The following is a 57,671-nucleotide window of genomic DNA, read 5'->3' on the forward strand; positions in this document are numbered from 1 at the left end:
CAGTCAGGACTTCGTCCTGGCGGTCCGGATGTCCGTGAACCTGGGCGTACAGCCATTCGGAGCGGCCCGGAAGATGTCCAGCGTCGCGCTTGACGGCCGGGAGCGGCGACGACATCACCGTGTTCCGCTCGGCGGCACGCGGCTGGGCAAGGCGCAGCGTGAGGAAGAATTCGTGGGCGCGGCCCATCCAGGCCAGGTCGGCCGGGGTGGGGGCCTCCTGCAGCTCAACCTCACGGGCCGCGTCGAGGCGGTTCCTCAGCAGTGCCCGGTGGAGGGGCTGGCTTAGGTCGAGTGGCAGGCGCAGGTCGGACTCGCACGCGACGACGGCTTCCGGGGCGCGCAGCCGACGACGCCATGTCGCCAGGGCCTTGTCCCATTCGGCTGGCGTGGCAGCGCGCTTGGGAAGGTCTGCGGCCGTCAGGAGCCAGCGTGCCGGCGAGAGCACGCTGCGGCCGTAGCGCAGCCGCGGCAGGTACGGCAGGCGTACCGCGGTTCCCCAGTCGAACGGCTTGTAGACGGCGCAGCGCGCGGTGGTGATCTCGGCGAGGAAGCGGGCGAGTGGCGGCGTGAGGGTGCCTGCCTCCAGGGCATGCACGACCCGCGGTTCGACGCGCCTGCCGGTCGATAGCTGGACCAGGTGGAACTGGCGAGCGTCCGCCGTGACCGCGAGGTCGTGCAGTGGGATGAGATCAGGGTGGGGATCGCGGTGCTCAGCCAGGGAGATCGTGTGCGGGAGCAGCTGCGGCGTGCGGACCACGTTCTCGCTGCGCCGCCGACGGGGGAAGAACGACAGCTGGGCGGCAATAGCCCCCGGGGCGTCGGTACTCAGGGCGGCGTATGTGTCGGCGAGGATCTTGCGGTCCGCCTCGGGCAGCAGGTCAGCGAACCGTCCGGCCATGCTGCTGCCGGGGCGCGGGGCTGAGCTGACGAGCAGGCGAAACGCCCCCTTTTCCACCGCCTGCGGCGAGGTGGCGTGGATCTGGAATGTGAGTTCAGCGCGTGCCGGCGGAAGCATCTCGGAGGGGTCGCCGACCGCCAGTTGGCGGACCAGGGGCTCGGTCAGCACGATCTCTTCGGCACCGTCGATGACGGCCTGCTGGACAAGGGCAAGCAGGGTTTCGTCGCGTTCGGTCAGCGTGCGTGCGGTGTTCGCCACAGGCGAGCCCAGGTATCCGGCGGGCAGCCCCAGACCGGTGTCGCCGATCAGCTCGACCACGGGGACCACGGCCCCCACTCCGTACCGCTGCCGAAATCGGACGTGGAAGTCCTTCCACCGGGGATAGCCGAACGGGTAGGGCGTCAGGCGCAGTAGCGCGGAGGCGGCGGTCTCGGCCTCATGGATCACTGCCTCGGGAAGGGACACGTCGCAGTCCAAGGCTGTATCGACAACCAGAGGCTGTGGCGCGATGTCGCAGATCGCGTTCATGCGCTCAGCCACCGCGGCCCTCATGGCGTAGGCGGCGGTGGGGGAAGCAACGGTGTCGTTGTGGCACGACAGGTCGTCGTGAATCAACCGCAGGTCGTGCACCAGGCTGGTGAGGTCGGGCAGCTCGTCGGCGTCAGCCGCCTCCAGCTGTGCCCGAAGGTGGCCCAGGGCGTCCGGGACGGTCATCGACGCCCGGAGGTTGGTGAGCAGGAGGTGCTGGGCGACGAGTCCGGCCAGCAGGGAACGGATCTGCTCCGGTGGTGCGCTCGGGTACTCAGCGGCCAGCAGTGTAAGCAGTTCCTGGAACCGGATGGGCTCGCGAGCGGCCTCCGTCGCGGTGCGCACCGGACGCGTGTGTCCGACGGATATCTCGATCGGCGCGAGCACGCCGGGAGAGTCGTCGGGCGGCTCGCCGGGGACAACGAGTCGGTCCCCACGCACGAACGCGACCGGGTTCGTGATCACCGTCAGACGTTCCAGCAGGCGGGGATGCTGCTCTAGGGGGGCGATGACGGCTCCCAACCACTGCGCGTCCGCCCTGGCGACGGTGCGGTGGCTCTCGCCCCACCGCACGTGAGCGCCGGTGCCGACTTCAGCCGTGCTGACTCCGGCGAACAGACCGAACGGAGTGGCTCGCCCCTGCCAGCGCAACTGGTAGGAGGCCAAAGACACCACGAGGCGGCGCACCTGGCGGACCGGGACGGAGCGCCCCTCAAGCAGCCCCGAGATCTGTTGGGCCAGCGCAGGGCTGGCCGTCTCCACGGCGCGCCGTGCCTCCTCGTGCTGCCACGCCTGTGTCAGCCAGGCCAGCCCCTCGGCCACCACTGCCTCAGGGGAACCGGACAAGCTCAGTCCTTCGGCGAGAGGCGCCCCGTCTGGACGCGTCGTGGCACGCACGATGGGCACGCCAGCCAGCCGGTACAGCAGCCGTTCCGCTCCTGCTGTCATCAGCTCCTCTTCTTCCCTTTCGGCAGCGTGCGGGGGTAGGTGGCGCCGGCCGGGATGTCCGCCCGGCGCCACCGGCAGTGATCAGCGTCAGGCCGGGTCGCCCGTGAACGAGGCGCATGCCGTGCCCGAGCAGGTGGAGCCGCAGTTGTCGCTGGTGTCGCGCAGCAGGTCACGGACCGGCAGACCGGCCTCGATGACGCGGACGTCGAGCGTGAAGTCCACATCGACCTGAGTGGTCGCGGCTTCGAAGTTCTTCATGTTGTTCGCTCCTTCTGAATGAGATGGTGCGGTTGACCTAGCTCGCCGGAGGCAAGTCCTCCGTCGGCCAGGAGATGAGGACGCGGACATGCCGCTTGTTGATGACTCGCCCCTCGGGGAGCCGGTCATCGGGTGTGTCGGCCGGGTAGGCCGCGATGCTCGGGCCGCGCCCGCCGCGGTGGTCACGGCTCCAGACACGGATCTGCTCGGCCAAGGTGTCGGCGAGCGCGGCGGCGTCGGGACCGAAGGCGTGTGCTCCGAACTCGAACACGGGATCTGGTTCTGTGCCCAGCTTCCGCAGGGCGAGATAGGCGAAGCTGCCGCCCTCGACCACGGCCGGGCAGGCCATCTTGTTCTGGGGGGAGAGCAGGCCCGTGTCCAGCTTCGGGTCGACTGCGAGGAGACAGAAGTCGTCCAGGGCGGTGGCCAGCCACATCTGGAGCGTGTCGAACTGCTCGTGGCGTTGGATCTTCACCCCCGACCACACCTCGACCCGCTCGGTGTCGAGCGCACCGTTCAGCGCGTCCGGTTCGGTCGGCCACTCGTCGTCGAACCGCAGACCGATCTCCTTGCCGCGCAGGAGCAGCAGCCGTTCCTGGTGGGCTCCGGCTCCCTGCATCGTGACGAATCCGCAGATCTTCGCCGACTGGCTGACCAGGTGATCTCCTTCCCGGGCGAAGGTGATCGATCGGGTCAGGCCCCGCATCCGCAGCGGGACGGTGATGGTTCCGCCGTCGGCGAGCTGCTCCACCCATGCCGGAGGGATGTCCCAGCTGCCGACGGTGACGATCGTCCGGTCGTAGGGGGCGTGCTCGGCGCACCCGTCCTCGCCATCCGTGCGGACGACGTTTACTTGCGGGTATCCGGCGTTCTTCAGGCAGGCGCGGGCTCGGTCAGTGACATCTTCGTCGATGTCGATCGTTGTGACCTCGCCGTTCTCGCCGACCAGAGAGGCCATCAGCGCGGCGTTGTAGCCGCCGGAGCCGATTTCCAGGCAACGGTGACCCGGCCGAAGCCCCGCCTGTTCCAGCATGGTGGCCTGGATTTCCGGAGCGGATACCGAGCTGATTGTGATGCCGTGGTCATCCCGCTTCGTCGCCAGATGGGTCTGGGCATACGCCTTCTCCAGAGGAGCTTCGGGGGCGAACACGTGCCTGGGCACCTCACGGAACGCCGCTTCGACCTCCTTGGTCTGGATCACGTGCTGGGCCACGAGCTCATTCACGAGTTTGTCTCGCAGTTTTACTGCTGAGGGCGAGCTAGCGGTCACATCGGTCATAGAGGGGTTCCTTACGGTGCCTCATGCGCCTTCGCCTCCAGCGTCGGCGCCACTTGCATGGTGGTTCTGCGATGGATGCCGACGGGCGGAAGTCGGCTGTTGTTCAGCGCCCCAGGGGCAGCTCCTGGATCCGTTCGAAGGTGTAGGTGCGGCGGTCGGGATGCTGGGTTCCCTCACCAGCCACACGGACTTGACGCGCCCGGTCACGTGATGGCGGGCGTGGCGTAGCAGGGCTGAGGCGAGGGCGTCTGCCCGGTTCATTTCGTTGAGGCAGTGGGTGTCGACCATCCCCGTAGGCGGCCGACATGTGCGGGAAGTACGTCTCGGTGGCCTCGGGCAGGACCAGACCGGCGTTCGTCAGGCCGGCCCGGACTCGCAGATTCGTTGGCAGAGGCGGGTCCAACGGGGCGTCATGGGGCCAGACACGGGCGAGGGCCGCGCTGCGGCTAAGGGCGACCGGGCCAATGTCGACCGTAAACGGCTCCAGTTCGGCTCCCAGACGGGGGTGGGCCTGGCGCTGACTCGCGTCTGGGCACCCGGGCGTGGCGTCGGCCAACCGCCCCACGAAGGGGTCTACGGGAACGCGCGAGAACGCGCGGGGGCTGGGCATGCGGATCTCCGGGGTGCAGACGTGACGTCCAGCGTCAGTGACCGCGACGCCCGGGTGCCCGTTTCCGGACGCCACGGATTCTAGCTGGGAAGCCAGGGAGAGTTGGCTGGTCACCGGCTTGATCACGCCCTTCTGCTGATCACACAGCTCGACCATGCACGGGCTCCTTTCGGGCCGTGCCGGCGTATGACGCGGCCTGGGCCAGGACCGGGTATTCGAGTGCCAGCGTCTGCGGCGCGGTCAGGCCCGGGGCGGTCAGTTGCCAGCCGTCGAACAGCCGGGCGATCTGTTCCTTCGTCCGCAGGTGGACGGGGCAGCCGGCCGCCGTCATGGTCTTGGCGAATCTGCGCACGGGCTCGCCCGAGACATCGGCGGTGGCGTGCGTGATGACAAGAGCGCTGCCGGTGGCGGCGACGTGTTTGTACTGGTCGACTAGAACGGTCAGGGGCTGCGCCGCGGTGTCCTCGATGTGGTGGAGCACGCTGCCGAGGAGAAGGATGACCGGTTCTCGCCAGTTGATCGTCTCCAGGATCTCCCTGGAAGCGAGGATCGACTCGGGGGCGCGTACGTCGGCGCACAGGCTCTCGACGACAGCGGGCGCCTTGCCCGTCATCATTGCGTCGGCGTGAGTGTGCACCAGCACGTCGTTGTCGATGCACACGGCGCGGGCGTCGGGATGAATGCGTGTCAGGACATCCACCGGCGTAGGGCTATGGGGAAGGCCGCAGCCGAAGTCGACCAGCTGCCGGATGCCCGCGATGGCCAGGGCCTGCACCATCAGGAGCACGTACAGGCGCTCGTGGCGGACGGCGCTCTCCAGGAACGGCATGCGTTCGGCAGCCCGAAGGGCCCCCTCACGGTCGACGATGTAGTGGTCTCGCCCGCCGAGCAGGTAGTTCTGCATCCGGGCGCTCGATGGCCGTGCCTGCAACTCGGCGATCGCTGCTGAGGGGGGGATTAGCGTCGGGTGGTCAGGTCGCATGCCGCTCCACCTCGCCGGTGATCGTGTGGAGTTCGGGCAGACGCCACGATGGACCGTCCGGTGCACCGAGCCACAGCGTGTGTTCGGTCTCTCTGATCGTCACGCCCAGCTGCTCAACCTCTGGTTCTCCGGCCGCGTGCCACTGACCGAGTGCGTCGAACAGATCGGAGCCGAGATCTCGCGGCCCCCACTCGTAGATGCGTGGGGAGTGGAGGAAGACCACTGCCCGAGACACCTGATGGTCATGAATACGCAGGCGATCGGCAACGTCCCCTTCGAGCTGCGCAACGCCGCGCACGACCTGCATTCGAAGGTCAGGGCGAAGCAGGCCGGCGAACAACCGGGCCGCCGGCTGTACGTGCGCCTCCCTGGCGTCCAGGGCTTCCGACGACCTCGGGATGCCCTGCGACTCTACGGCGGTGCCCTCGCCAGGGCGGTGCTCGCGAAGCCACACGGTCTGCGGAGCCGGTTCGGCGTGGAAACGTCCAATGGCCGAGGCCCCGTCCCGCGCCACGGTCAGCACGAGCAGCGTGCTAGATCCGCCCAGAGCCGGACGGACCGGCAGGCACAGCCGGCCACCCGGACGAACCCGCGTGACCCACTCCCACGGCACACGGCGTACCGCACGATGGGACAAGAGCCCGTGGAACGAACCTGCCGGTCCCAAGACCCCGGCCTGTGGCCCGCTGACCACCCGAACCCGCGGGTAGGGGCGTAGGCGCTGCCGGGCAATTTCGGCGAGACGTTCTGTGTCCGCGACCGTTACCACCCGGCCGCCCTGGAGAAGGTGGTCCAGAGAGGCTGCCGTCCAGCCGCAGTCCGTTCCGATCTCGGCAACGGCCGTCCCTGGGACGGGAGCGAGCGCAGCCAGGCGTGCCGTGGCGTCTTGTTTGGACGGGATCACTCCCGTGACGATGCCGGGGCCGCCCTCCCCACCGTCGTCGACGTCGAACACGAGCATCTCGGAGCGATGGACGAACTTCGCCCACTCGCCGGCGTTCTTACTCCGGTCCACCCTGCGCCAGCGACCACCTCGATGCGTACGGATCACGTTGGGCACGAAGTCCTGTCGCCGATCGCAGGTGAGCACGTTCCCCGCGTGCTGGTGAACGTGGCCACTGCCCGGTCGCAGGCTGCCGGCCTCGACGCGGGCGTTCATGCCTGTCCTGCCATGGTTACGACATCTCGGCTGTTTTCACGGCCGGTCGCGGGGCCCAGGAGACGGAGCTGCCACCCTCGCGTGACCGCGTGCGCGGCCGAGGAAGCATCCAGCACCCGCAGGAGGCGTCGAGCGTCCTTGCGAACGTCGTCCAGCGGACGCTTCGCGTCGGCCGCGATCTCTTCGACGGTCTTTCCGCCGGCGAGCCCGGCCAGGACTGTGCGCTGCTCCTTGGGCAGCTCGACCATGTAGTCCACGGGCCCGGGTACGTCCAAGTGCCCGTGACGGTAGGCGAGATCCACCATGCCCGCCCGCTCCGAGGTACCGAGCTTTCCGCCTATCCGGAGGATGTACGTCTTGACCGTGCTGTTAGACACTCCCATGTCACAGGCCGTCTCTGCGGTCGTCCTGCCCTGGGAGATGCCCAGCAGAGCCTCCCGCTCCTGAGGGGAAAGCGGCGGCGAGATGGTCTCGTCCGGGGCCGACATGGTTCTACTCCTTCGGTGTTCTGGCACAGTCGTCGTCATATCGGGGGCCGGCCCACTTCGCTGGTCGGCTTGTTGGGGCGTGAGCTATCGCCCGTCGTAGAGCTGCAGGGTGAGTTCGGCGAGGATGCATACGGTGGGCAGGCTGATAACGGAAGCGAGGAGGACGGCACCCCAGTGCGCGCGAGCCTGTTGTCAGCCACGTCGAATGCGCCCTGGGGCCGGTTCGTCTCTCCGGGGTGAGCCCGAATTCGCTGGGGAGACTGGAGCGTGGTGAAGCGGCTGAGGGTGCGCCGCACGAGAGGACCTGGTCATCTCACTCACCGTCCCGCTCGCAGTCCTGTTCGGCGTAACGCAGCAGGACCTCGGTGTGGACTGCCAGACGAAACGCGTGCTCCCTCGCAGCCTTGAGCCCCTCTCCCGGTGTGACGTTGCGGGCCTCCTGCGAGCGCTCGATCGCCTCACTGCATGCGGACCACCGTCGACTCCCGGCGGAGAGCGATTCCAAGTGGATCGAGACGTAGGGGACGAGCATGGAGACATAGCCGCTGAGGGCTTGCGTGACCGCCGCGAGCGTATGCGGATGCGGGTAAATCCCCGTTCGTTCCCAGGACTTCGCCGCACGAATGGCTTCGCGAATGCGTGTCGAATCGAACCCTGTGAATACAATCCTGCCCCAGCCGTCGACCACGTCGTCAGAGGCGTCGACAGAAGGAAGGACGGCTAGCAGCTCCCGCCCGACCTCGGACATCCGCCGGTGCAGGAACGCCGCACGCACGGCGTCGCCGGGAATCTCCTCGTCGAGTAGGGCACGCACGCGTACGACCAGTTGATCGACTTCCAGGGGAGGATCGTTGGCATCGATGGGAACGACGCCTCCGAGCTGTCGCATCAAGTAGCCGCGCATGAGCAGAAGTTGCCCGTGTTGCTCGTCCGGGTCTTCGCTGACGTGGGCAGTCTCGGCGAGGACCACTTTGGTCACTTCGCGATGGAGGGGGATCTCCCGCACTGCGAAACGCGACTGTCCGAGTGCGAGGGTCGCTAAGACGGTCCTCAGGTCACAGCCCAGTCCCCTGAGTGAGCCCTCAGGCCAGGACACGCCGTCCACTTGCCCACCGCCTACCGTAGGGGCCGAGACCGTGGTGCGAGGCATCAAAGCAACTCCATCGGTGCGATGCGTATTTGGAGATAGGGGTTTCACCTCGGCGGCCCTCAAAGAGGGCCGCCGAGGCATTTCGAGCCGCCACTCGCCGACAAGGGCGGTTCGTTCAGGAGGGACACGGCGCTGCGAACTACACGGGCATAGTTCAGGGAGTTCGGAGACGCCGGTACCGCCGCACAGGACTTGATCGGGACCTCCTGGGACGTCCCGCTGTCTGTGGCGCTTGCGGGGGCCAAGCAACCCAACAGGGGCACGGCGTTGTGTCGCTGACTCGGCCCTGCTGCGGCTTCAGGCGTGACTGGGGCCATCAGGACCTCTTCGCAGGGACGTGGAAGACGCACCACGTCGTCTTGCCGTCTTTGCTGACGCCCCACTTCCGTGCGAGAACGGCGACGATGAACAAGCCACGGCCCGACACGTCCTCGTCGCCTGCGGGGCGCATTTCGGCTGGGGTTGGGTTGTCGTCAGTGACTTCGATCCGCAACTCGTCATCGGGATACCGGACGCGGAGTCCCACGTCACCGGTCCCGTGCTCGAAGGCGTTGGTCACGAGCTCGGAGACGGCAAGCACGATGTTCTCGGCTAGTTCGCCGTTCACGTTCCACAGGCCCAGGAAGGCGCGGATGATCCGGCGTGCCTGCCTCGCACATGCTGGGTTGGAGGCGAAGGCCACGTCGAAGACGCGCGCTGTCTGGGGCAGTGCCTTCGTGGCAGCCGGCGCGACGGCAGTGGCGGGGCTCATCGAGGGCCTCCCAGGTGGGCGGTGCGGGGGAGCGGGCGGTATGCGCCGCCATTGCGCCGCGCGACATGCCTCGTTTCATTGATCACCAAGCGTGTTCGCGCAGTGACTAGCGAACACCGTGCGGTACGAAAGAGGGAAGGAAGTTGCGGTGAAGTTGACTCGTCAGTAACCATGATTGGGGTGCCGGGGGAACGGACGGTCCTGACATGCTGGGTGGCATGGCAACTCTTGATGGAAACCCTGTGTCCGCAGACGACTTGCTCCCCCTGGCCCTGACCAACGTCGGCCACTTCACGTCTATGCGCGTCGATGGTGATGGCAGCATCCGGGGCCTGGCGCTGCACATGGAGCGGCTCGTACGTGACTGCAAAGCCGTGTGGGGTGCGGACCTGGACACCGCGCTCGTTCGCGACTACGTCCGCCGGGGCCTGGAGGGACAGAGCGGCCCGTGCGTCGTCCGAGTCACGATCTACGACCCGAAGGTCGAGATGGGGCACCCAGCCGACGCTGACGAGCCGCGCATCCTGGTGTCCGTGCGTAGTGCCGGCGCCCTGCCCCCGGAACCGCTGCGCGCCATGAGCGTGACGTACGAGCGCGACCTGCCCGAGGTGAAGCACATCGGTCTCTTCGGTGCCCTCCACGCCCGTGGGGCAGCACAGCGCGCGGGATTCGGCGACGCGCTCTTCGTCGGCCGCGACGGTCGCGTGAGCGAGGGCGGCACCTGGAACGTCGCCTTCATCGACGGCAACGGGACAGTGGTGTGGCCGCAGGCACCCGTCCTGCCCGGTGTGACGATGGCCCTCCTGCAGAAGCACGCCAACGGCATCGAGCACCGCACCGCCCCCGTCACCCTCGACCAGGCCAAGCGCATGGCGGCGGTCTTCGCGACGAACACCAGCATCGGGGTTCGCGCCCTGTCGGTGATCGATGACAAGGAACTGCCTACCGAGCACCCCGTGCTGAGCGCGCTCCGCGAGACATACCTGTCCATCCCCGGCGAGACCCTGTAGCCGTAGGGGGCGAGCGTGACAACGGGGGTCACACGGTGGACCGGCCGCGAAGTCACTCTGCTGCGCGAAGCGCTGCGCATGAACGGCAAGGACTTCGCTGCCAAGGTCGGCATCAGCACCAGGCAACTCGTGAACTGGGAGGGGCGGGGCGAGTCGATCAAGCCCCACCCCAACAACCAGGCCGCGCTGGACACTCTGCTCTCCACATCGTCCCCCGACGCCCAGTGGCGGTTCGCTCAGCTCCTCACCGAGCAGGCCGCAGTGGGGCACGACGAGCGAACCGAGGAGCTCCTGCGCCGCGACCCGCGCACCATAAGGCATCCGGTCGACGGCAAGGTCATGGTGCTGATCGAGGAAGGCATCTACCTGTCCGGCTCTAAGGGTGCGTCGATCTGGGTGGATACGTACCGGATCGACGTCTACCCGACGACCAACCTCGACTACGAGCAGTTCATCCGCGCCACCGGGCACCGCCCCCCGCAGCACTGGACCGGCCAGCGCTGCCCGAGCGCCCTGCACGATCACCCGGTGGTCTGGGTGACGTGGCACGACGCTGACGCGTACGCCCGCTGGGCGGGCAAGGCGCTGCCCACCGTCAGTCAATGGGAGAAGGCGGCCCGCGGCCCGAAGGGGCGCTCTTACCCCTGGGGCAGCGATCCCACCGCCGCGAAGTGCAATACCGCAGAGTCGGGCATCGGCGGCACAACACCCGTCAATCGCTACCAGTCCGGAGTAAGTCCCTACGGCGTTTTCGACCTGTGCGGAAACGTGTGGGAGTGGTGCTCTACGCCGGGAACCGACGGACCGAACCGGTACCAGTTGAAGGGGTCCGCGTTCAGCAGCCCGTTCGAGCGTGCCGCGCCGGCGCTCGAGAACGCAGCCAACTCCACGATGAAGGACAACGACACCGGGTTCCGCTGCATCGCAGCCGCCCCGTAGCTCGGCGCTTGGCGAGGCTGTGGTGAGCCAGCCCGAGTGGGCGCTCGTCGTCGGCGTCGATGTCGACGGGCGCTCTCCCCGCAGGTCCTCCTTGGGGCGTACGGAACCGATCGAACCGTGACTGTCCTCGGGAAGAGCCTTCCCTCGGACAAGAAGGAGACAGCCTCGACCCGACAGCCTGGCTGCGTTACAGAGTCGGTCTCTCCTCGGCCAAGCTCCGGCTGCGGGGACGGTCCTCCTCGTGAGCGGGGGCGGTGCCGCCCTGCGGAACGTCGTCATGAGCCCATCGCATCGCGGGTCCGGGACCCGTACCAGGGGAATTCGGAGGGGGAAAAGTTTGTCAAGGGGGGAAATAGGCGGGGGAATCCAGGCCATGATTGGATTCCGCCCCCGGACAGAGGCCACACTCATGGCAGATCCGTTCGCCGAACTACTCCTCCGGCTTCGCAAGGACGCAGGCCGGACGCAGGAGCAGCAGGCAGCCGCCATCAACGCTGTCTCCGGCCGGGACACCATGACCCGTCGAGAGATCAGTCGCTACGAGCAGTTTGAGAACGTCCCGACCAACCACACGCTTGAACAGATCGCGGCGGCCTGCGGCGTCTCATTCGAAGACTTGAGGCGGGAGGCCAAGGCCGCTCGCGCCAGGAAGAGAAAGAAATACGACCGTGAAGAGGAGGACCAGGAGGACGTGAAGCGCCGCACGTTGCTGGGGGGCGCCGCCCTTGGCGTGAGCGCGGCTGCCGAGCCCTGGGGACGGCTGGCCCTCGCCCTCGGTAAGGGTTCCAAGACCGACGCGCCTGCCGCTGCCGTACTCGTCGATCGAGCTGCTGAGTTGCACATCCAAGAACTCAGCCTTAGCGCAAGGCAGTTGCAACGCACGGTCGAGTCTCACCTTGACGCGATCACGGCAGCTCTGCCCCGTGCCGGCGAGCACGAGCGGGCTCTCACCATCGCCGCCGGAGAAACCGCAGCCCTGGCCGGGTGGGTGGCCTGGGACCTAGGGGAGGCACACAAGGCTGACGCCTATTACCAGGTCACGTCGGAGTGTGCATCGGCCGCCGGACACCCGCCACTCCGCGCCCTGGCCCTGACCTACGCCAGCTACGGAGCTCCGACGCCCAAAGAAAGGTTGAGGCTCCTTTCCCAGGCAGCACATGATGTTCGAGGACCCGGCAACGCCACGGCCGCTGCCTGGGTGCTCGGCAGGCAGGCCGAGGAGGCTGCGGCGCTGGGCGACGACACAGAGGCACTGCGTGCATTGGAACGAGCACGTTTCGCCTACGACTTTGCCGATCACACAAGCGAGCAGGCGTGGGTCCGATTCGTGACCCCTTACCGCATGGACTCACTGGCACTCTCCGTCTATGGACAGCTGGGAAGATCCGAGCTGACCGCCACGGCCGACACTGCCGTCGAGCGCCTCGGGGATGGCCTATCGGATGCAGGCGTTGTCGTCCTCGGTGACCTTGCTTCCGCGCTGCTACGCGGCGGAGACGTCGAACAAGGTGTCTACGTAACACGTCAGTTTGCGGCCGCGAGTCAGGCCAAGCCCAATACGATGGGCAAGGAGCGCGCCCGATCCATCGTGACCTGGCTTCCAGACAACGAGCGAGAACTTGCCGATCACCTAAGGCAGTTCGCGTCCTGAGGCTCGTGCCATACGCAACGCGGAGCTTGCCCGGGACGCGAACGCGTCGCGCAGCGCGTCAGCGCTTGGTCGTCTCCTCAACGACCCAGGACAGGTAAGCAGCCGATCCGCCTGTTACAGGAAGGGTGACCCACTGCGGCACCTCGTACGAGTGCTTCTCTGACACCCACGCCTCCAGCTCCGGAAGCCGGGCTGCGGTCGTCATGTACGAGATCCGCCACTCCCGCACCGTCTCGATGTCACTTTTCCACCAGTAGACGGCGGTGAACGGCGCGTCGATGTGAGCGCCCGCTGCCAGCTTGCTCTCAACCGCGCCCCGAGCCAGCGTCTTCGCCTGGTCCTCGTCGTCGATGGTCGTCTGCGCAATCACGATGTCGGTCATGCCACTACCTCTCAAGCCGGGAGTAACCGACCCTATCCAGCGGCTCCCTGTGGGTGCGCAGGTACCAGACGGTGCTCAGGCTGCGGCTTCGTGGGGGTCCTCATCCTCCGGGGAGTCGCCCGGGTGGGACCACCCCTCGACCCAAGTGCTACCAGGAGGGAGGTCCGTCCCCTGTCTCCTCCTTGTACTGCGCCTCCTTGTCCGCCGACATCGAACCAAGTCCGTGGAGTTCCTTGCCATCCGACGTAGTCGTCGCAGGCCATAGCGTTGGTGAGTGGCGACGGCCCACACCAACGCCCTTGTCAATCAAGTTAGTCGCCGCAGGTGCGCGAGGCGGACGACTGGATTCGCTGCTCAAAGACACTTCTTTCCTCGCTGGCGTTCTGGCCGCCGGGGAGCTTCCGTAGATGGGGGGTCAACGTCGTATATCCAAGCGGATTCGCCCATGGCAGACAAGAAAGAGCTCCAAGAGACTGGAACCTGCTCCGGGATCATGTCAACGTACAACACCCTGGAAAATCCAGGTCAGCGAGTGAGGCGAGATTTCGAGTCGGCAGGGAGGCCGACATTTACGGCAGCCAGCCGGTATCTCGCGCTGCTCGGCTTCCTCGTAGAGGCGCTGGACAAGGAGCACCACCTGTCTCGAATGCGACTCTCTGATCCGCCCCTTTCACTGCTCTTCACCCATATGGAGACTTGGTCGTGGAGCGTACATCAGCAAGAGGATTGTGGCGCCCATTCCGCAGCGCTGTCTCTCTGGCCAGTGAGGTCGGGCTGCTCAGTGAGGACTTGTTGCAACGCAGCTACCGCCGGTAGCAGGCGGTACTCGCGCTCCGGTGCTCGGGACAGACGGCGGGACCCTCCGGTTTCTGGCCGTACCGGCTGACCTTCTGGACCGTGCCGGGCGAAACATAGACCACGATCGCCGGTTAGCCAAACCGGCGATCGTGCCGACCATTGAGGGTGTTCGCGGCGGCTGTGCTTGGCGGTGGAGCCGTTGCGAACACAGTCGGAGTGCCGCAAGTACGCAGGAGTTTCCGCGTTGATTTGACGTGGGCTCTCGGTGTTACTGACCCGCTCTGTCGCCCTGTTCGCTCCCTCGCAAGGAACATCCACCCCATGCGCCGATCCGCGATACCTCCTGCCCTTTTTCGTCCGGGGAGGGCAGTCAAACCTTCCATGCCTACCAAATCTGCGCCCATCGGTAATGGCGAGGCGGCGTCGTGACGGTAGCGCTTCAACTTGGGCAGGTGCTGTCTTGACCGCCGGGGGCAGCAATCGGCTGCTGACGCCGGAAGAAGTCGCCGAATGGCTGAAGGTCAGCGAAGTCACAGTCCGGAACAAGTATCGCTCCTGGGGTCTCAAGGCCCAGAAAGTCGGACGTCTCTTGCGATTCCGTGAGCGCGACATCGTGGCCTACCTGGATGAGAACTACGGCTGAGTCGTTCCCTTTCCTCTTGCGGGTGAGTCATGCCCTTTTTCAATGCAGAAAGGAGGCCATATGGCCACCGTCTTCCAGAAGTGCAAGACCGAGCCGACGAACAAGTACTACCCGTGCGAGAAGACCCGCTGCGGCCACAACTGGACGGTCAGGTACCGCGAGCCCGGCGGCCGGACGGCCCGCCAGAGGGAGAAGACGTTCGCCAAGAAGACCGGCCCCGATGGCGCCGACGCCTTTGCGTCGAAGGTCGAACACGACAAGGGTATGGGTGTCTACCTCGACCCCAAGCGAGGGGACATTACCCTTCGAGCGTGGTCGAAGGAGTGGCTCGGGCTTCAGATACTCGCCGAAGGCACGCGCCGGAACTACGAGGGGTTCACCCGGAACCACGTGGTTCCGCACCTGGGTCGGAAGACGCTCGCCGGACTCGTAAAGAAGGACTTCGAGAAGTTCATCGCGGACCTGCACCGGAACGGCGAGGGCATGGCCGCGTCCACCATCAACGACCGCATGAAGTTCGTAGCGGCCATGATGCAGGCGGCCGTCACCGAAAAGCGCATAGCGGAAAACCCTGCGGCGGGCGTGAAGGTCCCCCGGACGAGCTCGTTCGCCGTGGATGAGGATGAGATTCCGACCCTCGAAGAGGTCGATCTCGTCGCGAAGTACATCTCTCCGCAGTACCGGTTGACGATCTACTTGCAGGCAGCGGCCGGCCTCCGGATCAGTGAGACTCTCGCCTTCGCTACGGAGTGTCGTCGAACCGACTTCATACGAGTCCGCTGGCAGGTCAGCTCGAAGGCGAACCGCGGGGATTGTCGGACGCGGTTTGTGCCGCTGAAGCACCGGGCGGAAGGAGAGTACCGCGACATCCCCACGGCGCCGTTCCTAGAAGAAGAAATCGTCGCCCATGCGGAGCGGTGGGACGCCGTGCCGGTGGTATTCACGGACAAGGGGGGCCGGGACAAGGAGCTGGAAGTCTTCTTCGCACCTCGCGAGCGAGGCAAGGGCACGATGCCTACGGCCACGACCTATGCGTACCACTTCAAGAAGGCACTCAAGGCAGCCGGCCTTGTCCGGGCGGACGGCAAGCCGAAGTACACCCCGCACGGCCTCCGCCACTTCTTCGCCTCGACTGCTCTGGCGAACGGTATCCCCATCCATGAGGTCTCGCGTTGGCTTGGCCACAAGTCGATCAAGACCACGGTCGACATCTACGGGCACCTCGTACCTGGCGCCTGGCACCGTTGCCGGGAGATCATGCAGGATGCCATGCGCCCGGTGTAGGTGGACGTGCCGACCGAGCCACCGCAGGAGGTCAACGTGCGAGGAAGCGGCGTAGGTGCTGACCTTGATCTCCCGTGCTGATTCTGTGCTGACTTTGCCCCCCAGAAACCGCGTTTCCGCAGGTGGGAGCGGTGTTTCAAACGTTCCGCTTCAATGTGTAGCGGGTGACGTACCGCCACGTCACTGATCTGGCAAACATGCAGGTCAATAGGGGTTCGGCTCTTCGGGGTCGGGCCCCTGGTTTTTTTCCGTGCTGGGATGGTGCCAGGAAACCTGACCCGTCGTCACCTGCCGTCACCCCTACTCATCCCTACCGTGCTGCGGTTGTGCCGGGATGGCGGTCGGCTCCGGTGCCGAGTCCCAGGCGCGGGCCGCAGCGCTTTTCCTACTCGTTTGACACGCTTGGGGTCATGGCTGAGACGACGTACGGCATCGCGGAGGGGCCAGCGACGCGGGTAAACCTGTCGCTGCCGGAGGGGACCGCCGAGGCGATCCGGGCGCGGGTGGGCAAGCGGGAGTTCTCCGCGTACATCGCCGCGGCGGTCGAGCGTGAGCTGCGCGGCCAGGTGCTGGACGAGTACCTGGCGGACTACGAGAACCGTAAGGAGCCGGGCTCCGAGCAAGCCCGGCAGCGGGCGCGGCACGTCTTCGACGAGGTGTTCGCCGAGGAGGCCGAGTGGCCCGCCGCAAGCTGAGTCACGAGGGGACGCTGGTCCTCGGCAGCGGGGGGTTTCGAAGCTGCTCGCCGACGACGAGCAAGTGGTGGCTCTGGTTGCCGAGGCCCGCTCGCGCGGCATGGAGGTCGTTATCAGCGCGCTCACCATCATCGAGGCCGTCCACGCCCGTACGAACATGTCTTGCCTGAACCGGGTGCTTTCCGGACTGCGCGTAGTCCCGGTGGGCGACGAGGAGGCGCGGGCGGCCTCGAAGCTGTTGATGGATGCCGGCTTGCGCGGGCACACCTACGCGATTGATGCGGCGGTCGCCGAAGCCGCGCTGCGACAGCACCGCCCTGTGGTCATGTTGACGGCCCCGGCGATGTGCTGGCTGCTTGGCCGCTGGGAGTGGTGGATTGCAGGCGGTACGGGAGTTGGTGAGCGCGATCAGGCTGCAGACGTTGCGCTTTGACCAGTGGGCGCCATGTCCGACGCCGCCGGGTTCGGCATTCAGGTGCCCGCCCATCTGCCCTGGTCCGCTACGGTGACTCGCATCTGGTCAGGCAGTGCGCGCCATAGCTGACCAGCGTCGACGCCGACGCCGACGGGATTGGCTGGCGACCGCCCAGCTGCTGCTAGAGCGAATCGAGTCACGGTGAGGGCGCGCAGGCTCCGGCCTTGGGAGACGTCGTCAGCCACACCTGCGGCCATTCCCACCTCGTCTTCCTGGAGGAGTTCGACAGCCGCCGGCACTGGCGGCCGTCGAGCAGATGCTGCGGGGCGGGGTTGTAGACGCCTCATCACTTCACTGGTGGGGGTAGAAGTTGGGGCGCTGGTCGACGTTGTCGTAGTAACGGTGGAACACGGGGGTGATGCCGCCGGAGAGCGGGGGGACGATCCAGCTCCAGTCTGCGGATACGGTGCGGCCCTGGCGTTCCTCCTTGGCCAGGTGGGCGAGGAAGCGCCGGGACTCCTCGTGGTGGTCGCTGATCCGGACACCTGCGGCCTCGAAGGAGTGCAGGACGGCGACGTTGAGCTCGACCAGGGCGCGGTCGCGCCACAGGGTTGACTCGCTGGTGGTGTCCAGCTGGAGGCAGGCGGCGACGGCGGGGAGCATGTTGTAGCGGTCCTCGTCGACGAGGTTGCGGGCGCCGATCTCCGTGCCCATGTACCAGCCGTTGAACGGGGCGAGCGGGTAGTCCATCCCGCCGATGCGTAGGCGCATGTTGGAGATGACGGGTACGGCGTGCCAGCGCAGGCCCAGTTCGGCCAGGCGTGGGACGTCGGGGTGGGTGATAGGGACCTCCAAGACCAGCTCCCGCGGCAGCTCGAAGAACCGGGGTTTGTCGTCGGGGGTGTCGATGACCAGGGGCAGGACGTCGAACGGCCCTTGGGGGCAGCCCTGCCAGCCGAGGCGGAGGATGGCCTCGGTGAGGTCGGCGGTGCGCGGGTCACCGAGCACGGTGCCGTCGTCGCGGCGGTAGCCGGCGTACCGGATGAGCTGCTCGTTCCACACCTGCGGGCCGGGCCGGCCGGGGGAGTCCGGGGCGAAGACCGAAATCACCGGCCTGATGCGCCCGCCGTTGGTCGCCTGGCGCAGGTGCGTGCACAAGTGCCGGTGGATCTCATCGGGGGCTGTGGCGTCCCGGCGGTCCAGGACGCGCAGGCTGTTCCAGTACAGGCGGCCGATGCAGCGACTGGAGTTGCGCCACGCGACGCGGGCACCGTACACGAGCTCGGCGGTGGTGTGCCGGTAGGTGCCCGTGGCGTCGATGGCGGCGCGGACCTGCTCCAGGCGCCGGGCGAGCGGGACGGGCTGATCGGACTGCTCCGCGTGGAACTGGCGCAGGAACTCCTCAGCCTCATTTGGATCGGCGACGCCGCAGGACTGCGGCGTCGCCGGTTCCGCCGACGGGACCGGGCCAAGGGACGAATCGGGCCCCAGTGCCGGGCACGCTGTCGGGGACGGGGCGGGCAAGGAAGGGCCCAGAGCGACTTCGGAGGTCACGATTCCTCGCAGGGGAGTAGAGCGCTGACCTCGTCAGCGGAGGCTGAGCGGCAGGGAGCGAAGGGAGCGGAATTCGAGGTTCTCGTTCCAGATCGGCTCGCCCGCCGTCCGGATGCCCGGGAAGCGGTTCAGCAGGGCGACGTAGAACCACTTCAGCTGCAGGGAGATGAGCTGCGCGGCGAGACAGGCGTGCACCCCTTGGCCGAACGACAGGTGCCGAGCGCTGTTGGGACGGTCGAGGTCGAAGTCGTTCGGTCGCTCGAACATGTTGGCGTCCCGGTTGGCCGAGCCCAGGAACAGGGCGAGAGTCTGCCCGGCCTCGATCCGTACGCCGCCCATCTCGACGTCCTTGGCCGCGACGCGCCAGGTGAACTGGTTCGAGGCGTTGTAGCGGAGGACCTCGTTCGCCGTGTTGTCCACGCACGCCTGGTCCGCCAGGAAGCGTTCGACCTGCCGCGGGTTGCGGGCGAACGCGAGCGTGCCGCTGCTGAGAGAGCCCGGCGTCGTGGGCGCGAACAACGCGATGAACACCAGCGCCAGCTGGTGCACGGTCTGTTCCGGCGTGGTCTCGGTCAGGCCGTCCTGGGCGGCTGCCAGGCGGGCGATGACGGTGTCCGGCAGGACCTTGCCCCGCATGCCCTGGAGGAGTTCGGAGGCGTACGTGTGCAGGTCGGTGAGCTTTTCCAGGATTATCTCCTGCGTCACCGGCTGATCCTTCGGACCGGAGTGGTACGTCATGATCGTATTCACGCGCGGGATGAGGAATCCGAGGTCCTCCTCGGGGACCCCGAAGGCGTGCACGGCGGAGCGTACGGGGAGTTCGGCAGCCAGGGCGGGGACGGCGTCGATCTCGGTGGCACCGGCCGGGATGGAAGCGACCAGGTCGTGCGCGACCTTCTGGAGGACTTGGTCGTAGTGCTGGTGCGCGGCACGGGTGAAGCCTGCGCGGACGGACCGGCGTAGCGCGTCGTGGAGCGGCGGGTCCGTGTACATCACCACGTTCTTGGTCCAGCGGTGGAAGATGTTGTCCGGCGGCAGCGGCTGTCCGGGGAACTTCGCGGCCAGCACTTCCGTCCCCCGGTCGGCGGTGAGCCGGGGATCCTTCAGCCCGGCGGCGCAGTCGGCGTACGTCAAGACCGCCCAGGCGTTCAGGCGCTCGACCCAGTGGACGGGGCGGCGCTGGGCCAGGTCGGCGTAGACAGGGTAGGGGTCGGGCACGATGGACGGGTCGGCGAGCGGCGAGGGGACGGTCACAGGGGCTTCCTTGGGGTAGTCGAAAAGGGATGCGGAGCCGGGGATCGCGGCAGGAATTCCGGGATGGGAGGCGAGCCCTCGATCCCGTGGTTGTCAGTCGCGGCGCATACGTGTTGACAGGGCGGGCGGCGCGGCATCGCCGGGCGGGATCTCCGGCGACGGGGCGAGCCCGGCCACGGAGCGGAGGAATCCTGTGGCGAGCGGCGGTGATTCGCAGGTGCCGTTCGGCGCGGAGATCGGCTTCTCCGACGAGGACCTGAGCTACTGCGTGCGAGCAACGGGGCTGCTGGATCAAGAAGCGGCCCACAGGAGAACCACGCTCACATGTGTTGCCTGTCCTGGTGACGGAGGCGCCGTGGCACCGGAATTCCTCTCTCTTGAAGATCGTGCGCCGGCACACCTTCATCATGGATAGGCATCCCCGACGAAATCTTGTCGATCGGTGACTGATCCTTAGCTGTTGGATGCCAGTTCCGCTATGCACCTTTCGATACCTTCGCGGACAGGGGACCTGCGCATGGCGCGAGGTGCCGACGAAAGCTGCCGCACCACGAGGCGCCTTGTCATATCCCGGTAAAGCCGGGAGGGAATTGGAGGTTTTCCCTCGTCCTGACAGCGACTGAGCTTGTGAGGTCGTTGGCGTGAGGGACGGACCGGTTCCGGCGAGGCATCCGTCGATGAGTGGGAAACATACCGGATTTCCTCATTCCGTTTCGATGGTCCGGCTGAGGTGCTCGGAGAGTGGTGAAAGCGGTGCGGGACCGCAGCGGCGACCAGAAGCCTTCCGCCGGGTTGAGGCCGGGTGCGTAGGAGACCAGCCGGTAGCGGGTCGGCCAGTCCTGCCGGGCGATGAACTGCCGCATTCCATAAGCGAGATGAACGTTCAGGATGCCCCGATGTTGCGGCAGGCGGCAGAAGACGAGGCGGCGAGGAAGGTGGCGGTTGCATCTGACCGTATATCTCACGGGTGACGTAGCGTCTGAGACGCCGGATGTCGATGGACCGGCTCAGCCTGGGAACACGCAAGCCGCAGTCCGGCCGCACTTTCCCCGGCCGACCCGCAGACCGGGCTCTCCTGGGTCGAGTTGGTCCGTGCCGTCGTGGCTCGTTCCGCCCTTCTGCCCGGCCCGCCGCCGGGGAAGTCGCCGCTGGTCGCCCTGCACAGGCCGGCGGTCGCGGACGAGGTGTTCCGGACGCGACCGCCGGAACCTTCCGGCCTGAGACCTGGCACCGAAGGCACTCACCGTGTGTATCCGGCCGGGCCAGGCCCTCCGGCTCCGCCGAACCGGCCCACCTGGTAGGCGCCGGCCGGCTGCCGGGTGATGACCAAGGGATCGCCGTGGAGGACCTGTCGGTGGCGGGACTGGCCCGCACGAAGCTGACCAAGTCCGTGCACGACGCCGGGTGGCCATCGTTCCTCAGCATGCTGGAGTACAAAGCGGAACGGTACGGCCGCACCCTGGTCAGGATCGGCCGGTTCACACCGACCTCCCAGACCTGCTCCAGGCCGCGAGGGAGTTGCCGTAGCAGTCGAGATGCGGATCCATGGGGATCCCCTGACCGAGTCGCAGTTACGCCCTACTGACCGCGCAGCCCCGCAACGTGGGACACCGAAGGCTGTGTGATGTGGCGGGAGTTCGCGACCGGCCCGCAGGCGGTCGGCAGTGCATGAGCTGCATGACGGCTGTGCCCAGGGCCATCGATCCGTGCCGCCTAGCCCCGGGCCGCGTAGTGGCACAGCAACGATCGAGAAGGCGGGAACCCTCCGGCTTCAGCCCGAGGTGCAAGTCACATCACCTGGCCAGGAGTGCTCGTAAGTTGCGTGCGTGCCGGTGGAGGCGTCCACGGTGTCCGATGCTTCGCGCAGTGCGGGCACGTCCCGGGTGGGCGACCGAAGAGCGCACGCGAGGAGGTGCGGCGTCGGCACTCCGGTGACCAGGACGCTCCCCTTCGGCCCGGTGGAGTGACCGAGGTGTGTCGTGTGGTGGCGTCTGAGCTGCATGGTGCGGGGGCAGGCCTCCCGTGCCGGGACCGTGCTGACTCGGCTCGTCCACGACCACGTTTCGGGGCCCTGGTCCTTTCTCGGGCCGGGGTGGCGCCGGGAACCCCGTGCCGAACCGTGGGCGACACGTCGTCCCTGCCGCCGTCATGCCCTCGCCGTTTCAGGTGAAACAGTGCTGCTTCCGGTAATCGCGGGGCGACATTCCGTAGGCGCAGCGGAAGTGTCTGCTCAGCATCGCGGCATCCAGCATCCCCCAGTCCGCCGCCAGCTCATTGATCTTCCGGTGCCCCAGGCTCGGATCCCTCAGATCGCATGCGAAACGCTCCAGGCGACGGCGTTTGACATAGCTCATGACGCTTTCCCCGATCGGTCCGAAAACTCGATGTAACTGACGCACCGATATGTTGTGTTCGGCCGCGAGGGTCGCCGGGCTGATCTCGGGGTCGGCCAACTGCCGGTCGATCGACTCCTGAACCGCGATCAGAAGTGGATCGCATCCCCCAGAGTAATGCTTTCCGAGCTCGGCATATGCGATTCGCGTCGCGGAGATCGCCAGGATGCGCACGACCTCCTCCATATACGAGGACAGAATCCCATCGGTTTTCATCATCTCCACAGCCAGGGTATTCAAGAACGAAAAAAGAAATCCGGATCCGGGACCCTTGGCAGCATCCGTCACGATAAAAGTCCCCCGAGGCGACACCGGGAGTCCATCCTTCGCTTCGTCGGCGAAACGCAGTACGAGGAGTCGCGAAGCAACGGGCACATTCATCGAAAAGGGAACGTCGCCGTCCGTCATAACCAGCGTCCCCGCGTCGATCTCCGTACCGTTTCCGGTACCAGCGATGAACGCCATTCCTGACAGTACGCATATGACTGTTCTCTGCGGCGTCAAGGCCGCCTCCGAGTTGATTGCCTCGAACTCGATGACGGCTGGACCGGAATCTATGATCGTCACCTTGACCCCGCCGGCCTTGAAAGATTTTATCTGCATGCCTGAGCTCGACAAAAGGCAGTACCTTGCGCTCGGCGCGTCGGCCGGAAATCGAGTGAAGCAAGATGCTTCCCCCTTCTCGGCTCCGAGCGCGACAAACAGTTCAGAACAGGCCACGGCGAGATCCTCCGCAAGGAACGAACCCAGTCGTTCACCCGCTTAGTTTGATTGAAATTTCAACTACCAGGTCAATCGGGTCTGGCGCCGGAGGCGGGAGAATCCTGGTCACAACCCGCGGGTGCGATCGATGCTCCTCGCGCGCCGCAGACGGGTCAGGTGTGCTGACATTCCGCTGCGGACGTCTCCATCGTGGGTGCGTGGACCCTCGGATCCACGTTGGGTGACTTGCTCACCCGCTGCGTCGACCGAGGGGAGGTGCGATCTGACAGGCCTGTGGCCAGCCGTCTCCGCCGGCTGGCGTCAGGCAGTCACCCGGGTCACTGCATCGCACCGCATAAACGCTCCTGCGCCGGAGTCCGTGGCGACGCCCGAGCGAGCCTCGCTCGCACGGCATGCCGCCGCCCGGGCCAGGGTGGCCGTAACGGTCGCGCCCCGTTTCTCCATGCCGTGGCCAGCGCCTCCGGAAACAGTGCGGAGAGAGAAACTCCGTCGCCGCGATCGGGTTTCCAGGTCTGTCCGAGGCAAATTTGTCCATCAGGTTTTCCTCACTCATCACGAGGCCACGAACGGCCGTAAGGGGAAGGGGCCGTGCGCGTCTTCGCTTACTGAGTCCGTGCGAGTCCGTCACTGCTCATCAGGAGGTGCTGCGCTGTACAAGAGAGCGCTGTGGGAGCGCTCCCGCTTATTGACAGTGCCCTGCGGGTGGCAGTCCAGTCAAGTACCTACTGATTGACCGGAGTTGTGTGTTGGCTCCTGAGGGTGCGCACACAGGAGCATTGTCTTGGCGGGCGGTGCGCAAGCCACCTGCGGGATTGTCGGCGCAGCCGTACGTGCGTTCATCGAACTCGCCCGTTGGGTTTACCTCACCAGCTATCCGCTCAACTGCACTCACTCGCTACGCCGGGGTGGTTGACTGAGGCGACGGCCCGCCGGACGGACGGAGTCGTCGAGCGCGAGCGCTGCCGATGCGGGAAGTCACAGGCAGCTCCCTGCGCTTTCCTCCGGTCGCGGAAGTCTGGTCTTCCTGTGTCGAATTTGTTTGTCGAAATTTTGCGAGGTGGCGGGGGCTGCAGGACCCCGGGCGCGGATCACCACCTCACCGTTGCCCGACCCCGCTGGATCGTCGGCACGTGGCCTCCTCGCAGTAGCTCCCGCTGCAAACGGAAGCCTGGCGTCCAGAGGCAACGACGCGGTCACTGACCGACAAGACTGCGCCGCGGAAACAACCCCATGATGCTTATGTTCCAACGTGCGAGAACCATTCACAGGGGGATTCCCGGTGCTACGACACCTGCTTCATCGGGACGGACAAGACATTCTGAGAACGGTTCTCCTGCAACCGCTTCTCGATCCGGCGGCCCGTCGGCCGCACGCGGTGGCTCGGGTTCTCGTAGGAGAAGCCGGCACCCGTACCCCGTGGCCCCCCGAACCGTCGTCGCTCACCACTCCTGGCGCCACTCGGCCCCACGTAGGCCCGACGTCTTTCCCCTCCCCTGCTTCCGCTTTCCATGCCATCGGCTTGAGCGCGCCCACGGGCGGCTCGACGACAGAGAGGAACGGATACCTGTGTCGCACCTGACCGGTGAAGATCTCCCGGAGGGAGCGCTCGCCACGACGTGGCCGAGTCTCCTCGAAGCGCGGGTGGCCGACACACCTGACGCCATCGCGCTCGTCGCCGGGGACACGGCGCTCACGTACGCGCAGTTCAATGCCCGTGCGAACCGGCTCGCCCGGTGGCTGAAGTACCTCGGCGCCGGGCCGGAGCGGTCGGTCGGGCTGGTGCTGGGCAGGTCCGCGGACTTCTTCCTGTGCGCGACGGCCGTGCTCAAGTGCGGGGCCGCGTACCTGCCGCTGGATCCGAACTACCCCGTGGAGCGACTGTCCTTCATGGCCCGGGACGCAGCACCCGTGGTGCTGGTGACGACGTCGGACGTCCGGGGCGACCTTCTGGGCCAGCTGCCCACCGGCAGCCTCGTGGTACTGGACGACGAGGCCACCGAGGACGTACTGCGCCGTCTGCCGGACCACGACATGGAGGACGGGGAACGTTTGGAGCCACTGCGCCCCGCGAGTCCCGCCTACATCATCTACACCTCCGGCTCCACGGGGATCCCCAAGGGAGTCGTCGTCACCCACCAAGGCGTCGCGAGCCTGATCGCGACCCAGCGTCGTCGCCTCGCCGTCACCGGCGCCTCACGCGTGCTCGCCTTCTCGTCCCCGAGTTTCGACGCCAGTTTCTGGGAGATGTCGATGGCGCTGCTGGCCGGGGCCGCGCTCGTGGTCGGCAGGCCGGGGCGGCTGCTGCCCGACGCCGAACTGGCCGCGTTGATCGCGGACCACGGAGTCACTCATGTCACTCTCCCGCCCTCGGTCGCGGGTGCGCTGGGCCCCGACATGCTGCCTCCGAGCGTGACGCTGGTCGTCGCGGGCGAAGCGTGCCCGGCGGCTCTCGTGCAGCGCTGGCGCCCGCACCGGACGATGGTGAACGCCTACGGCCCGACGGAGTCCACCGTCTGCGCCACCATGAGCGATCCGCTGGCCGACGACGTGGCGCCGCCGGTCGGCCGGGCGGTGGACGGCACCCGGATCCATGTCCTCGACGACCGCCTCGCACCGGTTGTGCCGGGAGCGGTCGGCGAGATCTACATCGCGGGGCACAGCCTGGCACGCGGGTACCTCGAGCGGCCGGGTCTGACCGCGCAGCGGTTCGTGGCGGACCCCTTCGGCCCGGCCGGCAGCCGTATGTACCGCAGCGGTGACCTCGGCCGCTGGACCCGTTCAGGAGACCTGGAGTTCGTCGGCAGGGCGGACGACCAGGTCAAGGTACGCGGCTTCCGTATCGAGCCGGGCGAGATCGAATCCGTCATCGCCGGGTGCCGCGGGGTCCGGCAGGCCGCCGTCGTCCTGCGTGAGGACCGGCCCGGAGAGCCATACCTCGCCGCCTACGTCATACCCGAGAACGCGGCCGCCGACGAGGCGGCCGGCGAGGAACCGGACGGTCAACTCGATGCCTGGCGACGGCTCTACGACGATCTGTACGGCCGAGCCGACACCGCCGACTTCGGCGAGGACTTCTCCGGCTGGGTGAGCAGTTATGGCGGGCGGCCGATCGAGGGGATGCGCGAATGGCGTGAGCAGACCGTGCGGCAGATCCGCGAACTGGCTCCGCGCCGCGTACTGGAGATCGGCTGCGGTTCCGGTCTGCTGCTCTCGCAGCTGGCGGGTGACTGCGAAAGCTACTGGGGCACCGACATCTCCGGGGCCCTGATCGAGCGGCTGCGCGGGCAGGTCGCCGAGCGCCCCGGCCTCGCGGACCGGGTCGTCCTGCATCAGCTCTCCGCCCATGAGCTGGGGAGTCTGCCCAGCGGCGGCTTCGACACCGTCGTGCTCAACTCCGTGATCCAGTACTTTCCCTCAGGCGATTACCTGTTCGACCTACTGCGCGAGGTGTCCCGGCTCCTGGTACCCGGGGGCGCGGTGTTCCTCGGCGACGTCCGTAACCTTCGTCTGCTGCGCACCTTCCACGCCGGGGGGCTGCTGGCGGCGGCCACGCACACCGACACTCCGCAGACGGTCTGCGCGGCGATCGACCGGGCCATGGCGCAGGAGAAGGAACTGCTCGTGGACCCGGAGTTCTTCACGACGGCCGTCGGCGCGCTGCCCGGCATGACGCTGGAGTCGTGCACGCTCAAACGGGGCGGGTACGACAACGAACTCAGCCGCTATCGCTACGAGGTGGTGCTGCGCAAGCATGCCGGGCCTGCCGATGACACCGGGCCCACGGACGACGCGGGGCCGGTCGTGCGACTGCGGTGGGACGGCGAGATGGCGAGCCTGGCCGACGTCGCCGATCGGCTGCGTCGTGGGAAACCGGAGCGGTTGTGCGTCACCGGGATCCCCAACGGCCGGGTGGCCGGCGAGCATGCCGCGACACTCGCGCTGTTCGACCGGCGCCCCCTGCACGAGGTGCTGTCCCTGGGGCAGGCTCCGGCGGGCGTGGCACCGGAGGACCTGCGCCGGCTGGGCGCGGAACTGGGCTACCGGGTCGACTGCACCTGGTCGTCCGAGGACGACGCCCTGATCGACGCTTCCTTCACACGCGCCGGAGCGCTCGTGCCGCGTCCCGCCCCCCGGACCGACGCGGAGCCGGACGGTTTCTCCCCGGCCCGGTTCACCAACAGGCCGGCGTTCGCCCGCCCCGACTCCCAGACGATGGCCTCTCTTCCCGGGCAGGTCGCGGCGAAGCTGCCGGCCTTCATGGTCCCGGAGGTCTTCGTCCCGCTCGACAGGCTGCCGGTCACGGTGAACGGAAAGCTCGACCGCGGCGCCCTGCCCCGGCCGCGGCGCGCCGCCCATGCCTCGGGACGTCCGCCCAGGACCGCCCGCGAGGAGGTACTGGCGGCGATCTTCGCCGACGTACTCGCGACAGCCGACGTCACAGCCGACAGCGACTTCTTCGCCGTCGGCGGCAACTCCCTGCTGGCCACCCGACTCGCCGCCGAGGTCCGGCGGCGCCTGAACACCGAGATGCCGCTGTCGTGGCTGTTCGAGTCGCCCACCGTCGGCGCGCTCGCCGCCCGCTTCGACGCGGGGGACGAGGCCAGGCCGCTGCCCGTGCCGAGCGAGTACGCCTCCGGCAGCACGGCGCCGTTGTCGGCCCAGCAGATGCAGATGTGGCACGAGTACCGCCGAAGCCTGTGTCGCGACATGTTCAACGTGCCGCTGTCGCAGCGGCTGACCGGTGCCGTCGACGCCGAGGCACTGCGCGCCGCCCTCGCCGATGTCGTCACCCGGCACGTTCCGCTGCGCACGCTCGTCCAGGACGACGGCAGCGGTCCGTGTGCGGTGATCACGGAAGCCACCGCGGACGACATCCCATGGACGGAGACCAGGACCACGCCCGAGCGGCTGTCAGAGGATCTCGCGCACGCCGCCCGCCGCCACTTCGACCTCGAGACCGAGATCCCGCTGCGGGCCGTACTGTTCACGCTCGGCCCGGACGAGTCCGTACTGCTGCTGGTCATGCATCACATCGCCGCCGACGGCTGGTCCTTCGGCCCCCTGCTGGAGGACCTGGTCCGCGCCTACCGCGCCCGGACCGAGGGGCGCGCACCACAGTGGGAGCCGCTGTCCTTCGGCTACCTCGACTACGTCGCCTGGCAGCGCCGGCTGCTCGGCGCCACGGACGACCCGAGCGACGTCGCGCTGCGCCAGGCGGAGTACTGGAGGAAGACGCTGCACGGTGCCGACGACAGGCCGGTCCTGGAGACCGACAGCCCGGCGCCGGCCCAGCAGGACTTTGCCGGCAGGTCCCTCGATCTTCCGCTCGAAGTCGGCGGCCACCGGGTGCTGACAGCCGCGGCCCGTGAGCACGGTGTCACCGTCTTCATGATCCTGCACGCCGCGCTCGTCGCACTGCTCGCCCGCAGGGGAGCAGGAGGGGACGTCACCGTCGTGACCGCGGTGGCCGGCCGGACCGACACCCAGTTCGAACCGCTGGTGGGCCTCTTCGCCAACACCTTGGCGCTGCGCACCGACACGTCGGGCAACCCCACCTTCCGCGAACTGCTGGACCGGGTCCGCGTGACCGATCTCGGTGCCTATGCCCACCAGGACCTGCTCTTCGAGCGCCTGGCCGACGTGCCACCGCCCCAGGTGTCACTCGTCCTGCGCACGGTCGCAGCTCCGCCGGCCGACCTGCCGGGCCTCACCATCAGTCCCGGCCCACGGCCGGCGAGCGAATCCGCCCGCTATCCGGTGCTGTGGACCGTGGAGCATCTGGCCTCCGCCGCGGACGGCGGGACGCTGCGCAGCCACATCCAGTACCAGAGCGGGCTGCTGCGCGACGACACGGTCGTCCGGCTCGCCCAGCAGTACGAAGTCGTGCTGTCCCTGTTGTTGAAGGATCCCGATCTCCGCGTCCAGGACCTCCCACTGCAGTGACTCCCAGGGCCAGCCCGTCCGATCCCATCATCTGTGAGGTCCACTCGATGTCCATGCTGCCGCCGGGGCGAAGCCGCACCACGGCCTCGCCCGCCGGGGCCCAGGCCGGCCCCGAGTTCACCCCCGGCCTATGGGGACGGCTCTTCGAAGCCCGTGTCGACGCCGCCCCCGAATCCACCGCGATCAACTCCGCGAGCGAGCGGCTGAGTTACGCCGAACTGAACCGGCGGGCCAACCGCCTCGCCAGGTTGCTCATCGCACGTGGCGCCGGCCCGGAGAGCCTGGTCGGTCTCGCCCTGCCGCGCTCGACCGACTTCGTGGTGGCCGTGGCGGCCGTACTGAAATCGGGCGCCGGCTACTTCCCGATGGATCCGGACTATCCTCCGCAGCGGCTGGCGTTCATGCTCGCCGACGCCGCTCCCATGCTGGTGCTGACCAGGAGTGACATCGAGCCCGAGCTGCCGGCCGAGGCGGCCTCCCGCACGGTGGTGCTGGACGACCCGGCCGTCGTACGGACCCTGGCCGACTGCTCCGCGGCGGATGTGGCGGACGACGAACGCGGCGCCCCGCTCCGGACCCGGCATCCGGCCTATGTCATCTACACCTCGGGTTCCACCGGTACTCCCAAAGGAGTGGTCCTCACCCACCACGGCATCGCCAGCCTGGTGGGCAGCCATGCGCGGGACCTGGGGATCGGGCCGTCCAGCCGGTTGCTGCTCTTTTCCTCGCCGAGTTTCGACGGCGCCTTCTGGGACGTGTCGATGGCCTTGCTCACTGGCGCCACGCTGGTGGTCGCACCGCGTGAACGGCTCCTGCCCGGACCGGAGTTCAGTGCGCTCGCCGCCGAGGAGGGCATCACCCACTTCACCCTGCCGGCCTCCACGCTCGCCGCCCTGCCGGACGGCGCTCTGCCCGCCGGGGCCACCGTCGTCAATGTGGGCGAGGCCTGCAACAGCGAGCTGGTGCGCCGCTGGTCGCCGGGCCGGCTGCTGGTGAACGCGTACGGACCGACCGAATCGACCGTCTCCGCGACCATGAGCGGACCGTTGGCCGGGGCAGGCATCCCGCCCATCGGCCGTCCGCTCTCGGACACCCGCATCCACGTCCTCGACGAGCGGCTCCGGCCGGTACCGCCGGGAGCGGTCGGAGAGATCCACATCGCCGGAGCGGGGCTGGCCCGCGGGTACCTGGGGCGGCCCGCGCTGACCGCCGAGCGGTTCGTGGCCGACCCCTTCGGGACGCCGGGCGAGCGGATGTACCGGACCGGCGACCGGGTGAGGGTGCGTGACGACGGGCAACTGGAGTTCGTGGGCCGGGTCGACGACCAGGCGAAGATACGGGGTTTCCGAGTGGAGCCCGGCGAGGTCGAAGCCGTGCTGCGCGACCATCCCGAGGTCGCGCAGGCCGCGGTGGTGGTCCGGGAGGACACTCCGGGAGACCAGAGGCTCGTCGCCTATGTCGTGCCGGACCACCCGGCCGTGCGGCAGGCCGACGACACCACCTCGGAGCACGTCGAGGAATGGCAACGGCTCTACGACGAGGTCTACAGCGCAGTGGGAGCGCTCCCCCTGGGGGAGGACTTCAGCGGCTGGAACAGCACCTACGACGGCGAGCCCATTCCCGTGCCTCAGATGCAAGCCTGGCGGGACGCCACGGTCGACAGCATCCGTGCCCTGCGACCGCGCCGGGTACTGGAGATCGGCGTGGGCACCGGGCTGCTGCTGTCCCGCCTCGCCGGTGACTGCGAGGCGTACTGGGCCACCGACTTCTCCGCCGAGGTGATCGAGACACTCGGCAAGAAGGTGGACGTCGACCCGGTGCTGCGGGAGAAGGTCCACCTGCTGCACGGTCCCGCACACGACCTCCCCGGCCTCCCCGAGGGGTACTTCGACACCGTTGTCCTCAACTCGGTGATCCAGTACTTTCCGTCGGCCGACTACCTGGTGAGCGTCCTGCGCGAGGCGGCACGCCTGCTGGCGCCGGGCGGCCGGGTGTTCGTCGGCGACATCCGGCACCTGCGTCTGCTGCGCCCGCTGCGCAGCGCCGTCCGGCTGCGCTCCGCCACCCGGCGGGAAGCCTCTGCCTCCGCCGTCCGCGCGGCGGTCGAGCAGGACCTGGTGGATGAGAAGGAGTTGCTCCTCGACCCCGCGTTCTTCGCCGCGGTACCCCGGTGGATCCCGCAGCTCCGCGGGGTACGCACAGCGGTGCAGCGCGGCACGCACCACAACGAACTGACCCGCTACCGGTACGACGCGGTGCTCATCAAGGAGCCGGTGGAAACCGGTACCGCTGCGCCGGACGCGCAGACACTGACCTGGGGCACGGATGTCAGCGGACTGCAGGAGTTGTCCGGCCTGCTGGCCCGCACCCGCACGTCGCTGCTGCTGCGCGGCGTGCCGAACAGCCGGATCCTCGGTGAGGCATCGGCCGCGACGGCGCTGACCACGGCCCGGTCGCTCGACGAGCCGTTGCGGTTGCTGCAAGAACCGGCGGCAGGGATCGACCCCGAGGAACTGCACGCCCTGGGCGGGGGCGCCGGCTGCGAGGTCCACCTCACGTGGTCGGCGCAGGACCCCACGCGACTGGACGCCTGTTTCACACCCGTGGGCGGTGAACCGGGCGCCGTCCCGCTGGCGGAGTCCGCCGACAGCGGCAGGACGTCGCCCGGTGACCACGCCAACCAGCCGACCACGCACCGGACCGGCAACGCCCTGATGGGCAAGCTCCCCGGCTATCTGGCCGCCAGGCTCCCCGCGTACCTGCGGCCCAGCGCCGTGGTACGCATCGCGTCGCTCCCCCTCACCGTCAACGGCAAGCTCGACCGCACGGCGCTGCCCCGTCCCGCCCTGTTCCCGCGGGCTGACGGGCAGGCGCCCCGCACTCCGCGCGAGGAGATCCTCGCCAATCTCTTCGCCGATGTGCTCGGCCTGCCCGGGGTGCCGAGGGACGCCGACTTCTTCGCCCTGGGCGGCAACTCGCTACTGGCCACGCGCCTCGTCGGCCGTATCGCGAAACACCTCGAAGTCGATGTTCCGATCGCCTGGATCTTCGAGACACCGACCGTCGAGGGCCTGGCCGGGCGTACCGCTCCGGCGAGCAGGCTCCGCCCGCTGTTGCTCTGCCGCGACGAGAACCACGCGGCGGTGCCGCTCTCGCACAGCCAGTACGGCATGTGGTTCATCAACCAACTCGGCGGACCCGCGAGCCGGATCTACAACGTGCCGTACTGCCTGCGGATCACGGGCCGGGTGGACACCGGGGCGCTGCGGACCGCACTCGATGACGTCGTGGCTCGTCACGAACCCCTGCGTACCGTCTTCCCCGATGACGGTGACGGCCCCCGCCAACGGGTCCTCGCCCCCGAGGACGCCGCGGTGGTCCTTCATGAGACCGACGCCGCCGAAGACCGTCTGGCCGGCCACCTGGCGCGGGCCGCGGCGGAACCCTTCGAGCTCAGGACGGACCTTCCCCTGCGCGCACGCCTGTTCCGGCACGGACAGGACCGGTACACGCTCCTGCTCCTGATGCACCACATCACCGTGGACGCCTGGTCGCTGGCCCCCCTGACGGCGGACCTGGCGCACGCCTACCGGGCGCGGCTGGGGCAGCGGGCCCCGCAGTGGCAGCCGCTGCCGGTTCACTATCGCGACTACGCCGTATGGCACAACGAGCAAGCAGCCGAGGCGCAGGACCGCGGCAGCGGCTTCGGGCGCCAGCTCGCCTTCTGGGAGCGGACGCTGCGCGGTCTTCCGGTCGAGACGCGGCTGCCGGCCGACCGGAGCCGTCCGGCCAGACCTACCTATCGTGGCGGCACCGTCCACACCCACGTCGAAGCCTCCCTCCATCAGGAACTGCTCAACTGCGCGCGGGAGACGGGCGCGACGCTCTTCATGGTGCTGCACGCCGCGCTCGCGGCACTGCTGACCCGGCTGGGCGGCGGCACCGACATCGTCGTCGGCACCGCTGCCGCGGCGCGCACGGACCCCGCGCTGGACGACCTCGTCGGGCTGTTCGCCAACAGTGTCGTCCTTCGCGTCGACACCTCGGGCGACCCGACGTTCCGCACCCTGCTCGCTCGGACCCGGGCCGTGGACCTCGACGCCTTCACCCACCAGGAGGTCCCGTTCGACCAGGTGGTGGATCGCGTCAACCCGGCACGCCACCCGGCACGTCACCCGCTCTACCAGACGGCCCTCGTCCTGCACGCACCGCCCGGCGACGGCCATCGGGCCGACTCCGTCACCCTCACCCCCGAACCGCCCCCGAACACCGGAACGGCCCGCTTCGATCTGATGTTCAACTGGGACGAGAGCCGGGACAGCGCCGGCCTCGCCCAGGGCCTCACCGGCCGTACCGAGTACAGCTCGGACCTCTTCTCCCAGGAGACAGTCGAACTGCTCCTGGAGCGGTATCTCCTGCTGCTGTCCGCCGCGGTCCGCGACCCGGACGCACGCCTTCACACCCTGGACATCCTCACCGAGCCGGAACGGCGGGCCTTCTCACCACGGCCGTAGCCGTCCGACCCCGAATCATCGCGAAAGCCACCGAAAGCACCGTCAATTCCCGGTGCCGGGCCCTCTTTGCCGACTAGGAGAAATTCACCGTGCCCTCACCCTTCGACGACCATGACGGGCAGTTCCATGTGCTCCGCAACGAGGAAGGCCAGTTCTCACTCTGGCCGAATTTCGCCGACATCCCCTCCGGGTGGCGTTCCGTGAGCGGGCCGAGCCCCCGCGGAAGCGCCCTTGAGTACATCGAGAAGGAATGGACGGACATGCGCCCGGCGTCCGTCCGTGAATGACCCGGCCAATAACATCGAGCGGGGCCACGGGTCGCCGAGAACCGGGCCGTTTACGGCTGGCTCGGCTGGGCGACCGCCGATTCCGAGGACGTGGTGTCCCTGCCGATGGTCTCGTACGGCACCGACGCCGCACCGGCTCCGGTGGTGGTCCCGAAGGCCGGCCGGGGCCGGGCGAAGCGCTTGGGCGGTGCTGGACCGGCTGGGTGGGGCACGTCGGTGCCCCACCCAGCCGAACGCCGGACGACGGAGACGGACTGTCTCGGCGCGATGCTGGAGACCTTCCGGAAACCCGGCGAGTCCGGCGTAGGTGCCGACGAGGGTTCGTGCCTGCCATCGGGTGGGCACCCGGGAAGGAGCGCGCCTGCCACGTGTCGGCTCCGCCGCCATCAAGGGTGACCTCCATTCCGCACCCGTCGCCGGTTCTGTCGTAGACGCCGTCCTCGGCGTGTTCACGGACGGCGGGCGCAGCGGTCACGAGCGTGTGATGGCCGCGTCGACCCGGCCGCGACGGCGTCCTGGCACCTGGACGCGCAGTACTTGTTGGGCAGCCGACCGCGTCGCACGGCACCTACGGCGGATTCACCGAGCCGGACCTGCAGGACTGACGTGAGTACTACCGCGACAACGCCGCCCGGCTCTCCCGGGTCAAGGCGGCCTGTGACCCGGACCGCTTCTTCAGTTTCGACCAGGCGGTATGACGCGAGACGCCGTCACGACGCCGCACGGCCCAGGCCTGCGGTCTTGGAAAGGAAACGACACCATGGAATCTCCGGCCACCCAGGTCGACCCGGCGAACTCGCCGTTGGAGCCCTATCACATCTACCCGGAGGCCAAGTCCTGCCCGGTGGCGAAGGTCGGTCTGTGGAACGGCACGCCGGCGCACGTGTTCTCCGGGTATGAGGATGTGCGGACCGTGCTGCAGGACAGGCGGTTCAGCTCGGACTCGCGCCGACCCAACTTCACCGAACTCACTCCGACGCTCCAGTCGCAGGCCGCGGCACCGCCGTTCGTACGCACCGACAATCCTGATCACCGGCGCCTGCGAGGCACCATCGCACGCGAGTTCCTGCCCAAGCACATCGAGCTGCTGCGCCCCGCGATCCGCGAGATCGTCCAGGGTGTGCTCGACGGGCTCGCCGAGACCGCGCCTCCCCAGGACATGCTCGAGGCCTTCGCCGTACCGGTCGCGTCCGCGACCGTCTTCCGGCTGCTGGGGATTCCGGCCGAGGACCGCGCGTTGCTCACCCGATGCGTCAAGGGCGTGGTCTCGGCGGTGGGGAGCGAGGACGAAGGTGCCGAGGTGTTCCGGACACTCGGCGAGTACATCGGCGGGCTCGTCCAGGACCCCTCCGAACTGCCCGAGGACAGCCTGATCCGGCGCCTGGTGACGGGCCCGTACCAGGAGAAGCAGCTCACCTTCCACGAGACCATCGGCGTGATCCTCATGCTCATCGTCGGGGGCTACGACACGACGGCCAGCACCATCTCGCTGTCCTTGGTGAGTTATGCACTGCAGCCGGAGAAGTTCTCCGTCGTCCACGAACACCCGGAGCGGATACCCCTGCTCGTCGAGGAGTTGCTGCGCTATCACACCGTCTCGCAGCTCGGACTGGGCAGGATCGCCACCGAGGACGTCGAGGTGGGCGGCGTCACGGTGCGGGCCGGCCAGATGGTGGTGGCGGCGCTCCCCCTGGCCAACCGGGACGAGAGTGTCTTCCCGAACCCGGACGAACTCGACTTCGACCGCCCGTCCGTGCCCCATGTCGGCTTCGGTTACGGACCCCACCAGTGCGTCGGCCAGGCACTGGCCCGAGTCGAACTCCAGGAGGCCATTCCCGCGGTGATCCGACGGCTGCCCGGCATGCGGCTCGCCTGCGCTCTGGAAGACCTGCCGTTCCGGCACGACATGGCCACCTACGGCATCCATGAGCTGCCCATGACCTGGTGACCGGGCCTGCCGCGAGGCGAGCACCAGTGTCACGTGCCTACGACGCGTCGGCCGAGGGAGCAGCGCAGCGGGCGGTCATACCGGCGCGCCCGCCTCTCGGCGTCGCTCGAATCCTGGTTCTGGATCACTATCAGTGCCAGGGCCACGGAGGGCCGACAGTGACCCACTTGGTGATCTTCGCCCGAACCTGATCTTGATCTGAGGTCAGGAGGGAGAGGGTGATCTGCGTGGAGGACTGGGCGGAGATTCGCAGGCTGCACCGGGCCGAGCAGATGCAGGTCCGGGCGATCGCGAGGCATCTGGGCATCTCGAAGAACACGGTCAAGCGGGCATTGGCCAGCGACCGGCCGCCGAAGTGCGAGCGTCCGGCCAAGGGCTCGGTGGTCGACGCCGTCGAGGTAGAAGACGGTCCTCGGGGGGCCGTGCTGATTCTGTGCTGACTGGAATCTCTCAGAACCCCGTTTACGCAGGTGAGAGCCTTACTGTTAACGTTCCGCTTCAACGTCTGAACGGGTGACGTGACGCCACGTCACTGACGCCAAGCGCGCAGGCCGGAAGGGGCCGGGCTCGGAGGAGCCCGGCCCCTTCCGCTGTGTGCGCGGCACCTCGACGGGGACGTGGACCCTTCGAGGGGCGGTCTTCGGCTGATTCGTGTCGGGAACGTACGGGTTTGGGGTGTCGATCTCCCGGGGTGGGCAGTTCTTCAGCAGATCGGCAGATCAGGCTGCACATCAGGCTGGGGAGGGGGGACCACATGTGGGTGGCATGGGCGATTCTCGGTGTGTTCGTCGTGTTCAACGGTGAGTTCAGGGTGCTGGCGGTCGCCGCCGGAGCGCTGTTGCTGTGGTTCGGGCACAAGCGCGGCAACATGCTGCTGACGGCGCTCGGCGCGGGGTTCCTCGCGCTGATGCTGTACGCGGCGTACTGACCCCGCCCCGGCTCCCGCCGGACCTGTGGTTTTCAGGCCCCCGCCAACCCCGTCTTCACACCCGCGCCGCACAGCGGCACCACCGCCGTGCGCGGCCCCAGTGCTCCGTCCCGCACCGCCGCCCAGCAGGCCACGCCCGTGGACTCGACGTACAGGCCGCGGGAGGCCAGGTCGCGCTGGGCATGGCGGATCTGGTCCTCCGTCACGGTGAGGAAGGCGCCGCCCGAGTCGCGGACGGCGCGGAGGATCTGGCGGGCCCGGGGCGGGCGGGGGATGGCGATGCCCTCGGCGAAGGTGGGTGCCGTGGGAGTCGTCCCGACGAGGTCGTCGGCGCCCTCGGTCCAGGCATGGGCGAGCGGCGCGACGGCGGCCGACTGGACGGCGTACAGGGCGGGGCGGCGGTCGATGAGGCCCGCCGCGTGCAGTTCCGCGACGGCCAGGGCCGCGCCCAGCAGCAGCGTGCCGTTGCCCACCGGTACGACGATCACCTCGGGGAGGCGGCCACCCAGGTCCTCCCACAGTTCGTGGACGTATGTCTTGGTGCCGTGCAGGAAGTACGGGTTGTAGACGTGCGAGGCGTAGAAGACGCCGTCCTCGTCCGCCGCCTCGCGGGCCACCCGGGCCGTGGCCTCGCGGTCGCCGTCGACGAGGTGGAGCTGCGCGCCGTGCGCCCCGATCTGCTCCAGCTTCTTGTCCGACGTGCCGGCCGGGACGTACACCGTGCAGGGCAGCGCGGCCCGTGCGCAGTACGCGGCGACCGCCGTGCCCGCGTTGCCGCTGCTGTCGGCGATCACCTGCCGGGGGCCGAGCCGCAGCGCCAGCTCGGCGAGGAGCACCGCGCCCCGGTCCTTGAAGGACAGCGTCGGCATCAGGAAGTCCAGCTTGGCCCGGATACCCTCCCGCAGTTCGACGAGCGGGGTCCGGCCCTCGCCCAGCGACACCGTGGGCGACGTCAGGGGGAGGCATTCCGCGTACCGCCAGAGCGAGTTCACCCGGCCGGAGAGGGACTTCAGCGAGGCCGGTGTGGGGGCGAAGTCCAGGTCCAGGGGGCCGCGGCAGGCCGGGCAGCACCAGGCGAGGGAGGCGGCGGCGACGCGCGTGCCGTCCGTCGGGCAGAAGCGATCCGGCAGAGGGGTCATGAACGCAGGTTAGTTCGGGTGGGGGCGCTCGGCAGGGGTGGCCAGGCGGAGAGAGGAGGGGGTCCTGCGAAATGCCCACCGCGCCTTGCGGCTCGCCCGGCGTATCGCCCGACCCCGTCCCCCACTTACCATGCGCCCAGTCGTACGTCAGTTCCCCTTCGGTTCGGCACAAGGAGCATCCGTACCCGTGGTCACACCCCCGCCCTTCGGGCCTCAGCAGCCGCCCGAAGGTGGCCCGTTTCCGTCGCCGGGGCAGTCGCCGGCGGGCGGTGGCGGGCAGCCGTACCCGTACGGGGCGGGCGCCGAGCCCTGGGGGCGGGCCTGGGGGCGGTCGTATCCGGCCTGGGCGCCCACCCCGCCGGTCAACGGGCTCGCGATCACCGCCCTCGTGCTCGGTGCGCTCTGCTTCCTGCCCGGGATCGGGCTGGTGCTCGGCGTCGTCGCGCTGGTGCAGATCAGGAAGAGGGGCGAGCGCGGCAGGGGCATGGCGGTGGCCGGAATGGTGCTGTCGACGGTCGGCGCGCTGCTGATCACCCTCGCCTGGACCACGGGCGGCGCGCGCGACGCGTGGGACGGCGTCCGTGACGCGGCGCAGGGCGCGGGCGGCACTTTCTCGGTGGCGAAGGGCGAGTGCTTCGACTCGCACACCGGAACCCTGGAGGGGTACGCGTACGACGTCGACATCGTGCCGTGCGGCGGTGAGCACGACGCCGAGGTGTTCGCCAACTTCCCCATGCCGGGCGGCGACCGCGCGGACGGTGACTATCCGGGCGACGACGCGATGGCCGAGGTCGCCGACGACCGGTGCTACGAGCTCTCGGAGGCGTACGCGATGGACGCCTGGGCGCTCCCGGCCGAGGCCGACGTCTACTACTTCACGCCCACGCGCGAGAGCTGGCGGTCCGGTGACCGCGAGATCACCTGCATGTTCGGCAACGTGGACCCCGAGGCAGGCCTGACGGGCTCGCTGCGGCAGGACGCGACGACCCTCGACGACGATCAGTTCGCCTTCCTGGAGGCCGACGCGATCCTGAACGACGCCTTCGACTCGATGCCGGAGACCCCGTACGTCGAGGACGACCTGGCCGCCCACAAGGAGTGGGCGTCACAGGTGGTCGACGCCCTGGAGCGGCAGTCGTCCGCGCTGCGCGCCCACGACTGGGGGCCCGCCGTCGAGCAGGCCGTCGCCGATTACGCCGAGGTCCTGGACTTGGCGCGTGAGGAGTGGGAGGCGGCGCACGAGGCGAGCGATGCCGACGACTTCACCGACCACTGGGACGCGGCGCACCGACTGACGGACGGCTCCAAGGCCATCACCGCCCGCGAGGCTCTGGGTCTGGCCACCGAACCGCCAGCGTACGACGACGAGGGCACCGGCGAGGGCGACGGCGGGGACGGGCCCGGCGCGGAGGTGTGACGGCGTCCATAGTGGGGAGAAAGTGCCTGCGTAAAGCCCTCACCGGGCACATGTCATCACATCGAGTGATTCTCTGGCCTTTGCTTGCATGGCTGAACCCACGGTTGCCACGCTGTTGCTGTCTGTACATCCAGATGGGAGCGGCCAGTGACTTTCGGTGAGCAGCCGGCGTACTTGCGTGTCGCGGGTGATCTCCGCAGGAAGATCGTGAACGGATCGCTGCCGCCGCACACCCGCCTCCCGTCCCAGGCCCGTATCCGCGAGGAGTACGGCGTCTCGGACACGGTCGCGCTGGAGGCCCGTAAGGTGCTCATGGCCGAGGGGCTGGTGGAAGGTCGCTCGGGGTCGGGCACCTATGTGCGAGAGCGGCCGGTGCCGCGCCGGGTCGCCCGTTCCGGGTTCCGGCCCGCAGGGGGTGCCACGCCCTTCCGGCAGGAGCAGGCCGACGCCGCGGCGCGCGGCACCTGGGAGTCGCGCAGCGAGCAGGTCGAGGCGGGACGGACGGTCGCCGAGCGGCTCGCGATCCAGCCCGGCGACCGCGTGATGTGCACCCGGTACACCTTCCGGGACGCGGGGGAGGCGATGATGCTCTCCACCTCCTGGGAGCCCCTCGCCCTCACGGGCCGCACCCCCGTGATGCTGCCCGAGGAGGGCCCCCTCGGAGGTATGGGCGTCGTCGAACGGATGGCGGCCATCGACGTCGTCGTCGACAACGTCACCGAGGAGGTGGGAGCCCGACCCGGCCTGGCCGAGGAGTTGCTCTCCCTCGGCGGTGTCCCCGGACATGTCGTCCTGGTCGTCCACCGCACCTACTTCGCCTCCGGGCGCCCGGTGGAGACGGCGGACGTGGTGGTGCCGGCGGACCGTTATCAGGTGGCGTACCACTTGCCGGTGAAGTGAGGCCGGGGCGCGGCCCGTTCGGACATCCGACGGCTTTCGTGTGTATCGGACGGTGGCGGGGGCATGGGTCAAGTGGCCCTTGCCGGAGGGAAGTTGAAACCGTCACAGCCTCGGGTGATCCGGTCCGAACGTAGTTCGAATTCGGTCGTTCTTGGCGACGGGTCGTCATGGCGCCCGGCAGGTGCCCGTTCCGTGCGCAGGGCGCGGGACCGCTGCTCGTCGGAGCGCTGGGGGGCGCGCGGGTGGTGATCGGAGGCGCGTTCGACGGGGTGCGCCCCCCTCGTCCTGGCCGGTTGCGTACCTCTTTGTGAGAAGTCGGATTCGCTCCGTGAAGGTTAGGCGTACGCTCGGGCATATGCGGATTGCGGTTTCCTTAGGCGGTGGGGCGCGGCGGCATCCGGGGGCGGGACCTGGAGGGGCCGGTGCGGGAAGGAGCGGTGGGGGTCGATGAACGACGGCACGATCACTCTTCCCTGGCTCGTCATAAGGCAGGACGACAACGGCAATCGCTACCGGGTGGGCAGGTACGCGACGCGCGCCGAGGCGCAGCAGATCGCGGACAGCCTCGACGCCCGCGGCCACAAGCAGCTCTACTGGGTCGAACGCATCGGGCAGAACGGCCAGAACGGGATGAGTGGGAGCAAGTGACTCGCCCTGCCCGGTGCTCGTGTCCGCTCCCGTAGGCTCCCGCGCATGACCGAACCGATCGTGGTGGTGGGGGCCGCTCTGCTGAGCGGCGGCCGACTGCTCGCCGCGCGCCGCAGCGCACCGCCCGAGCTGGCCGGACGGTGGGAGCTGCCGGGCGGCAAGGTGGAGCCCGACGAATCCCCCGAGCAGGCGCTCGTGCGTGAGCTGCGGGAGGAGTTGGGTGTCGAGGCGAAGTCCGCGGAGCGGGTGCCCGGCGAGTGGGAGGTGCGGCCGGGCTATGTGCTGCGTGTGTGGATCGCGCATCTGCTGTCCGGTGAGCCCCGGGCGCTGGAGGACCACGACGAGCTGCGCTGGCTGACCGTGGACGAGGTGTGGGACGTCGACTGGCTCGATCAGGATGTGCCGGCCGTGATGGAGGCGGCGCGACTGGCCTGGGGTGACGCGGGCGCGTGATGGGGTGCCGGGTGCGTGTCCTCGCCCCCGCGCCCGGCGCTGAGCCTGTCCGTCCCGTTCGGAGGGCGCTGCCCCCCGCTGTTTCGTCCCTGTTCGCGCAGTTCCGCGCGCCCTTTCTGCTCCGGGTCGTCGGTTGTGGGTTGTCGGCTCTACGCCGTTCGTGCCACAGTGCGCCCTCATGCGCGGTACTTCGTGCGGGATATCGGGTATGTGCCCATTAACCCCATGAAACCGGACAGGGTCTGCTTCTGGACTGGGAAGTGATCGGCGTGATCGACAGCGGAGACGACTGCGCCGAGTGGACCTTCCCCGCGCAGCCGGGGGCGGTGCGTGACGCTCGTGCGGTGGTGCGAGGGCAGCTGCGCGAGTGGGGCCTGGAAGTGCTCGCCGACATCACCGCCCTGTTGGTGAGCGAGCTCGTGACCAACGCCCTGCGACACGCGACAGGACCCATCGGCGTGCGGCTCGTGCGTCCCGCCGACCCCTCCGGGACACTCCTGGTCGAGGTCTCCGACCCGCTGCCCGACCCACCGCGCGAACGCGCGGCCGATGTCGACGACGAGAGCGGCCGGGGCCTTCAGCTGGTGGCCTGTTCCTCGCGGGCCTGGGGTACCCGCCCCGGAGAGGCGGGCAAGACCGTCTGGTTCGAGCTGGCGGTTCCCGGCTGAGCGTCTCTGGCGGCGTACGGGGTGAAGGTCCGGATGCACGGCGGGCGTTCACGGCGTACGGCAGGGGGGAGGGGGCGGCTCCCGGGGGCGCGCGTGCGACCGACTGGTTCAAGCCAGTAGCGCTGGCTGGAGTCTTTGATTCGAGGGGCCAACGCCTGGTTAGAAGACTTGGGAGTATGTCGCAGCCGGTCCAAAAACGATCGGGACCGTGCTGTGATCGTGAACACCGTGTTGCGCGGCGCCGTAGTGCTGGATACTGCGGGCAGCCGCCCCTGGTGACCGAAGCCGGACGCGGTGAGCTGGAGGGGACGGTTCGCGTGAGCGAGATACCAGCGAAGGCCACGAAGTCCACGGGTTCGAGGAACCCGTCGGACCGCGCGAGGCCCGAGGCCGCAGACGATTCAGGCCTGGGCGGAGCCACACGCGACAGCGGCGCCGTGCGCGAGGGCGCGGGCGACGAGCCGAAGAGCGGCGACCGCACCGGCGCGCGTCGCCCCGGTGCGCGCGGCCACGGCGCGACCGGATCCGCCGGCGGCACGGGCGAATCCGCCGGTGACGCGGCTGAATCCGCCGGTGGCGCGGGTGTCATGGAGGGTCACGGGGTCGGCGAACCGATGTGGCAGACCAGCCCGCCCGGCTCCATGTACGACTACATCAAGGTCGCTTCGTTCTCGATCGGTCCTGACGGACTCGTCGACCAGTGGAGTCTGCGGGCCGAGCAGTTGTTCGGTATTTCGGCGGAGCGGGCCGTGGGGATGGACCCCATCGAGGCGTTCGTCGACCCCGATCGGCGTGCGGACGGCCAGCGGAAGATGGCCGAGGTCCTCGACGGCCGGGAGTGGACCGGGGTGGTCCCCTTCCGCGTGCCGGTGCCCGGCGGGGAGGAGGGGCTCGCCGAGGTCTATGTGATGCCCACCACCGTGGAGGGCGGTGAACGGGCGGCCGTGTGCATCGTCGTGGACGTCCGGACCCTGCGCCGGATAGAGACCGACCTTGCCGCTTCGCAGGCCATTTTCGGCCAATCCCCGTTCGGTTTCCTTCTGATAGACACCGATCTCCGGGTGAGGCGCGCCAACCAGCGGTTCGCCGCCATCTACGGAGGCGAGGTCGACGACCACCGCGGCCGGGGCGTGCGCGACTACCTCCGGTCCCCGGAGGCCGAACGGATCGAGGCGACCCTGCGTCGGGTCCTGGAGACCGGCGACTCGATCACGGACATGCACATCACGGGCTTCGTGCCCGGCTCCGAAGAGCGCCGCCACTGGTCCGTCAACCTCTACCGCGTACACAGCGGCACCGGCCGCCCCATCGGCATCGCCTGGCTCGCCATCGACATCACGGCCCGCCGCGCCGCCGCCCGCGAGGCAGCCGCGGCACGACGGAATCTCGCCCTCCTCAACGAGGCGGGCTCGCGCATCGGCAACTCCCTCGATCTGGAGACCACCGCCCGCGAACTCCTCGACGTCGTCGTCCCCGGCTTCTGCGACCTGGCCACCGTCGACCTCTACCAGGGCCTGCTGGTGGGCGACGAGACCCCGCCCGGACTCGCCGACGGCAGCGCCGAGCTGCGCCGGGTCGCCTTCGCCAGCGCCGTCTCCGACGCGCCGTTCGTCGGAGGACCCGCCCCCGTGCGCGTCGGGGCCGTCCACCACTACCCGTTCAACTCGGCCTGTTCGGACGCCCTGCGCACCGCACGCCCCCAGGAGGTGCCCGAGGAGGGCAACCTGATCCAGTCGACGCTCGCCGTGCCGATGGTCGCGCACGACACCGTCGTCGGACTCGTGCAGTTCTCCCGGACCAAGGGCAGCGAGCCCTTCGGCGAGCGCGACCGGGGACTCGCCGTCGAGCTGGCCGCGCGGGCCGCCGTCTGCATCGACAACGCGCGGCTGTACCGCCGCGAGCACGAGCGCGCCCTGATCCTTCAGCGCTCCCTGCTGCCGCCGGGCGACCCCGAGGCCTCCGGGCTCGACATCGCCTGCCGGTATCTGCCGGGCAACGCGGCCACCGAGGTCGGCGGCGACTGGTTCGACGTCATCGAACTCCCCGGCCACCGCACGGCACTCGTCGTCGGCGACGTGATGGGCCGCGGACTGCGGGCAGCGGTGGCCATGGGTGAACTTCGTACGGCTGTCCGTACGTTGGCCCTGCTGGACCTGGAGCCCGCCGAGGTCCTCTCGGCGCTCGACGAGATCGCCCGTGGCCTTGGCACCCCTGGCGGTGGCCAGTCGACCTCGCGCACCGCCGCCAGCCGGCCCAGCGACAAGGACCTCTCCGAGGTCTACCTCGCGACCTGCGTCTACGCCGTCTACGACTCGGTGACCCGCCGCTGCACCTTCGCCAACGCCGGCCATCTGCCGCCGGTGCTGGTCGAGCCGGGCGAGAGCGCGCTGATGCTCGACGTACCGCCCGGCATGCCGCTGGGTGTCGGCGGCGAGCCGTTCGAGGAGGTGGAGGTCGAACTGCCCGAAGGGGCACTGTTGGCGCTCTACACGGATGGACTGGTCGAATCCCGCGATCACCCCCTCGACGAGGGCCTCCAGGCGTTCGTCGGCGCGCTCACCGACCCCGCTCAGCCGCCGACCACGCTCCGCGCGGACACGCCCCGGTCCCTGGAGGACGTGTGCGACCACGTCCTCAACACCCTCGACACCCACCACGGCGAGGACGACATCGCGCTGCTGATGGCCCGTGTGCAGGGGTTGCCGGAGGACTCCGTCGGCGACTGGACCCTGCCGCGTGAGCCGCGCAGCGTGGGGCGCGCCCGCGAGTACGCGCGCGGACGACTGCTGGCGTGGGATCTGGAGCCGCTCGTCGACACGGCGGAACTGCTGGTCAGCGAGCTGGTCACCAACGCGCTGCGATACGGCGAGGGCGAGATACGGCTCCGGCTGCTGCTGGACAGGACGCTGGTGTGCGAGGTGTGGGACGCCGGGCTCGTGCAGCCGCGCCGGCGTCGCGCCCGGGACACGGACGAGGGCGGACGGGGGTTGCAGCTGGTCGGGCTGCTCTCCGCCGCGTGGGGCTCGCGCCGGACACCTCGCGGCAAGACCGTGTGGTTCGAACTGCCGCTGCCGGGCGGGGAACACGGACTGACGGATCCGGCGGAGGCGTTGCTGAGCCTGTTCTAGGGCCGGCTGGGGAGAGGAGGGCGGCCCGCCGTTCAGTAGCGGCCGCTCGTCGCTCTGCGGGCCCGGGTGGCCGTTCCGCCGTAGCAGGCGGGGCCCCGTGGGTCCGTCCGGCCGGTGTCCTCGGCGGGCTCGCCGAGGACGATGCCGCCCAGGAGGGCTCCGGCGAGTCCGTCGCCGACGGGGCCGCCGTACGGGTTGCCGTACGCCCGTACGTCCTGCTCGGCCAGGCCGCGGGCCTCCGCGGCGAGGGTGTCCGCGCGGTGGGCGTGGTCGGCGCTCTCGTCCTCTCCGGCGAGCCCCAGGTGCCGTTCCGCCTCCGCCAGCCGGATCCTGGCCCCTACGCCCACCGCCGCCCGGTGCGTGGTGATGAAGTCGGCCGCGGCCGCGACGGCGCTGCGGGACGGCAGGAGCCTGTGGCCCTGGCGGCGCAGGACGTCCAGGGGGTCGTCGTACGGCCCCGTGGACGGGGCGCCCTGCTTCGTGAGCTCGGCGGCACGGGCCAGCTCGGCGGCCAGCCGCTCCACTCCGGTCACGAACAGGTCCGCCTGGTGGATCGCGCCCTCGGCGGCCCGTAGGTGCACGGCCGCGGTGTCCAGGTCGCCGGGGTAGGCGGACTGCCGGGCCCGGTTCAACTCCGTGGTCGCGAAGACCAGGCGATCCTTGGCCTGCTCGACGTGGCCGGTGACGGGGAGGGAGGCGGCGGGGGCGTAGGTGTCGTGCAGGGCGGTGAGGGTGCCGGCCGCGGTCGCCGTACGGCCGGTCAGCTCACGGAAGCGGGTCTCGGCGCACTCCAGGGCCGGGGTGATGTCCCGCTCCAGGGCTCGGAGTTGATCGAAGGCGGGGGTCGCGGTGTCGAGCCGCCGCTGTGCCGTCGTGCACCGGGTGAGGATCTCCTCCAACAGCGCGCGCTCCTCGTCGGGCGACAGCGTTTCGCTCTCCTCCTCCAGCCGCAGGCCCGCCCCGAACGCGGCCACCAGCTCGCCCCGCGCGTCCGCCAACGCCTCCACGAACGGCCGCACCGCGTCCCGCGCCGCGGGCGTCTCCGCGAAGGGCTGAGCCGGATCGAGCACGAACGGCCGGGCCGCACGCGACCCGAGGGGGCCGGCCGCAGGGGGTTCCGCCGCGTCGGACTCGTCGACGTCAGGCTTCTCGATGTCGGGCCGGTCGAGGTGGGGTCCGTCGGCGTCAGGCTTCTCGATGTCGGGCCGGTCGAGGTGGGGTCCGTCGGCGTCAGGCTTCTCGACGTCAGGCCCGTCGGGGTGGGGCTCGCCGGTGTCAGATCGGTCGAGGCCGGACTTCTCCACGTCCGGCATGCTCGCGGCCGGCCGGTCCGTGGGCGGCTGGTCCGAGGTTGGCCGGTCTGAGGTCGGCCGGTCCTTTGGCGGGTGGTCTGAGGTCGGCCGGTCCGTGGGCGGCTGGCCCGTGTCGGGGTTCTCACGGGCCGAGCGGTTCATGCCTGACTCGGCCGTAGCTGGCTGGTCCGCGTCCGGCCGGGGATCAGGGCGATCCGGTGCGGTCTCCGTGGGCGGCTCGGCCTCGGTGCGGCCCGGTGCTTCACCCGCGGGTGGCGTGGTGGCGCGGTGCCCCGGGCGGGCCGCCGCGTAGCCGAGTTCCTCCGTGCTGGTGCGGACGCTGTCGTCGGTCTCGACGAGCAGGCGCCGGGCGCGGTGGTGCAGGTCGGTCAGCGGGGTGGTGGGGGCTTCGAAGCCGCCGGTCGGGGTCGTGCGCAGCCGGACGCGGCGTCTGCGTCGTACGAGGGAGTACGCGGCGACGGCGACGGCAGTGCCCGCGGCGGCCACCGGCAGGATCAGATCCGAGCCGGAGCTGTCGTCCGCCGGGGCAGCGGTCCGCTCGGTGCCAGCGGCCGCGGGCACGGCGAGCAGGGCGGGGGCGGCGGTCGCGGGCCCAGCGCCGACGGGCGGGCCCATGACCCGGACCACGGACCGCTCGGCGGTGTGCGGGGCCCTGGGCGGCCCCTCGGCGGCCGTCCGCGTCGCCGTGGGCAGCAGGAGCCACGCCAGGGCCACGAGCCCCCCGAACGCGGTGTGGGCCACGCGCACGGCTATGTGGGACGTGGCCCCGCGCGCTCGGCTCCTTCTCAGACGCGACGTCACATTCGGGAGCGTATGGCCGGTGACGGGAGCCCGCGAGCGGGGTGGGCCGGAGTGGGGGAGCCGCCCGTGCGCGGGGCGGGCGGGGCGTCACCCGCCCGCCCGGGACCTCACCCCGCCGAGGAGCGCCTCCTGATCTTCGAGCCGAGCCACACCAGCGGGTCGTACTTGCGGTCGACGGCCCGCTCCTTGAGGGGGATCAGGGCGTTGTCCGTGATCTTGATGCCCTCGGGGCACACCTCGGTGCAGCACTTGGTGATGTTGCAGTAGCCGAGGCCGTGTTCCTCCTGGGCCGTCCTCTTGCGGTCCAGGCCGGTGTCCTCGGCCGCGTCCAGCGGATGCATGTCCAGTTCCGCGACCCGCATCAGGAAGCGGGGACCCGCGAAGGCGGGCTTGTTCTCCTCGTGGTCGCGGACGACATGGCAGGTGTCCTGGCAGAGGAAGCACTCGATGCACTTCCGGAACTCCTGCGGACGGTCCACGTCCTCCTGCATCATCCGGTACTCGCCCGGGCCGAGCTTCTCCGGAGGCACGAAGGCCGGGACCTCGCGCGCCTTGGTGTAGTTGAACCCCACGTCCGTGACCAGGTCTCGGACCACCGGGAAGGCGCGCAGCGGGGTCACGGTGATCGTCTCGTCCCGCTCGAAGACCGACATGCGGGTCATGCACATCAGCCGGGGGCGGCCGTTGATCTCCGCCGAACACGAACCGCACTTGCCCGCCTTGCAGTTCCAGCGGACGGCGAGGTCGGGGGCCTGGGTCGCCTGGAGGCGGTGGATGATGTCGAGGACCACCTCGCCCTCGTTCACCTCGACCCTGAAGTCCTTCAGGTCACCGCCCCCGACATCGCCGCGCCACACCTTGAAGCGGGCCTCGTAACCGCTCATGACCGCGGCTCCTCGTAGCTGCTCACTCGTACAGCTCCTCTTCGGCGAGGTACTTGACCAGCTCCTCCTTGTCGAAGAGGGCGAGCAGGTCGGGACGGATGGCTTCGGTGGTCTCTCGGGTGAGGGCGATCGGGCCGACCACGCTGTCGCCGGCGGCCGGATCGGTGAGCCGGCAGAGCAGGTTGATCCGGCGCCAGTCGCGGTCCATCGTCGGGTGGTCCTCGCGGGTGTGGCCGCCACGGGACTCCGTGCGCTCCAGCGCCGCCCGTGCCACGCACTCGCTGACCAGCAGCATGTTCCGCAGGTCCAGGGCGAGATGCCAGCCGGGGTTGAACTGCCGGTGCCCCTCGACACCCGCCCGGCCGGCCCGGACCCGCAGGTCGGCGAGCTTCTCCAGCGCCTTTTCCATCTCGCCCTCGCGGCGGATGATGCCGACCAGGTCGTTCATGGCCTGCTGGAGTTCCTGGTGCAGGGTGTACGGGTTCTCCGGCGGCCGGTCCCCCGTCGCCGCCTCGGGCTCCCCGGGCGTGGGACCCTCGGCGGAGAACGGGCGCAGCGCCTCGGCGGCGGCCGTGTCGACCTCGACGTCGTCCACCGGCGGGCGCGCACCGGCCAGGCCCGCCGCGTGCTCGGCCGCGTGCAGGCCCGCCCGGCGGCCGAAGACCAGCAGGTCGGAGAGGGAGTTGCCGCCCAGCCGGTTGGAGCCGTGCATGCCGCCGGCCACCTCACCGGCCGCGAACAGGCCCGGCACCCCGCGTGCCGCCGCCGTGTCCGACTCGACCGCGATGCCGCCCATCACGTAGTGGCAGGTCGGGCCGACCTCCATCGCCTCCGCCGTGATGTCGACGTCCGCCAACTCCTTGAACTGGTGGTACATGGAGGGCAGTCGGCGCCGGATGGTCTCGGCCGGCATGCGGGTCGACACGTCCAGGAAGACCCCGCCGTGCGGGGAGCCCCGGCCCGCCTTCACCTCGGCGTTGATGGCCCGCGCCACCTCGTCGCGGGGCAGCAGTTCGGGCGGACGGCGGTTGTGGTCCGGGTCCTCGTACCAGCGGTCGCCCTCCTCCTCGGACTCCGCGTACTTCTCCTTGAAGACGTCCGGGATGTAGTCGAACATGAACCGCTTGTTCTCGGAGTTCCTGAGCACCCCGCCGTCGCCGCGCACCGACTCCGTGACCAGGATGCCCTTCACCGACGGCGGCCAGACCATGCCCGTCGGATGGAACTGCACGAACTCCATGTTCAGCAGCGGCGCCCCCGCGAGCAGCGCCAGCGCGTGGCCGTCACCCGTGTACTCCCACGAGTTCGACGTCACCTTGAACGACTTGCCGATGCCCCCGGTGGCGATGACCACGGCGGGTGCTTCGAGGACGAAGAAGCGCCCGGACTCGCGCTCGTAGCCGAAGACGCCCGAGACGCGGCCGCCGTCCTTCAGCACCCGGGTGACCGTGCACTCCTGGAAGACCTTCAGCCGCGACTCGTAGTCACCGGTCTCCTTGTGGTCCTCCTGCTGGAGGGCGACGATCTTCTGCTGGAGCGTGCGGATCAGCTCCAGGCCCGTACGGTCGCCGACGTGGGCGAGGCGGGGGTACTCGTGGCCACCGAAGTTGCGCTGGGAGATCCGGCCGTCCTTCGTACGGTCGAAGAGGGCGCCCCAGGTCTCCAGCTCCCACACCCGGTCGGGGGCCTCCTTGGCGTGCAGCTCGGCCATCCGCCACTGGTTGAGGAACTTGCCGCCGCGCATGGTGTCGCGGAAGTGGACCTGCCAGTTGTCACCGGAGTTGACGTTGCCCATGGCGGCCGCGATGCCGCCCTCGGCCATCACCGTGTGGGCCTTGCCGAACAGGGACTTGCAGATCACGGCCGTACGGGCGCCCCGCTCGCGGGCCTCGATCGCGGCGCGCAGTCCGGCGCCGCCGGCGCCGATCACGACGACGTCCCACTCCTGTCGTTCGACCACGGACATCAGAACAACCTCGGATCGTCGAAGGCGCCGGACGCGACCAGGTACACGTAGAAGTCGGCGAGCGCCACGCTCACCAACGAGGCCCAGGCGAGCTGCATGTGACGGGCGTTCAGCCTGCCGACCCACTGCCACATCCGGTAGCGCACGGGATGCCTGGAGAAGTGCTTGAGCTTGCCGCCGACGATGTGCCGGCACGAGTGGCAGGAGAGGGTGTACGCCCAGATCAGCACGATGTTGACGAGGAACACGAGGGTGCCGAGGCCCATGTGGCCCCACGCGTAGGTCTCGTCGCGGAAGGCGAGGACCGTGTCGTAGGTGAGGATGCCGGCGACCAGCAGGGCGGCGTAGAAGAAGTACCGGTGCAGGTTCTGCAGGATCAGCGGGAAGCGGGTCTCGCCCGAGTACGTCTTGTGCGGCTCCGCCACGGCGCAGGCGGGCGGGGACGCCCAGAAGCCGCGGTAGTAGGCCTTGCGGTAGTAGTAGCAGGTCAGGCGGAAGCCGAGGGGGAAGATCAGGATGATGATCGCCGGTGAGACGCCCCACCAGCCGCCGAAGATCTCCCAGTTGGGGCCGCCGCGCATCGGCTCGCAGCGTTCGGCCAGACAGGGCGAGTAGAACGGCGAGACGTACGGGGCGGAGTAGTAGTGCTCGTCCGCGAAGGCCCGCCAGGTCGAGTACACGATGAAGGCGAGCAGTCCGGCGGCCGTGGCGGCGGGGGCCAGCCACCAGCGGTCGGTGCGCAGATGCGGGGCGGAGATCGCGGCGCGCGTACGGGTCCGCACGCCGCGCCGGGGAAGGGGTTCTGTTGCCGGTGGTTCCGTACCAGTGGCCAACGGGGGACTCCCGGTCGGGTTGGTTGTCGGGGGTGGGCGGACGACGGCGGTCAGGGGGCGCGGCGGTCGCGGGAGCCGAGGCCCTCGTCGTCCGAGTCCGTCCACAGGGAGCTGTCGTACGGCGTGTCGGGGATGGGGACGAGGTCGGGGCGGCGCGGCTTCGCCAGGGAAGGGGCGGCCTCGCCGAGCAGCGCGATGCTCTCGCGCAGGTGGTCGGCGTCGGTGCGGACGCGGCGTATCTCCAGGCCGCTGCCGCCGAGTTGTTGTTCCAGCCGACGTACGGACCTGGTCAGTTCGTCCAGGCAGCGCCGGACCGACGTCAAGTCGTCGTGCACGGACATGACTTGCCCTCGCTTTCAGGGGGTGGTGGGCCCCAAGGCGGCAACGTTCATGCGCCTGCGAGTGTCGCGCGTCACACCTGCCGGTGGGAAGCGGTTTGCGGTTTTCTTTTGCGCGGGTGGGCTTCGCCGGGCGGGGCGCGTTGTCGGGTGCGGGTCCGTGGGGCTTCTCGCGCAGTTCCCCGCGCCCCTGAAAAGCAGGGGCTGCGCCCCGTGCTTTTCAGGCCCGCGGCCCCGTCGCCTTCCAGGCCGCGGGGCCGTGGTCTTTCAGGCCCGCAGGGGCCTGGTCTTTAAGGGGCGCGGGGAACTGCGCGAGAAGCCCCCACCCACCCGCACCCGACAACGCACCCACCCGGCCGCCCCCGGAGGGCGACGCGGCCAAACGGGTGGGTTCCGGGGTGGCCCCCGTCGTGTCGGCGGCCCCGCGCCCGCCTCGTCCTCTTCAGTGGGCCGCATCCGTCTGATCAGCTCCATATACCGCCGAACGTGATCAGAGCCACCCCCGTCCCCGTACTCCCACCGCGGAGCGAGGAGGTCGCCATGACGCCGATTCCCCACGACCGCGTTCGACCGCGCGCACCGCGCCGCTCGCTGGTGTTCCTCGCCGTCGGCGTGCTCACGATGCCCGTGCTGAGCGGATGCGGTGAGGAGGACCCGGCGGGCAGACCCGTCGCCGAGCAGGACATCGCGCCGGCCGCGCGGAACCTGGTCGCCGACGGCGGCACCCTGCGCTGGGCCGTGGACGCCGTGCCGGAGACGCTGAACACGTTCCAGGCGGACGCCGACCCGGCCACCGCACGGATCGCCGGGGCCGTACTGCCGTCGATGTACCGCCTCGACGCCAGCGGACGCCCCGAGATCAACTCCGACTACGTGGAGTCCGCGAAGGTCGTCGAGCGCGAGCCCCGGCAGGTCGTGCTCTACAAGCTCAACCAGCAGGCGGTGTGGAGCGACGGCCGGGAGATCGGCGCCGCCGACTTCGCCGCCCAGTGGCGGGCCCTGTCCGGCAAGGACTCCGCGTACTGGACCGCCCGGAACGCCGGCTACGAACGCATCGAGAAGATCGAACGCGGCGACAACGACCTGGAGGTCCGGGTCACCTTCGCCCGCCCGTACGCCGACTGGAAGTCGCTGTTCTCGCCGCTGTACCCGAAGCAGGTGATGGGCACCCCGGACGCCTTCAACGACGGCGCCCGCAAGAACCTCAAGGTCACCGCCGGTCCGTTCGCGCTGAAGGACATCGACCGCAAGGGCGGCGAGGTCACGCTCACCCGCAACCCCCGCTGGTGGGGCCGCGCGGCCAAGCTCTCGACCCTCGTGCTGCGTGCCGTGCCGCGTACCGAACGCGTCGAGGCGCTGGCCGAGGACAGGGTCGACATCGCCGAGATCGATTCCGTCCAGGCCGAGCGGATCACGCTCGCCTCCCGTGACAAGAAGAAGTCGGGGGCCGCCGGGCCGCTCTCGCAGGGTGATTCCGCGAAGGCGCTGCGTTCCTGGGCGATCGCGCACGGCTCGGACGAGAAGGCCGCCGATGACGAGATCAGCGCCCGGAAGAAGCGGCGCGCGGCGCTCGCCGCGTACACGGACCAGCAGTCCGCCCTGCGCGGCTTCACCGTCCGCCGCTCCCTGGAGCCCGCGTTCACCCAGCTCGCCCTGAACGGTTCCGACGGCCCCCTCGCCGACGAGCGGGTCCGCCGTGCCGTGGCCCGGGCGATCGACCGGGAGAAGCTCGCCGCCCTCGTCCTCGACCCCCTCGGTCTGCCCGCCGTCCCCGTCGGCAGCCACCTCGCGCTCGCCGGCCAGGCCGCGTACGCCGACAACAGCGGCGCACTCGGCGGCCAGGACACCGACGAGGCGCGCGCCCTCCTCGCCGACGCCGGCTGGGAGCAGGGCGGCCCCCTCGCACCCGGCCGGAAGGCGGCAGGCGCGGAGGGTGAGCAGGAGGAGCCGGAGCAGAAGGAGCCGGAGCAGAAGGAGAAGAAGGAGCAGAAGCGGTCGGGCTCCGAGGACTCCAAGAACGGCAAGGCCTCCGACGCTTCCGCGGACTCGCACGACGAGAGCGTCTACATCCTCGGTCAGGACGACAAGCCGTCCGACGCCGACGCGAAGGAGGGCGAGGCGAGCGCGAACCTCGCCCAGGACGGGAAGCAGTTCCAGCCGGGCGGCGCGCCCGGCGCGTACGCCCCGCGCGGGACACGGGCGCCCGCCGACGCCGCCAAGGGCCCGCTCGCCAAGAACGGCAAGCTGCTGACGCTGCGGTTCGTGCTGCCGTCGGGGCCGGGCACGGAGTCGCTGCGGGCCGTCGGCGAGCGGATCGCGGCGATGCTGGAGCGCGTGGGGATCCGTACGGAGATCTCGAAGGTCGCCGACGAGAGCTACTTCAAGGACCACATCGCGAACGGGCAGTACGACCTCGCGCTGTACTCCTGGCCGACCTCCGCGTACCCCGCCACCGACGCCCGGCCGATCTACGCCAAGCCGGTGCCCGCGGCCGACGGCTCGCTGAGCGTCGAGCAGAACTACACGCGGGTCGGCACCGACCGGGTCGACCAGCTCTTCGACCAGGCCGTGGCCACCCTCGACGAGGCCAGGACGCGCTCCCTGATCCGCAAGGCGGACGCCCGCATCTGGGCCGCCGCCGGGTCCATCCCCCTCTACCAGCGGCCCCAGCTCGTCGCCGCGCGCACCGGCCTCGCGAACGCCGGAGCCTTCGGCTTCCAGACCCCGTACTACGAGGACATGGGCTTCCTGAAGAAGGGCGCGAAGGGACCGGCGCGGCCCACGGGGACGTAGGAGATCACCGGAGATCCCCCCCCTCGATCGAGGGTCCCGGCCGCCGCCCCGTGTCGTAGGGGGCGGCGGCCGGCGTATGGGGCGCCCACGTCGCGTCGGAGCCTGTCTGAGCTGGGCCTGGGCCGGGCTGAGCTGGGCCGGAGCAGCCCGGGGAGCCCTTGCCGCGTCGGCCCCGTACCATGGGGTGAGGCCGTGGCGTGTCCAGCCCGGCAGGGTCCGCGTGACGAGAGACATACGCGAGGGCCGTCCACACACCCCGGGAGATCGCCGCACTATGGCCACGCGCCACGACATTCGCAATGTCGCCATCGTCGCTCACGTAGACCACGGCAAGACCACTCTGGTCGACGCCATGCTCAAGCAGGCCGGTGCCTTCGCCGCGCACGCCGCCGAGTCGCTCGACGACCGCATGATGGACTCGAACGACCTGGAGCGTGAGAAGGGCATCACGATCCTCGCCAAGAACACGGCGGTGAAGTACCACCCGAAGGATGGCGGCGACGTCATCACCATCAACATCATCGACACCCCCGGCCACGCCGACTTCGGTGGTGAGGTCGAGCGCGGTCTGTCGATGGTGGACGCGGTGGTCCTGCTCGTCGACGCCTCCGAGGGCCCGCTGCCGCAGACCCGCTTCGTGCTGCGCAAGGCGCTCCAGCAGCGCCTGCCGGTCATCCTGTGCATCAACAAGACGGACCGCGCGGACTCGCGCATCGACGAGGTCGTCAACGAGACCTACGACCTCTTCCTCGACCTCGACGCCGACGAGGACCAGATCGAGTTCCCCATCGTCTACGCGTGTGCGCGTGACGGTGTCGCCTCGCTGACCAAGCCGGAGGACGGCACCGTCCCGGCCGACAGCAACAGCCTGGAGCCGTTCTTCTCCACGATCCTGTCGCACGTCCCGGCCCCGTCGTACGACGAGGAGGCCCCGCTCCAGGCGCACGTCACCAACCTGGACGCCGACAACTTCCTCGGCCGTATCGCGCTGCTCCGCGTCGAGCAGGGCGAGCTGCGCAAGGGCCAGACGGTCACGTGGATCAAGCGTGACGGCACGATGGCCAACGTCCGCATCACCGAGCTGATGATGACCGAGGCGCTCACCCGCAAGCCGGCCGAGGTGGCGGGCCCCGGTGACATCTGTGCCGTCGCCGGCATCCCGGACATCATGATCGGTGAGACCCTCGCCGACACCGAGAACCCGATCGCGCTGCCGCTGATCACGGTCGACGAGCCGGCGATCTCGATGACCATCGGCACGAACACCTCGCCGCTGGTCGGCCGCGGTGGCACGGGCAAGGGCGCGGACAACAAGGCCGCGGTCAAGGACCGCAAGGTCACCGCCCGCCAGGTCAAGGACCGCCTCGACCGCGAGCTGGTCGGTAACGTCAGCCTCCGGGTCCTCGACACCGAGCGTCCCGACGCCTGGGAGGTTCAGGGCCGCGGTGAGCTGGCGCTGGCCATCCTGGTCGAGCAGATGCGCCGTGAGGGCTTCGAGCTGACCATCGGCAAGCCGCAGGTGGTCACCAAGATCGTCGACGGCAAGGTCTACGAGCCGGTCGAGCGCATGACGATCGACGTCCCCGAGGAGCACATGGGCGCCGTCACGCAGCTCATGGGCGTCCGCAAGGGCCGGATGGACAACATGTCGAACCACGGCTCCGGCTGGGTCCGCATGGAGTTCGTCGTCCCGTCCCGCGGCCTCATCGGCTTCCGCACGGAGTTCCTGACCGGCACGCGCGGCACGGGCATCGCCCACTCCATCCACGAGGGCCACGAGCCGTGGTTCGGCACGCTGACGACCCGTAACAACGGCTCGCTCGTCGCCGACCGCTCCGGCGCCGTCACCGCGTTCGCGATGACGAACCTCCAGGAGCGCGGTGTGCTGTTCACCGACCCCGGCACCGAGGTGTACGAGGGCATGATCGTCGGTGAGAACTCGCGCTCCGACGACATGGACGTGAACATCACCAAGGAGAAGAAGCTCACGAACATGCGGTCCTCCTCGGCCGACTCGTTCGAGGCGATCGTCCCGCCGCGCAAGCTGTCGCTGGAGCAGTCCCTGGAGTTCTGCCGCGACGACGAGTGTGTCGAGGTGACTCCGGAGGCCGTGCGCATCCGCAAGGTCAACCTGGACGCCCGCGAGCGTGCGCGTGCCGCGAGCCGCGCCAAGCACGGCTGACGGAGCGCGGACCTGGTCCGGCCCCCGCTTCCGCGGGGGCCGGGACCACGTCGCGTCCGGTGGCGGCGTTGATCGGTTCCCAGGTGCACTTCCGAGTGACGCTACGCGTGTAGACTGACTCGACCGCGCTGCACGCCGACGCGCCCTCGAGTCATCTGTCGAAGCGTCAAGTCCCGGTTCCCCGACCCGTGGAGGGTCGGGCTTCAGGCGTATCCGCATACAGGGGAGGTCCCATGGGGATGCTGGGGATTCCGGGGAGATTGCGAAGAGCGCGCAGGGGAGGCTGGACTTCCGGCCGGGACCCTTCGGTTGACTGTCTGTCGGCTGTGAAGCGCTGTTCGGATATCGGTGTTGCAGCGATCAAGTTTCGGACATGTAAACAAAAATCGTTCCGCGTATGTCCGATTCGTCGGTATCCCGTCTCACCTGTCAAGCGCGACCAGGTGTCAATCTTTGCAATTTTTGCTCAAAATATGGACGGTAGGGAGATCCCTATGTCTTCCGCCCTTGACGCGCGTTGACCCGTTTGGCGAAAGTTCCCCCAAACCACAGAACCTGCCGGTATCTGTGCTGCGCTCAACTCTCCAACCCCCCGGGGGAAGAACAGACATGACCAGTCCAACCAAGGCCGAGGGCTCCGGGTCCGCGGTCGCCTTGGACCCCGAGCTCGAGTCGACCGCCGAGGTCGCCAAGGGTGAGAAGAAGCTTGAGGGTCGTTCCCCCGGGCAGTTGATGTGGCAACGGTTCAAGCGGGACCGTACGGGAGTCATCTCCGCGTGCGTAGTGATTTTCTTCTTCGCGGTCGCCGCGCTCGCGCCGGTGATCGCGAGCGTGTACGGCAAGAACCCGTACACGCTGTACGCGCAGGAGCCCGACTACCCGTTCCTGCTCGACGACTTCGCGATGCCCACCGGTTCCTTCGGTGGCATGTCCGGTGACTTCTGGTTCGGCGTCGAGCCGAAGCTGGGCCGCGACGTGTTCACGATGCTGCTGTACGGCATGCGGACCTCGCTGTACATGGCGGTCATCGTCACCCTGTTCAGCGTGCTCACCGGTGTCCTCATCGGCATGATCGGCGGCTACTTCGGCGGTCGCGTCGACTACTGGGTGGGCCGGATCACCGACTTCTTCCTCGGCTTCCCGCAGCAGCTGTTCTTCATCGCCTTCATGCCGGTCGTCACCGCGCTGTTCGTCGACCCGCGTGACGAGACGCCGACCTATCTGCGGGCCGTGGCCATCGTCCTGGTGATGTGGTTCCTCGGCTGGATGGGTCTCGCCCGTCTGGTGCGCAGTTCCGTTCTCTCCCTGCGCGAGCGCGAGTTCGTGGAGGCGGCCAAGGTGTCCGGGGCCTCGCCCTGGCGCATCGTCCGCAAGGAGATCCTGCCGAACATCGTCACCCCGATCCTGGTGCAGGGCACGTACATCCTGCCCAGCACGATCCTCTCCATCGCCTTCCTCTCGTTCGTAGGCGTCGGCTTCCCCGAGCCCACCCCCGACTGGGGCCGGATGTTCGCCGTGGGCGCCGACGTCTACGAGCAGGACCCGATGTTCATGTTCTTCCCGGGCGTGGCGATGGTGGTCTTCGTGCTCTGCTTCAACCTTCTCGGCGACTCCGTCCGGGACGCATTCGACCCCAAGACCGGACGGTAATCGTCCATTGGTGGGTGGGGGGACTGCCGCCCCCGACCCGGGTTCTCCCGGGCCGTCAGGCAGTACTCGTGGACAACTATCGACAGGTAGGTGCATAGGCATCATGAAGCCCATCAGAAACCGCACCGCGCGTGCCGCGGCCGTCG

The 57,671-nt window shown here is 69.1% G+C and carries 39 protein-coding genes and 4 pseudogenes (2 of these 43 only partly in view); 25 read left to right on the plus strand and 18 right to left on the minus strand.

The annotated features are described in order from the left end of the window. The 8 genes from HW837_RS18810 to HW837_RS18845 form a co-directional block, all read right to left on the minus strand. Nucleotides 1-2,374: the 5' portion of a lantibiotic dehydratase gene (locus HW837_RS18810; protein ID WP_060878341.1), read on the minus strand. Its footprint begins 755 nt before the window's first position; 2,374 of the gene's 3,129 nt are visible here — the first part of the coding sequence; it begins with the start codon at nucleotides 2,372-2,374; its stop codon lies beyond the left edge, outside the window. Between the two features lie 87 nt (nucleotides 2,375-2,461). Continuing rightward, nucleotides 2,462-2,632, minus strand: coding sequence for an FxLD family lanthipeptide (locus HW837_RS18815; RefSeq protein ID WP_013000959.1), 171 nt, complete (start codon nucleotides 2,630-2,632; stop codon nucleotides 2,462-2,464). Between the two features lie 37 nt (nucleotides 2,633-2,669). Continuing rightward, a complete protein-coding gene (gene fxlM / locus HW837_RS18820; protein ID WP_013000958.1) occupies nucleotides 2,670-3,911 on the minus strand; it encodes a methyltransferase, FxLD system in 1,242 nt (413 codons plus the stop codon). A gap of 749 nt (nucleotides 3,912-4,660) precedes the next feature. Next, complete coding sequence (locus HW837_RS18825) at nucleotides 4,661-5,503, minus strand: SAM-dependent methyltransferase (protein WP_060878339.1); 843 nt, start codon at nucleotides 5,501-5,503, stop codon at nucleotides 4,661-4,663. Next, nucleotides 5,493-6,662, minus strand: a complete 1,170-nt coding sequence (locus HW837_RS18830; RefSeq protein ID WP_013000955.1) for a protein-L-isoaspartate O-methyltransferase family protein — start codon at nucleotides 6,660-6,662, stop codon at nucleotides 5,493-5,495. Before HW837_RS18830 ends, HW837_RS18825 begins: the two co-directional genes overlap by 11 nt. Next, nucleotides 6,659-7,150 carry a LuxR C-terminal-related transcriptional regulator gene (locus HW837_RS18835; RefSeq protein WP_013000954.1) on the minus strand — a complete coding sequence of 164 codons (492 nt, stop codon included), beginning with the start codon at nucleotides 7,148-7,150 and terminating at the stop codon, nucleotides 6,659-6,661. The genes HW837_RS18830 and HW837_RS18835 overlap by 4 nt, the downstream gene beginning before the upstream one ends. A gap of 313 nt (nucleotides 7,151-7,463) precedes the next feature. Continuing rightward, complete coding sequence (locus tag HW837_RS48705; protein WP_106437403.1) at nucleotides 7,464-8,129, minus strand: DUF6415 family natural product biosynthesis protein; 666 nt, start codon at nucleotides 8,127-8,129, stop codon at nucleotides 7,464-7,466. A gap of 487 nt (nucleotides 8,130-8,616) precedes the next feature. Then, nucleotides 8,617-9,051, minus strand: coding sequence for an ATP-binding protein (locus tag HW837_RS18845; protein ID WP_013000952.1), 435 nt, complete (start codon nucleotides 9,049-9,051; stop codon nucleotides 8,617-8,619). A gap of 218 nt (nucleotides 9,052-9,269) precedes the next feature. Here HW837_RS18845 and HW837_RS18850 point away from each other — a divergent pair, with 218 nt between their 5' ends. From HW837_RS18850 to HW837_RS18860, 3 genes are all read left to right on the plus strand, one after another. Continuing rightward, nucleotides 9,270-10,061 (plus strand): aminotransferase class IV family protein, encoded by a 792-nt coding sequence (locus tag HW837_RS18850; RefSeq protein ID WP_037729172.1) that lies wholly within the window; start codon nucleotides 9,270-9,272, stop codon nucleotides 10,059-10,061. Nucleotides 10,062-10,076: 15 nt separating this feature from the next. Beyond that, nucleotides 10,077-11,000: an SUMF1/EgtB/PvdO family nonheme iron enzyme gene (locus tag HW837_RS18855; protein WP_234373772.1), complete on the plus strand. Its 924-nt coding sequence runs from the start codon at nucleotides 10,077-10,079 to the stop codon at nucleotides 10,998-11,000. A 409-nt stretch (nucleotides 11,001-11,409) separates the two neighbouring features. Next, nucleotides 11,410-12,651 (plus strand): helix-turn-helix transcriptional regulator, encoded by a 1,242-nt coding sequence (locus tag HW837_RS18860; RefSeq protein ID WP_013000949.1) that lies wholly within the window; start codon nucleotides 11,410-11,412, stop codon nucleotides 12,649-12,651. A 58-nt stretch (nucleotides 12,652-12,709) separates the two neighbouring features. Here the strand turns inward: HW837_RS18860 and cutA are convergent, their stop codons facing one another. Continuing rightward, complete coding sequence (gene cutA / locus HW837_RS18865) at nucleotides 12,710-13,033, minus strand: divalent-cation tolerance protein CutA (RefSeq protein WP_013000948.1); 324 nt, start codon at nucleotides 13,031-13,033, stop codon at nucleotides 12,710-12,712. A gap of 1,258 nt (nucleotides 13,034-14,291) precedes the next feature. Between cutA and HW837_RS18870 the strand changes: the two genes are divergently transcribed. The 4 genes and pseudogenes from HW837_RS18870 (at nucleotide 14,292) to HW837_RS18885 (ending at nucleotide 16,886) form a co-directional block, all read left to right on the plus strand. Then, complete coding sequence (locus tag HW837_RS18870; protein ID WP_013000945.1) at nucleotides 14,292-14,474, plus strand: helix-turn-helix domain-containing protein; 183 nt, start codon at nucleotides 14,292-14,294, stop codon at nucleotides 14,472-14,474. A 60-nt stretch (nucleotides 14,475-14,534) separates the two neighbouring features. Next, nucleotides 14,535-15,758 carry a tyrosine-type recombinase/integrase gene (locus HW837_RS48710; RefSeq protein WP_013000944.1) on the plus strand — a complete coding sequence of 408 codons (1,224 nt, stop codon included), beginning with the start codon at nucleotides 14,535-14,537 and terminating at the stop codon, nucleotides 15,756-15,758. A gap of 410 nt (nucleotides 15,759-16,168) precedes the next feature. After that, nucleotides 16,169-16,453, plus strand: a complete 285-nt coding sequence (locus HW837_RS18880) for a hypothetical protein (RefSeq protein WP_010352781.1) — start codon at nucleotides 16,169-16,171, stop codon at nucleotides 16,451-16,453. Next, nucleotides 16,435-16,886 (plus strand): annotated as a pseudogene (locus tag HW837_RS18885) (hypothetical protein). Before HW837_RS18880 ends, HW837_RS18885 begins: the two are co-directional and overlap by 19 nt. 333 nt (nucleotides 16,887-17,219) lie before the next feature. On the opposite strand, the gene HW837_RS18890 reads toward HW837_RS18885, so the two are convergent. Both HW837_RS18890 and txtE read right to left on the minus strand, forming a co-directional pair. Next, nucleotides 17,220-18,392, minus strand: a complete 1,173-nt coding sequence (locus HW837_RS18890) for a nitric oxide synthase oxygenase (RefSeq protein WP_013000941.1) — start codon at nucleotides 18,390-18,392, stop codon at nucleotides 17,220-17,222. Between the two features lie 63 nt (nucleotides 18,393-18,455). Then, on the minus strand, nucleotides 18,456-19,676 hold the full coding sequence (txtE, locus tag HW837_RS18895; protein WP_010352784.1) for a 4-nitrotryptophan synthase: 1,221 nt from the start codon (nucleotides 19,674-19,676) through the stop codon (nucleotides 18,456-18,458). Between the two features lie 1,327 nt (nucleotides 19,677-21,003). Here txtE and HW837_RS48715 point away from each other — a divergent pair. Then, nucleotides 21,004-21,261 (plus strand): annotated as a pseudogene (locus HW837_RS48715) (zinc ribbon domain-containing protein); the annotation flags it as partial. A 577-nt stretch (nucleotides 21,262-21,838) separates the two neighbouring features. On the opposite strand, the gene txtR reads toward HW837_RS48715, so the two are convergent. Further along, nucleotides 21,839-22,789 carry a cellobiose-binding transcriptional regulator TxtR gene (txtR, locus tag HW837_RS50065; protein WP_223786355.1) on the minus strand — a complete coding sequence of 317 codons (951 nt, stop codon included), beginning with the start codon at nucleotides 22,787-22,789 and terminating at the stop codon, nucleotides 21,839-21,841. A 1,569-nt stretch (nucleotides 22,790-24,358) separates the two neighbouring features. Here txtR and txtA point away from each other — a divergent pair. The 7 genes and pseudogenes from txtA (at nucleotide 24,359) to HW837_RS18935 (ending at nucleotide 36,412) form a co-directional block, all read left to right on the plus strand. Further along, complete coding sequence (gene txtA / locus HW837_RS18905) at nucleotides 24,359-28,735, plus strand: thaxtomin non-ribosomal peptide synthetase TxtA (RefSeq protein ID WP_010350605.1); 4,377 nt, start codon at nucleotides 24,359-24,361, stop codon at nucleotides 28,733-28,735. 47 nt (nucleotides 28,736-28,782) lie between these two features. After that, complete coding sequence (gene txtB / locus HW837_RS18910) at nucleotides 28,783-33,249, plus strand: thaxtomin non-ribosomal peptide synthetase TxtB (RefSeq protein WP_010350604.1); 4,467 nt, start codon at nucleotides 28,783-28,785, stop codon at nucleotides 33,247-33,249. A gap of 89 nt (nucleotides 33,250-33,338) precedes the next feature. Then, entirely contained in the window at nucleotides 33,339-33,536 is a 198-nt protein-coding gene (gene txtH, locus HW837_RS18915) for a thaxtomin biosynthesis NRPS accessory protein TxtH (protein WP_010350602.1), read from the plus strand. Between the two features lie 620 nt (nucleotides 33,537-34,156). After that, nucleotides 34,157-34,234, plus strand: a pseudogene (locus HW837_RS49620) (BBE domain-containing protein); the annotation flags it as partial. Between the two features lie 62 nt (nucleotides 34,235-34,296). Continuing rightward, nucleotides 34,297-35,484, plus strand: a complete 1,188-nt coding sequence (gene txtC / locus HW837_RS18925; protein ID WP_010350601.1) for a thaxtomin biosynthesis cytochrome P450 TxtC — start codon at nucleotides 34,297-34,299, stop codon at nucleotides 35,482-35,484. A 218-nt stretch (nucleotides 35,485-35,702) separates the two neighbouring features. Further along, a pseudogene (locus HW837_RS18930) lies at nucleotides 35,703-35,882 on the plus strand (helix-turn-helix domain-containing protein); the annotation flags it as partial. A 362-nt stretch (nucleotides 35,883-36,244) separates the two neighbouring features. Further along, nucleotides 36,245-36,412 carry a hypothetical protein gene (locus HW837_RS18935; protein WP_177262070.1) on the plus strand — a complete coding sequence of 56 codons (168 nt, stop codon included), beginning with the start codon at nucleotides 36,245-36,247 and terminating at the stop codon, nucleotides 36,410-36,412. 32 nt (nucleotides 36,413-36,444) lie between these two features. On the opposite strand, the gene HW837_RS18940 is transcribed toward HW837_RS18935, so the two are convergent. Next, nucleotides 36,445-37,551, minus strand: a complete 1,107-nt coding sequence (locus HW837_RS18940) for a threonine synthase (RefSeq protein WP_193380940.1) — start codon at nucleotides 37,549-37,551, stop codon at nucleotides 36,445-36,447. A gap of 187 nt (nucleotides 37,552-37,738) precedes the next feature. Between HW837_RS18940 and HW837_RS18945 the strand changes: the two genes are divergently transcribed. From HW837_RS18945 to HW837_RS18970, 6 genes are all read left to right on the plus strand, one after another. After that, nucleotides 37,739-38,968 carry a DUF4190 domain-containing protein gene (locus tag HW837_RS18945; RefSeq protein WP_256255192.1) on the plus strand — a complete coding sequence of 410 codons (1,230 nt, stop codon included), beginning with the start codon at nucleotides 37,739-37,741 and terminating at the stop codon, nucleotides 38,966-38,968. A gap of 147 nt (nucleotides 38,969-39,115) precedes the next feature. Further along, a complete protein-coding gene (locus tag HW837_RS18950; protein WP_045559146.1) occupies nucleotides 39,116-39,868 on the plus strand; it encodes a GntR family transcriptional regulator in 753 nt (250 codons plus the stop codon). 447 nt (nucleotides 39,869-40,315) lie between these two features. Continuing rightward, nucleotides 40,316-40,516, plus strand: a complete 201-nt coding sequence (locus HW837_RS18955) for an SPOR domain-containing protein (RefSeq protein WP_045559145.1) — start codon at nucleotides 40,316-40,318, stop codon at nucleotides 40,514-40,516. 45 nt (nucleotides 40,517-40,561) lie between these two features. Continuing rightward, nucleotides 40,562-40,969, plus strand: a complete 408-nt coding sequence (locus tag HW837_RS18960) for a (deoxy)nucleoside triphosphate pyrophosphohydrolase (protein WP_045559144.1) — start codon at nucleotides 40,562-40,564, stop codon at nucleotides 40,967-40,969. A gap of 260 nt (nucleotides 40,970-41,229) precedes the next feature. Then, complete coding sequence (locus tag HW837_RS18965; protein WP_045559143.1) at nucleotides 41,230-41,637, plus strand: ATP-binding protein; 408 nt, start codon at nucleotides 41,230-41,232, stop codon at nucleotides 41,635-41,637. A gap of 317 nt (nucleotides 41,638-41,954) precedes the next feature. Beyond that, complete coding sequence (locus HW837_RS18970; protein ID WP_390623591.1) at nucleotides 41,955-44,765, plus strand: SpoIIE family protein phosphatase; 2,811 nt, start codon at nucleotides 41,955-41,957, stop codon at nucleotides 44,763-44,765. Nucleotides 44,766-44,797: 32 nt separating this feature from the next. On the opposite strand, the gene HW837_RS18975 is transcribed toward HW837_RS18970, so the two are convergent. The 5 genes from HW837_RS18975 to HW837_RS18995 all read right to left on the minus strand — a co-directional run bounded on the left by HW837_RS18975 (nucleotide 44,798) and on the right by HW837_RS18995 (nucleotide 50,903). Continuing rightward, on the minus strand, nucleotides 44,798-46,819 hold the full coding sequence (locus HW837_RS18975) for a hypothetical protein (protein WP_193380939.1): 2,022 nt from the start codon (nucleotides 46,817-46,819) through the stop codon (nucleotides 44,798-44,800). A 167-nt stretch (nucleotides 46,820-46,986) separates the two neighbouring features. Further along, a complete protein-coding gene (locus HW837_RS18980) occupies nucleotides 46,987-47,763 on the minus strand; it encodes a succinate dehydrogenase/fumarate reductase iron-sulfur subunit (protein ID WP_045559141.1) in 777 nt (258 codons plus the stop codon). A gap of 22 nt (nucleotides 47,764-47,785) precedes the next feature. Further along, nucleotides 47,786-49,729, minus strand: a complete 1,944-nt coding sequence (locus tag HW837_RS18985) for a fumarate reductase/succinate dehydrogenase flavoprotein subunit (protein ID WP_093791638.1) — start codon at nucleotides 49,727-49,729, stop codon at nucleotides 47,786-47,788. Next, a complete protein-coding gene (locus tag HW837_RS18990; protein ID WP_193382523.1) occupies nucleotides 49,729-50,562 on the minus strand; it encodes a hypothetical protein in 834 nt (277 codons plus the stop codon). Before HW837_RS18990 ends, HW837_RS18985 begins: the two co-directional genes overlap by 1 nt. Nucleotides 50,563-50,612: 50 nt before the next feature. Then, nucleotides 50,613-50,903 (minus strand): hypothetical protein, encoded by a 291-nt coding sequence (locus HW837_RS18995; protein WP_045559138.1) that lies wholly within the window; start codon nucleotides 50,901-50,903, stop codon nucleotides 50,613-50,615. A gap of 537 nt (nucleotides 50,904-51,440) precedes the next feature. On the opposite strand from HW837_RS18995, the gene HW837_RS19000 reads away from it, so the two are divergent. The 4 genes from HW837_RS19000 to HW837_RS19015 form a co-directional block, all read left to right on the plus strand. Continuing rightward, nucleotides 51,441-53,693 (plus strand): ABC transporter family substrate-binding protein, encoded by a 2,253-nt coding sequence (locus HW837_RS19000; RefSeq protein WP_193382524.1) that lies wholly within the window; start codon nucleotides 51,441-51,443, stop codon nucleotides 53,691-53,693. Between the two features lie 274 nt (nucleotides 53,694-53,967). After that, nucleotides 53,968-55,875, plus strand: coding sequence for a translational GTPase TypA (gene typA / locus HW837_RS19005; protein ID WP_033525542.1), 1,908 nt, complete (start codon nucleotides 53,968-53,970; stop codon nucleotides 55,873-55,875). Nucleotides 55,876-56,484: 609 nt separating this feature from the next. Continuing rightward, nucleotides 56,485-57,525 (plus strand): ABC transporter permease, encoded by a 1,041-nt coding sequence (locus HW837_RS19010; RefSeq protein ID WP_045559136.1) that lies wholly within the window; start codon nucleotides 56,485-56,487, stop codon nucleotides 57,523-57,525. Nucleotides 57,526-57,628: 103 nt separating this feature from the next. Then, on the plus strand, nucleotides 57,629-57,671 hold the beginning of the coding sequence (locus tag HW837_RS19015) for an ABC transporter substrate-binding protein (protein WP_045559135.1). It continues 1,760 nt past the right edge of the window; the window shows 43 of its 1,803 coding nt (coding positions 1-43); it begins with the start codon at nucleotides 57,629-57,631; the stop codon falls past the right edge of the window.

Source organism: Streptomyces caniscabiei (genome assembly GCF_014930365.1).
GTDB classification, from domain to species: domain Bacteria; phylum Actinomycetota; class Actinomycetes; order Streptomycetales; family Streptomycetaceae; genus Streptomyces; species Streptomyces caniscabiei.

Excerpts from the sequence above, each read along its gene's own strand:
- HW837_RS18815 (WP_013000959.1), bottom strand. The coding sequence starts at position 2,632 with ATGAAGAACTTCGAAGCCGCGACCACTCAGGTCGATGTGGACTTCACG.
- HW837_RS18960 (WP_045559144.1), top strand. The coding sequence starts at position 40,562 with ATGACCGAACCGATCGTGGTGGTGGGGGCCGCTCTGCTGAGCGGCGGC.
- txtC (WP_010350601.1), top strand. The coding sequence starts at position 34,297 with ATGGAATCTCCGGCCACCCAGGTCGACCCGGCGAACTCGCCGTTGGAG.
- HW837_RS18830 (WP_013000955.1), bottom strand. The coding sequence starts at position 6,662 with ATGAACGCCCGCGTCGAGGCCGGCAGCCTGCGACCGGGCAGTGGCCAC.
- HW837_RS18835 (WP_013000954.1), bottom strand. The coding sequence starts at position 7,150 with ATGTCGGCCCCGGACGAGACCATCTCGCCGCCGCTTTCCCCTCAGGAG.
- HW837_RS18995 (WP_045559138.1), bottom strand. The coding sequence starts at position 50,903 with ATGTCCGTGCACGACGACTTGACGTCGGTCCGGCGCTGCCTGGACGAA.
- HW837_RS18845 (WP_013000952.1), bottom strand. The coding sequence starts at position 9,051 with ATGAGCCCCGCCACTGCCGTCGCGCCGGCTGCCACGAAGGCACTGCCC.
- HW837_RS18850 (WP_037729172.1), top strand. The coding sequence starts at position 9,270 with ATGGCAACTCTTGATGGAAACCCTGTGTCCGCAGACGACTTGCTCCCC.
- HW837_RS18880 (WP_010352781.1), top strand. The coding sequence starts at position 16,169 with ATGGCTGAGACGACGTACGGCATCGCGGAGGGGCCAGCGACGCGGGTA.
- HW837_RS19010 (WP_045559136.1), top strand. The coding sequence starts at position 56,485 with ATGACCAGTCCAACCAAGGCCGAGGGCTCCGGGTCCGCGGTCGCCTTG.
- cutA (WP_013000948.1), bottom strand. The coding sequence starts at position 13,033 with ATGACCGACATCGTGATTGCGCAGACGACCATCGACGACGAGGACCAG.
- HW837_RS19000 (WP_193382524.1), top strand. The coding sequence starts at position 51,441 with ATGACGCCGATTCCCCACGACCGCGTTCGACCGCGCGCACCGCGCCGC.
- HW837_RS18940 (WP_193380940.1), bottom strand. The coding sequence starts at position 37,551 with ATGACCCCTCTGCCGGATCGCTTCTGCCCGACGGACGGCACGCGCGTC.
- HW837_RS18955 (WP_045559145.1), top strand. The coding sequence starts at position 40,316 with ATGAACGACGGCACGATCACTCTTCCCTGGCTCGTCATAAGGCAGGAC.
- HW837_RS48710 (WP_013000944.1), top strand. The coding sequence starts at position 14,535 with ATGGCCACCGTCTTCCAGAAGTGCAAGACCGAGCCGACGAACAAGTAC.
- fxlM (WP_013000958.1), bottom strand. The coding sequence starts at position 3,911 with ATGACCGATGTGACCGCTAGCTCGCCCTCAGCAGTAAAACTGCGAGAC.
- HW837_RS18985 (WP_093791638.1), bottom strand. The coding sequence starts at position 49,729 with ATGTCCGTGGTCGAACGACAGGAGTGGGACGTCGTCGTGATCGGCGCC.
- txtB (WP_010350604.1), top strand. The coding sequence starts at position 28,783 with ATGTCCATGCTGCCGCCGGGGCGAAGCCGCACCACGGCCTCGCCCGCC.
- HW837_RS18980 (WP_045559141.1), bottom strand. The coding sequence starts at position 47,763 with ATGAGCGGTTACGAGGCCCGCTTCAAGGTGTGGCGCGGCGATGTCGGG.
- HW837_RS18860 (WP_013000949.1), top strand. The coding sequence starts at position 11,410 with ATGGCAGATCCGTTCGCCGAACTACTCCTCCGGCTTCGCAAGGACGCA.
- HW837_RS18825 (WP_060878339.1), bottom strand. The coding sequence starts at position 5,503 with ATGCGACCTGACCACCCGACGCTAATCCCCCCCTCAGCAGCGATCGCC.
- typA (WP_033525542.1), top strand. The coding sequence starts at position 53,968 with ATGGCCACGCGCCACGACATTCGCAATGTCGCCATCGTCGCTCACGTA.